General features: G+C 64.3%; 52 protein-coding genes (1 of these 52 only partly in view). 31 read left to right on the plus strand and 21 right to left on the minus strand.

The window, feature by feature from the left end; translation table 11 throughout:
- Positions 1–19 precede the first annotated feature (19 nt).
- The 8 genes from ACY48M_RS00810 to ACY48M_RS00845 all read left to right on the plus strand — a co-directional run bounded on the left by ACY48M_RS00810 (position 20) and on the right by ACY48M_RS00845 (position 7,729).
- Positions 20–1,540 (plus strand): ABC transporter ATP-binding protein, encoded by a 1,521-nt coding sequence (locus ACY48M_RS00810; protein WP_462818343.1) that lies wholly within the window; start codon positions 20–22, stop codon positions 1,538–1,540.
- Positions 1,537–2,814: an ABC transporter permease gene (locus ACY48M_RS00815; RefSeq protein WP_462818344.1), complete on the plus strand. Its 1,278-nt coding sequence runs from the start codon at positions 1,537–1,539 to the stop codon at positions 2,812–2,814. The genes ACY48M_RS00810 and ACY48M_RS00815 overlap by 4 nt, the downstream gene beginning before the upstream one ends.
- Positions 2,811–4,097: an ABC transporter permease gene (locus tag ACY48M_RS00820; protein ID WP_462818345.1), complete on the plus strand. Its 1,287-nt coding sequence runs from the start codon at positions 2,811–2,813 to the stop codon at positions 4,095–4,097. The genes ACY48M_RS00815 and ACY48M_RS00820 overlap by 4 nt, the downstream gene beginning before the upstream one ends.
- Entirely contained in the window at positions 4,094–4,513 is a 420-nt protein-coding gene (locus ACY48M_RS00825) for a cytidine deaminase (protein WP_462818346.1), read from the plus strand. The genes ACY48M_RS00820 and ACY48M_RS00825 overlap by 4 nt, the downstream gene beginning before the upstream one ends.
- Positions 4,510–5,805, plus strand: coding sequence for a thymidine phosphorylase (locus ACY48M_RS00830; RefSeq protein WP_462818347.1), 1,296 nt, complete (start codon positions 4,510–4,512; stop codon positions 5,803–5,805). The genes ACY48M_RS00825 and ACY48M_RS00830 overlap by 4 nt, the downstream gene beginning before the upstream one ends.
- A 76-nt stretch (positions 5,806–5,881) precedes the next feature.
- Positions 5,882–7,003, plus strand: coding sequence for an adenosine deaminase (locus ACY48M_RS00835; RefSeq protein ID WP_462818348.1), 1,122 nt, complete (start codon positions 5,882–5,884; stop codon positions 7,001–7,003).
- On the plus strand, positions 7,003–7,449 hold the full coding sequence (locus tag ACY48M_RS00840; RefSeq protein ID WP_462818349.1) for a PTS sugar transporter subunit IIA: 447 nt from the start codon (positions 7,003–7,005) through the stop codon (positions 7,447–7,449). Before ACY48M_RS00835 ends, ACY48M_RS00840 begins: the two co-directional genes overlap by 1 nt.
- 7 nt (positions 7,450–7,456) lie before the next feature.
- Positions 7,457–7,729: a PTS sugar transporter subunit IIB gene (locus tag ACY48M_RS00845; RefSeq protein WP_462818350.1), complete on the plus strand. Its 273-nt coding sequence runs from the start codon at positions 7,457–7,459 to the stop codon at positions 7,727–7,729.
- Between the two features lie 27 nt (positions 7,730–7,756).
- Here ACY48M_RS00845 and ACY48M_RS00850 read toward each other — a convergent pair whose 3' ends face one another.
- Both ACY48M_RS00850 and ACY48M_RS00855 read right to left on the minus strand, forming a co-directional pair.
- Positions 7,757–9,460, minus strand: a complete 1,704-nt coding sequence (locus ACY48M_RS00850; protein ID WP_462819227.1) for a phospho-sugar mutase — start codon at positions 9,458–9,460, stop codon at positions 7,757–7,759.
- Positions 9,461–9,510: 50 nt separating this feature from the next.
- On the minus strand, positions 9,511–10,338 hold the full coding sequence (locus ACY48M_RS00855) for a purine-nucleoside phosphorylase (RefSeq protein ID WP_462818351.1): 828 nt from the start codon (positions 10,336–10,338) through the stop codon (positions 9,511–9,513).
- Between the two features lie 94 nt (positions 10,339–10,432).
- Between ACY48M_RS00855 and ACY48M_RS00860 the strand changes: the two genes are divergently transcribed.
- A complete protein-coding gene (locus tag ACY48M_RS00860) occupies positions 10,433–11,869 on the plus strand; it encodes an NAD(P)H-quinone dehydrogenase (RefSeq protein WP_462818352.1) in 1,437 nt (478 codons plus the stop codon).
- On the plus strand, positions 11,869–12,816 hold the full coding sequence (locus ACY48M_RS00865; protein ID WP_462818353.1) for an L-lactate dehydrogenase: 948 nt from the start codon (positions 11,869–11,871) through the stop codon (positions 12,814–12,816). Before ACY48M_RS00860 ends, ACY48M_RS00865 begins: the two co-directional genes overlap by 1 nt.
- Positions 12,817–12,859: 43 nt before the next feature.
- Here ACY48M_RS00865 and ACY48M_RS00870 read toward each other — a convergent pair whose 3' ends face one another.
- Both ACY48M_RS00870 and ACY48M_RS00875 read right to left on the minus strand, forming a co-directional pair.
- Positions 12,860–14,611, minus strand: coding sequence for an acetyl/propionyl/methylcrotonyl-CoA carboxylase subunit alpha (locus tag ACY48M_RS00870; protein WP_462818354.1), 1,752 nt, complete (start codon positions 14,609–14,611; stop codon positions 12,860–12,862).
- A gap of 95 nt (positions 14,612–14,706) precedes the next feature.
- The gene (locus tag ACY48M_RS00875) at positions 14,707–15,375 is read right to left on the minus strand and encodes a Maf family protein (protein ID WP_462818355.1); all 669 of its coding nucleotides are present in this window, start codon (positions 15,373–15,375) and stop codon (positions 14,707–14,709) included.
- Positions 15,376–15,399: 24 nt separating this feature from the next.
- Here ACY48M_RS00875 and ACY48M_RS00880 point away from each other — a divergent pair, with 24 nt between their 5' ends.
- From ACY48M_RS00880 to ACY48M_RS00895, 4 genes are all read left to right on the plus strand, one after another.
- Positions 15,400–16,647: a class I SAM-dependent RNA methyltransferase gene (locus ACY48M_RS00880; RefSeq protein ID WP_462818356.1), complete on the plus strand. Its 1,248-nt coding sequence runs from the start codon at positions 15,400–15,402 to the stop codon at positions 16,645–16,647.
- A gap of 129 nt (positions 16,648–16,776) precedes the next feature.
- Positions 16,777–17,454 carry a response regulator transcription factor gene (locus ACY48M_RS00885; RefSeq protein ID WP_462818357.1) on the plus strand — a complete coding sequence of 226 codons (678 nt, stop codon included), beginning with the start codon at positions 16,777–16,779 and terminating at the stop codon, positions 17,452–17,454.
- Positions 17,455–17,542: 88 nt separating this feature from the next.
- Complete coding sequence (locus ACY48M_RS00890; RefSeq protein ID WP_462818358.1) at positions 17,543–18,757, plus strand: sensor histidine kinase; 1,215 nt, start codon at positions 17,543–17,545, stop codon at positions 18,755–18,757.
- Positions 18,754–19,797, plus strand: coding sequence for a hypothetical protein (locus ACY48M_RS00895; RefSeq protein ID WP_462818359.1), 1,044 nt, complete (start codon positions 18,754–18,756; stop codon positions 19,795–19,797). Before ACY48M_RS00890 ends, ACY48M_RS00895 begins: the two co-directional genes overlap by 4 nt.
- Before the next feature lie 339 nt (positions 19,798–20,136).
- On the opposite strand, the gene ACY48M_RS00900 is transcribed toward ACY48M_RS00895, so the two are convergent.
- Together ACY48M_RS00900 and ACY48M_RS00905 are read right to left on the minus strand one after the other, a co-directional pair.
- Positions 20,137–20,385, minus strand: coding sequence for an acyl-CoA carboxylase subunit epsilon (locus ACY48M_RS00900; RefSeq protein WP_462818360.1), 249 nt, complete (start codon positions 20,383–20,385; stop codon positions 20,137–20,139).
- A complete protein-coding gene (locus ACY48M_RS00905) occupies positions 20,382–22,007 on the minus strand; it encodes an acyl-CoA carboxylase subunit beta (RefSeq protein WP_462819228.1) in 1,626 nt (541 codons plus the stop codon). The genes ACY48M_RS00900 and ACY48M_RS00905 overlap by 4 nt, the downstream gene beginning before the upstream one ends.
- 82 nt (positions 22,008–22,089) lie before the next feature.
- On the opposite strand from ACY48M_RS00905, the gene ACY48M_RS00910 reads away from it, so the two are divergent.
- From ACY48M_RS00910 to ACY48M_RS00920, 3 genes are read left to right on the plus strand one after another with little or no spacing between them, the layout of a single operon-like run.
- On the plus strand, positions 22,090–22,884 hold the full coding sequence (locus tag ACY48M_RS00910; RefSeq protein WP_462818361.1) for a biotin--[acetyl-CoA-carboxylase] ligase: 795 nt from the start codon (positions 22,090–22,092) through the stop codon (positions 22,882–22,884).
- 3 nt (positions 22,885–22,887) lie between these two features.
- Complete coding sequence (locus ACY48M_RS00915) at positions 22,888–23,436, plus strand: PH domain-containing protein (protein WP_462818362.1); 549 nt, start codon at positions 22,888–22,890, stop codon at positions 23,434–23,436.
- A gap of 30 nt (positions 23,437–23,466) precedes the next feature.
- Positions 23,467–24,774 (plus strand): UDP-glucose dehydrogenase family protein, encoded by a 1,308-nt coding sequence (locus ACY48M_RS00920; protein WP_462818363.1) that lies wholly within the window; start codon positions 23,467–23,469, stop codon positions 24,772–24,774.
- Between the two features lie 39 nt (positions 24,775–24,813).
- Here the strand turns inward: ACY48M_RS00920 and ACY48M_RS00925 are convergent, their stop codons facing one another.
- Positions 24,814–26,889 (minus strand): acyltransferase family protein, encoded by a 2,076-nt coding sequence (locus ACY48M_RS00925; RefSeq protein ID WP_462818364.1) that lies wholly within the window; start codon positions 26,887–26,889, stop codon positions 24,814–24,816.
- Positions 26,886–27,425: a GtrA family protein gene (locus ACY48M_RS00930; RefSeq protein WP_462818365.1), complete on the minus strand. Its 540-nt coding sequence runs from the start codon at positions 27,423–27,425 to the stop codon at positions 26,886–26,888. Before ACY48M_RS00930 ends, ACY48M_RS00925 begins: the two co-directional genes overlap by 4 nt.
- 170 nt (positions 27,426–27,595) lie before the next feature.
- On the opposite strand from ACY48M_RS00930, the gene ACY48M_RS00935 reads away from it, so the two are divergent.
- From ACY48M_RS00935 to ACY48M_RS00945, 3 genes are read left to right on the plus strand one after another with little or no spacing between them, the layout of a single operon-like run.
- Positions 27,596–28,720: a 5-(carboxyamino)imidazole ribonucleotide synthase gene (locus ACY48M_RS00935; protein WP_462818366.1), complete on the plus strand. Its 1,125-nt coding sequence runs from the start codon at positions 27,596–27,598 to the stop codon at positions 28,718–28,720.
- A 17-nt stretch (positions 28,721–28,737) separates the two neighbouring features.
- The gene (gene purE, locus ACY48M_RS00940) at positions 28,738–29,232 is read left to right on the plus strand and encodes a 5-(carboxyamino)imidazole ribonucleotide mutase (RefSeq protein ID WP_462818367.1); all 495 of its coding nucleotides are present in this window, start codon (positions 28,738–28,740) and stop codon (positions 29,230–29,232) included.
- A gap of 24 nt (positions 29,233–29,256) precedes the next feature.
- Positions 29,257–30,591, plus strand: coding sequence for an LCP family protein (locus tag ACY48M_RS00945; RefSeq protein ID WP_462818368.1), 1,335 nt, complete (start codon positions 29,257–29,259; stop codon positions 30,589–30,591).
- A gap of 3 nt (positions 30,592–30,594) precedes the next feature.
- On the opposite strand, the gene ACY48M_RS00950 is transcribed toward ACY48M_RS00945, so the two are convergent.
- The 3 genes from ACY48M_RS00950 to rfbB are packed head-to-tail and all read right to left on the minus strand — an operon-like array spanning position 30,595 to position 33,613.
- Positions 30,595–31,764 (minus strand): glycosyltransferase family 4 protein, encoded by a 1,170-nt coding sequence (locus ACY48M_RS00950; RefSeq protein ID WP_462818369.1) that lies wholly within the window; start codon positions 31,762–31,764, stop codon positions 30,595–30,597.
- Positions 31,761–32,615 carry a dTDP-4-dehydrorhamnose reductase gene (gene rfbD, locus ACY48M_RS00955; RefSeq protein WP_462818370.1) on the minus strand — a complete coding sequence of 285 codons (855 nt, stop codon included), beginning with the start codon at positions 32,613–32,615 and terminating at the stop codon, positions 31,761–31,763. Before rfbD ends, ACY48M_RS00950 begins: the two co-directional genes overlap by 4 nt.
- A gap of 2 nt (positions 32,616–32,617) precedes the next feature.
- Complete coding sequence (gene rfbB, locus ACY48M_RS00960; RefSeq protein ID WP_462818371.1) at positions 32,618–33,613, minus strand: dTDP-glucose 4,6-dehydratase; 996 nt, start codon at positions 33,611–33,613, stop codon at positions 32,618–32,620.
- Positions 33,614–33,686: 73 nt separating this feature from the next.
- On the opposite strand from rfbB, the gene ACY48M_RS00965 reads away from it, so the two are divergent.
- On the plus strand, positions 33,687–35,864 hold the full coding sequence (locus ACY48M_RS00965; protein ID WP_462818372.1) for an acyltransferase family protein: 2,178 nt from the start codon (positions 33,687–33,689) through the stop codon (positions 35,862–35,864).
- Here the strand turns inward: ACY48M_RS00965 and ACY48M_RS00970 are convergent.
- Positions 35,861–36,742, minus strand: a complete 882-nt coding sequence (locus ACY48M_RS00970; RefSeq protein WP_462818373.1) for a glycosyltransferase family 2 protein — start codon at positions 36,740–36,742, stop codon at positions 35,861–35,863. The two genes, ACY48M_RS00965 and ACY48M_RS00970, sit on opposite strands and share 4 nt — an antisense overlap.
- Positions 36,743–36,807: 65 nt before the next feature.
- On the opposite strand from ACY48M_RS00970, the gene ACY48M_RS00975 reads away from it, so the two are divergent.
- The 5 genes from ACY48M_RS00975 (at position 36,808) to ACY48M_RS00995 (ending at position 41,647) form a co-directional block, all read left to right on the plus strand.
- Positions 36,808–37,644 (plus strand): ABC transporter permease, encoded by an 837-nt coding sequence (locus ACY48M_RS00975; RefSeq protein ID WP_462818374.1) that lies wholly within the window; start codon positions 36,808–36,810, stop codon positions 37,642–37,644.
- A 5-nt stretch (positions 37,645–37,649) separates the two neighbouring features.
- Positions 37,650–38,378: an ABC transporter ATP-binding protein gene (locus ACY48M_RS00980; protein WP_462818375.1), complete on the plus strand. Its 729-nt coding sequence runs from the start codon at positions 37,650–37,652 to the stop codon at positions 38,376–38,378.
- A gap of 40 nt (positions 38,379–38,418) precedes the next feature.
- Positions 38,419–39,030 carry a dTDP-4-dehydrorhamnose 3,5-epimerase family protein gene (locus ACY48M_RS00985; RefSeq protein WP_462818376.1) on the plus strand — a complete coding sequence of 204 codons (612 nt, stop codon included), beginning with the start codon at positions 38,419–38,421 and terminating at the stop codon, positions 39,028–39,030.
- On the plus strand, positions 39,030–39,902 hold the full coding sequence (rfbA, locus tag ACY48M_RS00990; protein WP_462818377.1) for a glucose-1-phosphate thymidylyltransferase RfbA: 873 nt from the start codon (positions 39,030–39,032) through the stop codon (positions 39,900–39,902). The genes ACY48M_RS00985 and rfbA overlap by 1 nt, the downstream gene beginning before the upstream one ends.
- A 107-nt stretch (positions 39,903–40,009) precedes the next feature.
- A complete protein-coding gene (locus tag ACY48M_RS00995; protein ID WP_462818378.1) occupies positions 40,010–41,647 on the plus strand; it encodes a hypothetical protein in 1,638 nt (545 codons plus the stop codon).
- Here the strand turns inward: ACY48M_RS00995 and ACY48M_RS01000 are convergent.
- Positions 41,644–43,146 (minus strand): glycosyltransferase family 2 protein, encoded by a 1,503-nt coding sequence (locus ACY48M_RS01000; protein ID WP_462818379.1) that lies wholly within the window; start codon positions 43,144–43,146, stop codon positions 41,644–41,646. The genes ACY48M_RS00995 and ACY48M_RS01000 overlap by 4 nt on opposite strands.
- 86 nt (positions 43,147–43,232) lie before the next feature.
- Here ACY48M_RS01000 and ACY48M_RS01005 point away from each other — a divergent pair, with 86 nt between their 5' ends.
- The 5 genes from ACY48M_RS01005 (at position 43,233) to ACY48M_RS01025 (ending at position 49,842) form a co-directional block, all read left to right on the plus strand.
- On the plus strand, positions 43,233–44,591 hold the full coding sequence (locus tag ACY48M_RS01005; RefSeq protein ID WP_462818380.1) for a glycosyltransferase: 1,359 nt from the start codon (positions 43,233–43,235) through the stop codon (positions 44,589–44,591).
- Positions 44,592–44,620: 29 nt separating this feature from the next.
- Positions 44,621–45,940: a glycosyltransferase family 4 protein gene (locus ACY48M_RS01010; protein ID WP_462818381.1), complete on the plus strand. Its 1,320-nt coding sequence runs from the start codon at positions 44,621–44,623 to the stop codon at positions 45,938–45,940.
- Between the two features lie 110 nt (positions 45,941–46,050).
- Positions 46,051–47,265 (plus strand): O-antigen ligase family protein, encoded by a 1,215-nt coding sequence (locus tag ACY48M_RS01015; RefSeq protein ID WP_462818382.1) that lies wholly within the window; start codon positions 46,051–46,053, stop codon positions 47,263–47,265.
- 106 nt (positions 47,266–47,371) lie between these two features.
- Complete coding sequence (locus tag ACY48M_RS01020) at positions 47,372–48,643, plus strand: nucleotide sugar dehydrogenase (protein WP_462819229.1); 1,272 nt, start codon at positions 47,372–47,374, stop codon at positions 48,641–48,643.
- 41 nt (positions 48,644–48,684) lie between these two features.
- A complete protein-coding gene (locus ACY48M_RS01025; RefSeq protein WP_462818383.1) occupies positions 48,685–49,842 on the plus strand; it encodes an MATE family efflux transporter in 1,158 nt (385 codons plus the stop codon).
- Here the strand turns inward: ACY48M_RS01025 and ACY48M_RS01030 are convergent.
- From ACY48M_RS01030 to ACY48M_RS01065, 8 genes are all read right to left on the minus strand, one after another.
- Positions 49,821–50,894: a glycosyltransferase gene (locus tag ACY48M_RS01030; RefSeq protein WP_462818384.1), complete on the minus strand. Its 1,074-nt coding sequence runs from the start codon at positions 50,892–50,894 to the stop codon at positions 49,821–49,823. The genes ACY48M_RS01025 and ACY48M_RS01030 overlap by 22 nt on opposite strands.
- 1 nt (position 50,895) lies before the next feature.
- Positions 50,896–52,290 (minus strand): hypothetical protein, encoded by a 1,395-nt coding sequence (locus ACY48M_RS01035; RefSeq protein ID WP_462818385.1) that lies wholly within the window; start codon positions 52,288–52,290, stop codon positions 50,896–50,898.
- A gap of 124 nt (positions 52,291–52,414) precedes the next feature.
- Positions 52,415–53,566, minus strand: coding sequence for a glycosyltransferase family 4 protein (locus ACY48M_RS01040; protein ID WP_462818386.1), 1,152 nt, complete (start codon positions 53,564–53,566; stop codon positions 52,415–52,417).
- On the minus strand, positions 53,563–54,510 hold the full coding sequence (locus tag ACY48M_RS01045; RefSeq protein ID WP_462818387.1) for an NAD-dependent epimerase/dehydratase family protein: 948 nt from the start codon (positions 54,508–54,510) through the stop codon (positions 53,563–53,565). The genes ACY48M_RS01040 and ACY48M_RS01045 overlap by 4 nt, the downstream gene beginning before the upstream one ends.
- Before the next feature lie 15 nt (positions 54,511–54,525).
- Positions 54,526–55,161, minus strand: coding sequence for an acetyltransferase (locus tag ACY48M_RS01050; protein ID WP_462818388.1), 636 nt, complete (start codon positions 55,159–55,161; stop codon positions 54,526–54,528).
- Positions 55,161–55,790: a sugar transferase gene (locus ACY48M_RS01055; protein WP_462818389.1), complete on the minus strand. Its 630-nt coding sequence runs from the start codon at positions 55,788–55,790 to the stop codon at positions 55,161–55,163. Before ACY48M_RS01055 ends, ACY48M_RS01050 begins: the two co-directional genes overlap by 1 nt.
- A complete protein-coding gene (locus ACY48M_RS01060) occupies positions 55,780–56,922 on the minus strand; it encodes a DegT/DnrJ/EryC1/StrS family aminotransferase (RefSeq protein WP_462818390.1) in 1,143 nt (380 codons plus the stop codon). Before ACY48M_RS01060 ends, ACY48M_RS01055 begins: the two co-directional genes overlap by 11 nt.
- Positions 56,919–57,166 carry the end of a polysaccharide biosynthesis protein gene (locus ACY48M_RS01065; RefSeq protein ID WP_462818391.1) on the minus strand. 1,588 nt of this gene lie beyond the right edge of the window, so only the last 248 of its 1,836 coding nucleotides appear in the window; its start codon lies off the right edge, out of view; its stop codon occupies positions 56,919–56,921. Before ACY48M_RS01065 ends, ACY48M_RS01060 begins: the two co-directional genes overlap by 4 nt.

A 57,166-nucleotide genomic window follows, 5' to 3' on the forward strand; every position in this document is an offset into this window, starting at 1 on the left:
GTCCGTAGAATCGGGAACCATGAAGCTCGAACTTCGAGGAATCACCAAGCGATTCGGCGCCCTCGTGGCCAACGACCACATCGACCTCGTCGTCGAGCCAGGAGAGATTCACGCGCTCCTTGGCGAGAACGGCGCAGGCAAGTCGACCCTCATGAACGTGCTCTACGGCCTCTATCGTGCCGACGAGGGCGAGATTCTTCTTGATGACACCGTGCAGCACTTCGCGGGCCCCGGTGATGCGATGGCGGCCGGCATCGGCATGGTGCATCAGCACTTCATGCTCATCCCAGTGTTCACGGTCGCCGAGAACGTCATGCTCGGCCACGAAGAGACCAAGGTTGGTGGCCGGCTTGACCTGCCTGCTGCCCGGGCAAAGGTGCTCGAGATTTCTGAGCGCTTCGGGTTCGACATCGACCCGGATGCGATGGTGGGTGACCTGCCCGTCGGCGTGCAGCAGCGGGTCGAGATCATCAAGGCGCTCTCGCGCGACGCGAAGGTGCTCGTCTTCGACGAACCGACGGCGGTGCTTACACCGCAAGAAACCGACGAACTCATTGTCATCATGGGGCAGCTCAAGGCCTCTGGCACCTCGATCGTCTTCATCACCCACAAGCTCCGCGAGGTGCGGGCCATTGCCGATCGCATCACGGTCATCCGCTTGGGCAAGGTTGTCGGCGAGGCATCGCCGACCGCGACCAACGCCGAGCTCGCATCGCTCATGGTCGGTCGGGCCGTCGAGCTCACGGTCGAAAAGGGCCCGGCCCGACCGGGGGAGCGATCCCTTGTGGTCGAGAATCTCTCGGTCATCGATCCGCGCGGCAACATCGTCGTGAAGCACGTGAGCTTCGATGTGCGGGGCGGCGAAATCCTCGTCATCGCTGGCGTGCAGGGCAACGGCCAGACCGAACTCACTGAAGCGTTGCTCGGCCTGCAGGAGCGGGTGACAGGTTCGATCAGCCTCGACGGCAGGCCGCTTACCGGGCGCAGCGTGCGGCAGATCCTCGACGCCGGTGTCGGCTTCGTGCCGGAGGACCGCATGGCGGACGGGCTCGTCGCGGAATTCACGATCGCCGAAAACCTCATGCTCGACCGCAGCACGGGCGAACCCTTCGTCAAGCGCGGCACCCTTCAGCGCGAGTTGCGCGACGAGTTTGCTCGCGACAGAGTCTCGGAGTTCGACATTCGCACCCAGGGCATCGACACACATGCCGGACGACTGTCGGGCGGCAACCAGCAGAAGGTTGTGCTCGCTCGAGAGCTCAGCCGGGATCTCCGCCTCTTCGTGGCCGCGCAGCCCACTCGCGGCCTCGATGTGGGCTCGATCGAGGTCGTGCACGAACGCATCGTCGAAACCCGAGACGCCGGGATTCCCGTCATCGTTGTTTCGACCGAGCTCGATGAGGTGACCGCTCTCGCCGACCGCATCCTCGTGATGTATCGCGGCGGCATCATCGGAATTGTGCCGGGCGATACACCGAGAGATGTTCTAGGACTCATGATGGCCGGCGAGGTTCCGGCAGGAACGGGGGCCGCCGCGTGAGCGACAGCACCAGCACCCAGAACCCCGAGCCGTCGCCAGAACAGGCCGCCCGCCCGGCGCCCGGCAGCGACGACACCCGGTGGAGTCAGGCCGCGAGAGACATCATGGGCGGCTCGGCCATGATCTCGGTACTCTCGGTCGTCGTCGCCCTCCTCGTCGGTGCCGTGCTCATTGCGTGGACCGATGAGCGCGTGCAAGAGACGGCAGCGTACTTCTTCGCGAGGCCAGGCGACTTGCTCGGTGCGATCTGGCAGTCGGTATCGGGTGCATACAGTGCGCTCTTTCAGGGGGCCGTCTACAACTTCCGCCGCGAAGGATTCGCGGCAGGCATCAAGCCGCTCACGGAAACCCTCACGTTCGCAACGCCGCTCATTGCCGCCGGCCTCGGAGTCGGCCTCGCGTTTCGGGTCGGCATGTTCAACATCGGTGGCCGCGGCCAGATGCTTATGGCTGCCGCGGCTGCGGGCTGGGTGGGGTTCGCGCTCGACCTTCCCGCCGGCATCCACCTCGCCGTTGCCGTCATCGCCGGAATGATTGCCGGCGCGATCTGGGGTGGCATCGCCGGTCTCCTCAAGGCCCGCACAGGCGCCCACGAGGTGATCGTGACGATCATGCTGAACTTCGTCGCGCTGTACTTCATCGCCTACCTGCTTCGCACTCCCGGGCTCCTTCAGGCTCCGGGATCGAACAACCCGAAGACCGCCCCGATGAAAGAGACGGCGATCTTGCCAGACCTTCTCGGTTCGGGCTACAACCTGCATGCCGGGTTCATTCTCGTGATCGCCGCGACGATCTTCGTCTGGTGGCTGCTCAACCGATCGAGCCTCGGCTTCCAATTCCGCGCCGTCGGTGAGAATCCCGACGCCGCTCGCGTTGCCGGCATGAACGTCAAAAACATCTACCTCTACGCGATGCTGATCGCGGGTGCTCTCGCCGGGCTTGCCGGCGTCAACCAGGTACTTGGCACCGTCACGACCGGCTTCAGTCAGGGCATCGACGCGGGCATCGGCTTCGAGGCGATCACCGTCGCGCTGCTCGGCCGTTCGCGCCCGTGGGGCATCTTCGCCGCCGGCATCCTGTTTGGCGCGTTCAAGGCTGGAGGCTTCTCGATGCAGGCGGCCGAAGGCGTGCCGATTGACATCGTTACCGTGGTGCAATCGCTCATCGTGCTCTTCATCGCAGCACCGCCGCTCATCCGCGCAATGTTCCGTCTGCCCACACCTGGTGTCGCCCCACGCCGCACCGTCACGCCGAAGGAGGTGGCTGCAAAGTGAGCATTCTCGCCTCGCCCGCGCAGACCGCCGATGATTCCCCAGACAAGGCGGTCATCACCGGATGGAAGGTGCCGATCGCGCTCGCGATCTTCTCGGTGCTCGCCGTCATCCTCTTCGTCTTCAACCGCCGCCCAGACGATCAGAGCACCTTCAGGCTCTCAATGCCGAGCGATGTCATTCAGCTGCCGGAGATTGTGCTGCCGACGTTCGCGACGGGGCTCGTCATCACGGCGCTGCTCGTCGCGCTCACCGGGTTCGCCGCGTGGACTGTGCGCGAACAGCGGCGGGTGCCGCTCTGGGTATCGATCGTGTTCGCGGCGCTCTTCTTCACTGCCTTCCTCGCGTGGGCGGGTGCTGGCGAATCCATCCCCATCTACGGCCTGCTTGTTGGCACGGTCGGGCTGAGCGTGCCGCTCATTTTCGGTGCCCTCGGCGGTGTGATTTCTGAGCGCGTCGGCGTCGTGAATATCGCGATCGAAGGGCAGCTGCTCGCCGGTGCGTTCGCCTCAGCGGTCATCGCCTCCATCACGGGCAATCCCTATGCGGGACTCCTTGGCGCTGCCGTCGCCGGTGTGCTCGTTTCGCTCGTGCTCGCCGTGTTCGCCATCAAGTACTTCGTCGATCAGGTGATCGTCGGTGTTGTGCTGAACGTGCTCGTCACGGGTCTCACGAGCTTCCTGTTCTCCCAGGTGCTCGCGGCAGACCCTGAACGACTCAACAGCCCCCCGCGGTTCGAACGCATCGCGATTCCGATCCTCAGCGAGATCCCCGTCATCGGGCCGATGCTGTTCCGTCAAACCATCATCGTCTACGTCATGTATGTGGCCGTCTTCCTCGTCTGGTTCGGCCTCTTCCACACGCGCTGGGGTCTCCGCCTGCGTGCGGTCGGCGAGCACCCGCAGGCTGCCGACACGGTGGGCATCAAGGTTGCGTCGACGCGCTTCTGGAACGTTTCACTCGCAGGAGCCATCGTTGGGTTCGGCGGCGCGTACTTCACGCTGGGGTCGGTAGGCGCTTTCAATAAGGAGATGACCGCGGGGATGGGATTCATCGCCCTCGCCGCCGTGATCTTCGGGCGTTGGCATCCGATTCGTGCGACCCTCGCGGCGCTGCTCTTTGGTTTCGCCTCGAACCTGCAGAACGTGCTTGGCATCATCGGCTCGCCTGTGCCGAGTGAGTTCATGCTCATGCTGCCCTACGTCATCACCATTTTCGCGGTCGCAGGTCTGGTCGGAATTTCGAAAGCTCCTGCGGCCTCCGGCAAGCCGTACATCAAGTCGTGACCGAACACTCTTCGGCGGACTCGGTCGACTGGGTTGCGCTCCGCGCCGTCGCGACGGCGGCCATGAAGAAGGCCTATGTGCCGTACTCCAAGTTTCCGGTGGGCGCGGCCGCGATCGTCGATGACGGTCGCATTGTGAGCGGCTGCAATATCGAGAACGCGTCGTATGGCATCACCCTCTGCGCCGAATGCTCCCTCACGAGTGACCTCATCATGGGCGGTGGTGGTCGGCTGGTCGCCTTCACCTGCGTCGACGGCAACGGCGATGTGCTCATGCCGTGCGGGCGATGCCGACAGCTCCTCTTCGAACACTCGGCGAGCGGGATGCTCCTCGAGACGGTCTCGGGCATCCGCACCATTGACCAGGTGATCCCCGATGCCTTCGGCCCCCGCCAACTTGAGGAGTACGCCACATGAGCGCGATTGAACCATTCGACGCCGTCGACCTCATCCGCACGAAGCGTGATCGCGGCGTGCTGTCGACCGCTGAGATCGACTGGCTCGTTGATGCCTACACGCGGGGCTACGTTGGCGATGAGCAGATGGCAGCCATGACGATGGCGATCTTCCTCAACGGCATGGAGCGCCGTGAGATCCGCGACCTCACACTCGCCATGATCGCGAGTGGCGAGCGGATGAACTTCGATGCGCTTTCGAAGCCGACGACCGATAAGCACTCCACGGGTGGGGTGGGCGACAAGATCACGCTGCCGCTGGCGCCGCTCGTGGCATCCTTTGGCGTCGCGGTGCCGCAGCTCTCGGGGCGCGGCCTCGGCCACACCGGCGGCACGCTCGACAAGCTGGAGAGCATTCCAGGCTGGCGCGCTGACCTCACGAATGACGAGTTCTTCGCCCAGCTTGAGGAGGTCGGTTCGGTCATCTGTGCCGCCGGGGCAGGCCTCGCGCCCGCCGACAAGAAGCTCTACGCGCTGCGTGATATCACCGGCACGGTTGAGGCGATTCCGCTGATCGCGTCGTCGATCATGTCGAAGAAGATCGCCGAGGGCACCGCATCGCTCGTGCTCGACGTGAAGTTCGGCTCGGGGGCATTCCTGCAGGATCCCGCCCGCGGTCGCGAGCTCGCCGAGACGATGGTCGCCCTCGGCAAGGACGCCGGTGTTGCGACAGTCGCGCTCCTCACGAACATGAACGTGCCGCTCGGGCTCGCGATCGGCAACGCCAATGAGGTGCGCGAGTCGGTCGAGGTGCTTGCCGGCGGCGGCCCGGCCGATGTCGTCGAGCTGACGATCGCCCTCGCCCGCGAGATGCTTGCCCTCGCTGGGCAGCCGGATGCCGATGTCGAGGCCGCGCTCAACGACGGTCGCGCGATGGACACCTGGAACGCCATGATCACGGCGCAGGGCGGCGACCCGGATGCCGCACTCCCGGTTGCTCGCGAAACCCATGTCGTCACGGCCGACCGTGACGGTGTGCTCGTGCGGCAGGATGCGCTCCCGTTTGGCATCGGTGCGTGGCGCCTCGGTGCCGGGCGCGCCCGCAAGCAAGACCCGGTGCAGCACGCCGCTGGCATCGACCTGCACGCGAAGCCTGGCGATACCGTCACGAAGGGGCAGCCGCTGTTTACCCTTTCCGCCGATGAGCCGGCACGCTTCGACCGTGCGCTCGACGCAGTCTCGGGTGCATGGGAGATCGCACCACGCGGCACCGCATTCGTGCCGGACCCGATCGTCGCCGACCGCATCGCCTGAGCCACGGCATCCGGAGTTCACGTGGACTCTCGAATCGTCGGGGGTTGTGGGTGGCCGAGACGGTAGATTTGTCCACATGAACACTGCGCCTGACGACCTGCTGCTGCCCGGCGGGGCCGCCGACATCACGACCCTGCCCAAGGTGTCGTTGCATGATCACCTCGACGGGGGGCTTCGGCCGCAGACGATCATCGAGCTCGCGGACGCGATTTCACTCGATCTGCCGGCGTCGGATGCCGCAGCGCTCGGGTCGTGGTTTGTTGAGAGCGCCGATTCGGGCTCGCTCGTCGACTACCTCAAGACGTTTGATGTGACGACCGCGGTCATGCAGACCAAGGAGGGTCTCGAGAGGGTCGCCAGGGAGTTCGTACACGATCTCGCAGCCGACGGGGTCATCTACGGGGAGATCCGATGGGCCCCCGAACAGCACCTCACCCGGGGGCTTACCCTCGATGAGGTTGTTGAGGCCGTGCAGGAAGGTCTTGAGGCCGGCGTGGAGGATGCCGCGCACACCGGCCACACGATTCGTGTCGGCCAGCTCGTGACCGCGATGCGGCACGCCGACCGCTCCCTCGAGATCGCCGAACTCGCGGTGCGGCACCGAGAGCGTGGCGTTGTCGGCTTTGACTTCGCGGGTGCGGAGGCGGGGTTCCTGCCGCGCCGCGCTCGAGCTGCATTCGACTATCTCGCGGCCCAGAACTTTCCCGTCACAGTGCATGCCGGCGAGGCCGACGGTCTCGAGAGCATCAGCAGCGCTCTTCTCGACGGCCGCGCACTGCGTCTGGGTCACGGGGTGCGTATCGCCGAGGACATCGAGATCGACAGCAGTGACGATGAGGCAACCTATGTCACCCTCGGCCGACTCTCGCAGTGGGTGAAGGACCGCGAGATCGCACTCGAGCTGAGCCCGTCGAGCAACCTGCAGACCGGTGCGATCGCGGCCTGGGGCACCGAGCTCATCGACCACCCATTCGACCTGCTGTACCAGTTGGGGTTCCGAGTGACGGTGAACACTGACAACCGGCTCATGAGTGACACGACACTGAGCCAAGAACTTTCGCTGCTCGCAGCGGCCTTCGGCTACGACCTCACCGACTTCGAGGTGTTTCAGCGCAACGCGGCAGCAGCCACCTTCTTGCCGTTCGAAGAGCGCCTCGAGCTCGCCGACGCGATCAGCGCCGGCTTTGAGGATGCCTGATGCGCCTCCCGTCCCTCACGGCTGACGGCATCGTTATCGGCGTGGACGCGGGCGACTGGCGCGACGCGGTGCGGGCCGCAGGGGGAGCGCTCGAGGCATCCGGTGCGGCGACCGCGGAGTATGCGGACGAAATGATTCGCATGATCGAAGAGCACGGACCCTACGTCGTCATCGCGCCCGGACTGGCGCTTGCCCACGCTCGCCCAGGCCCAGAGGTGCTCGCCGACGGTCTCGCTGTCGTGACGCTGAATACGCCCGTGCCCTTCGGCCACCCGCACAACGACCCCGTCACAGTGGTACTCGGACTCGCCGCGGTGCGGGCCGATACGCACCTGTCATCGATCGCCGCAATCGCGAACATCTTCAACGATTCGAATGCGGTGGCCGCGCTCGTCGGGGCACGCTCGGTGGAGCAGGTGCTCGACATTATGGGCGCCGACACATGAGCCGCGCATGAAGATCGTGGCGATCTGCGGTGCCGGCATCGGCTCGTCCGGCATTCTCAAGGTCAACGCGGAGCGGGTGCTCGCGCGTCTCGGCATCGAGGCTGAGGTGACGGCGGCGGACATCGCTTCAGTCGTCGAAGTTGCCGACGATGCCCAAGTCATCTTGACGTCGGCCGAGTTCGTCGAGGCAATCGGCAGCACCTACGCCGAGGTCATTGTCATCGAAAACTTCTCCGACACCTCAGAACTCGCCGCGAAGCTCTCGGCCGCACTCGCCTGAGCTTGCTCTGGGCCCGCTCTGAGCGCGCTACGCGATCAGCGCTCGAACGGCGTGCTCGAGCTCGTCCACGAACCCCTGTGCCGTCGCTCGGCGCGCCTCGGAGGGGCCGTCGAGTACCGCCGCGTCGATATACGCCTTGAGCTTGGGCTCCGTGCCGCTCGGGCGCACGATCACGCGGGAACCCCCGGCGAGGTTGATGCGCAGAATGTCGCTCGGCGCAAACTGGCCGACGCCGACGGCGAAATCATCGATCGACTCGACCGCGAGCGAGCCGAGGCGTGCTGGGGGAGATGTGCGCAGCGACGCCATGATCTCGGAGATAACGCTCGTGTCGGTAACCCGGAGTGATACCTGTGATGACGCGAATGCACCGAACTCGCGGTCGAAGCGCTCCAGGTGTTCGGCGAGCGTCGTGCCGCGCTCGGCGAGGTCTGACATGAGGGCGAGAAAGTCGAGCGCCGCAGAAATGCCGTCCTTGTCGCGGACCTTGCCGGGGTCAACGAGATACCCGAGCGCCTCCTCGTAGCCGTAGGCGAGATTCTCGACCCTGGAAACCCATTTGAACCCCGTGAGCGTGTCGGTGTAGTCGAGCCCGGACTGCTCCGCGATGCGTCGCAGGGCAGGGCTGCTCACGACCGAGGCGGCGAGGCCGCCCGAGGTGCCGCCGGCCGCGATGCGTTCAGCCGCACGCCAGCCGAGCAGCGAGCCGACCTCGTTGCCGCTGAGGCTGCGCCATCCGTCGCCGTGCGGCACTGCAACCGCGAGACGATCGGCATCCGGGTCGTTGGCGATGATGAGGTCCGCGCCGACCTCGACGGCCTTCGCAAACGCGAGATCCATCGCCCCCGGCTCCTCAGGGTTAGGAAACGCCACGGTCGGGAACGCGGGGTCAGGATGCGCCTGCTCCTCTACGAGCACGGGCTCAGCGAACCCGGCCGCAGTGAAGACGCGGCGGGCCACCTCAAGCCCGACCCCGTGCATCGCGGTGTACACGTATTTGAGGGGCTGCGCGGTGCGGGGTGCGAGCTCAACCGTGCGGCGCACATATTCATTGACCACCGCATCATCGGCCGTGACGAACGCGGTGGACCGGGGGAGATCGTCAAGCAGCCGCTCTGCAGCGATGCGGTTGATGTGTGCTTCGATCTCGGCGTCCACCGGCGAGACGATCTGCGAGCCCTGCGATTCGTCGCCGAGGTACACCTTGTATCCGTTGTCGTTCGGCGGGTTGTGTGACGCCGTCACCATGACGCCGGCACTCGCGTCGAAGTGCCGCACAGCAAATGCGAGCACGGGGGTCGGCAGCATGCGCGGCAGCAGGATGACGTGCACCCCAGCGCCCGCCATGATCTCAGCCGTGTCGCGTGCGAAGACGGCCGAGTTCTTGCGGCCGTCATAGCCGATCACGATCGACGGCTCATCGACGTGACCGAGAAGGTAGGCGGCGAGCCCCGCGGCGGCCTGCGACACAAGCACACGATTCATGCGGTTCGGCCCGGCGGCGAGTTCGCCCCGGAGTCCCGCCGTGCCGAACACGAGCCGGGCATCGAAGCGGTTGTGGAGTTCGGCGATGGCGTCGGCGTCGGCCTTCTTTGCACGCTTGATGAGTGCATCGAGTTCGGCCCGCGTCTCTTCGTCTGGGTCTTGGCGGCGCCAGGCCTTCGCTGCGGCGATGAGATTCGCTTCTGGGCGTGACTCGCTGCGGCTCTCGTCGCCGTCGTCGGGCAGCAACGACTCGTCAGGCAGCGAAGACTCCTCGGGCCGTGACGGCTCGGCGGCGCTCACAGGGCGCCGACGATCTCTGCGAGGAGTCGGCTGATTACGGGCTCCGCGGCGCGGCCGGCTTCGATGACCTCATCGTGACTCAGCGGCGTCGACTGGATGCCAGCGGCGAGGTTCGTGATGAGTGACATGCCGAGCACCTCCATGCCGGCCTGGCGGGCCGCGATCGCCTCAAGCGCCGTAGACATTCCGACGATGTGGCCTCCGATGGCCTTCGCCATCTGCACCTCGGCAGGGGTCTCATAGTGCGGACCGCGGAACTGGCAGTACACGCCTTCGTCGAGCCCAGGATCGATCCCCTTGGCGATCGCGCGAAGCCGAGCCGAATACAGGTCGGTGAGATCGATGAACGTCGCGCCCTCGAGCGGCGAGTCGGCCGTGAGGTTGAGGTGGTCGCTGATGAGCACCGGGGTGCCGGGGGACCAGTGCTCTTTGATGCCGCCTGCGCCGTTCGTGAGGATCATGGTCGTTGCACCCGTCGCGGCGGCGGTGCGCACGCTGTGCACGACGCGGCGCACCCCGTGCCCCTCGTAGTAGTGCGTCCTGGCACCGATGACGAGGGCCCGTTTGCCGCTTGGCAGCAGCACGGATCGGAGCGAACCGACATGGCCCTCAAGGGCCGGGCGGCTGAATCCGGTGACGTCCTGGGCGGGGATCGTGGCGGTCGTCTCACCAATGAGGTCCGCGGCCTTTGCCCACCCGCTGCCGAGGGTGAGGGCGATGTCGTGGCGGGCGACGCCGGTCTTCTCGGCGATGTCGGCGGCGGCAGCGGCGGCGATCTCGAACGGGTCGACTGCAGCGTCGTCGAGAGGGTTGCTCTGTGTCATCCGTCCACTCTATTCGGCACCCGCGGCAGCCTGTGAGCGCTGGTGATCGCGCATCGGCGCGGCATTCGGCTGGCGATGGGCGAGAATGTTTGTCATGGCCTATAAATTCGAGCGCAAGCAGAGAATCGCGATCATCGGCGGCGGACCGGGCGGCTTCGAAGCAGCCCTCGCTGGCGCCCAACTGGGTGCAGAGGTGACCCTCGTCGAGCGAGTCGGTGTCGGCGGCAGCGCTGTGCTCACCGATGTAGTTCCAAGCAAGACCCTCATCGCGACGGCTGAGGCGGCAAACGCGATCGGCGAGGCCAGCGACCTTGGCGTGCAGTTCTTTGCGAAGGGCGAGGGAGGCAGACCGGTGCGCCCCGAGGTCGCCGTAAACCTCCGGGCAGTGAACCAGCGGCTCCTGCGCCTTGCCCGCCAGCAGTCGGAGGACATGAAGTCGCAGCTTATTCGCGAAGGCGTCACCATCGTGCAGGGCGACGGCCGTCTCGATGGCGCGAACCGCGTCATCGTTTCGGCGGGCAAAGGGCGTGCCGCGAAGGACTTCGACGAGATCGACGCCGACACGATCGTTATCTCCACCGGCTCTCGGCCGCGCGAACTCGCTTCGGCGCTGCCCGACGGCGAACGCATCCTCACCTGGACGCAGCTCTACACTCTCGACAGCGTGCCCGACCACCTCATCGTCGTTGGCTCGGGTGTAACTGGCGCCGAGTTCGCTTCTGCCTACCTCGCACTCGGCGCCGAGGTCACGCTCATCTCGAGCCGCGATCAAGTGCTCCCAGGTGAAGACGCGGATGCCGCTCGGGTGATCGAAGACGTCTTTACGCGCAACGGCATGAACATCATGAACAAAAGTCGCGCCGAAAGCGTCAAGCGCACCGCCGACGGTGTCATTGCCACGCTCGACGACGGGCGCACAGTCGAGGGCAGCCACTGCCTCATGGCGGTCGGCTCGATCCCGAATACCGCGGGCATTGGTCTCGAGGAGGCGGGCCTGCAGCTCACCGAGTCCGGTCACATCCGGGTTAACCGCGTGGCCCGCACCTCGATGCCGAGCATCTATGCGGCCGGTGACTGCAGCGACTTCTTGCCCCTCGCATCCGTCGCCTCGATGCAGGGCCGCACGGCCGTCTATCACGCGATGGGCGACGCCGTGAATCCGACCGAGCTGCGCAACGTCACCTCGAATATTTTCACGCAGCCGGAGATCGCGACCGTCGGATGGACGCAGCGGCAGATCGAAGACGGCATTGCGCAGGGCGAGATCTACAAGCTGCCGCTGGCGCAGAACCCGCGCGCGAAGATGATGGGCATCAAGCACGGCTTCGTGAAGCTTTTTGCGCGCACCGGCTCTGGCACCATCATCGGTGGTGTCATTGTCGCGCCACGGGCATCCGAGCTCATTCTGCCGATCTCGATCGCGATCGAGCACCGACTCACGGTCGACGAGGTGGCACAGGCGTTCGCGGTCTATCCCTCGCTCTCCGGCAGCATCACCGATGCGGCGCGGGCGCTGCACATCGTGCACTGATGGTCGGTATCGAGAGTTCGAAGCTTGCCATTGTCGGCGCTGGCAGCGTGGGTGCGAGTCTCGCTTACGCGGCGCTCATCCGCGGCTCGGCCAGGCGCGTGGCGCTGTATGACATCAACAGAGCGAAGGTCGACGCTGAAGTTCTCGATCTCGCGCACGGCACCCAGTTCACCGGTTCGAGCGAGGTTGAGGGTGGCGCCGACCTCGCCGTTGTGGAGGGCGCGCACGTCGTCGTCATCACGGCGGGTGCCAACCAGCGTCCGGGGCAGACGCGAATGGATCTTGCCGGCACGAATGCCCGCATTCTCGAAGACCTGATGCCGCAACTGCTTGAGCGCGCGCCGGATGCCGTCTTCATGCTCGTTACCAATCCGTGCGATGTGCTGACGGTCGTGGCGAGAACGGTGTCGGGGCTGCCCGCCGAACGGGTGTTCGCGTCAGGGACGGTGCTCGACACATCGCGCTTGCGCACGCTCTTGGCGAGGCGTGCCGGCGTTGCAACATCGAGCGTGCACGCGCACATCGTCGGCGAGCATGGCGACACCGAGTTCCCGCTCTGGTCGTCGGCGATGATCGGCTCCGTGCCGATCCTCGACTGGGCCCGAGGTGAACCGGTGCACCGAGACGAGCTCGACCGCATCGCCACGCAGGTGCGGGAGGCCGCCTACAAGGTCATCGAGGGCAAGGGTGTGACGAACTATGCGATCGGTCTCTCCGGCGCTCGCATCGTGGAGGCGGTCCTCGGCGACGAGCAGGCAATCCTGCCGGTGAGCACCGTGCTCGGCAGCTATCGAGGCATCGGCGACGTTGCGCTGTCGGTGCCGAGCTTGGTCGGCGCCAAGGGCGCGACGCCGATCGTGGAGACACCGTTCTCCGACGCCGAGGATGCGCGGCTGCACGAATCGGCGAGCGCCATCCGGGGCGCCCTCGCGCAGATCGGATACTGAGCCGTCTGACTGGTGTGGCGTTCGGGCTGGGCGAGGCGCCTGGCTAGGCGATCGAGAGCAGCAGGTGGCCGGATGACACGGTCGCCCCGACTGCGGCGTTGATCCCGGTCACGACCCCGTCCTTGTGGGCGACGAGTGGCTGCTCCATCTTCATCGCCTCGAGCACGAGGATGAGGTCGCCCTTGACGACCGCATCGCCTTCGCCGACAGCAAATTTGACGACCGTCGCCTGCATGGGTGCTTTGACGGCATCGCCGGTGGCCGACGACACCGTGCCGCTGCCGGTGCGTCGTCGTGGTGCTGGGGGAAGGATGGCGGCGCCCGCGGTGGGGATGACGCGGCCCGGCAGGCTCACCTCGACGCGCTTGCCGTCGACCTCGACGGTGACGGCGCGACGTTCCGGTGCAGGCCCTGCCGTTTCGAGTTCGCCGCTCCACGGTTCGAGTTCGCCCGCGAACTCGGTTTCGATCCACCGCGTGTAGACGCTGAACGGGTCTGAGGTGAAGGCGGGGTCGTTGACGATCGCGCGGTGGAAGGGAAGCACGGTGGGCAGTCCGGCGATCTCGAATTCGTCGAGGGCACGGCGAGCGCGCTCGAGTGCGTCGGCGCGGGTCGCCCCCGTGACGATGAGCTTGGCGATCATGGAGTCGAACGCGCCGCTGATGACGTCACCGGTCGTGACGCCGGAGTCGACGCGCACGCCGGGGCCGCCAGGCACTCGGAACACGTGGATGGGGCCGGGGGAGGGCATGAAGCCGCGACCGGGGTCTTCACCGTTGATGCGGAACTCGATCGAGTGTCCGTGCGCGACGGGGTCGGCGTAGTCGAGCGTGCCGCCTTCGGCGAGACGGAACTGCTCACGCACGAGGTCGATGCCGGTGACCTCTTCAGAGACCGGATGCTCGACCTGCAGTCGCGTGTTCACCTCAAGGAACGAGATGGTGCCGTCCTGCCCGACAAGAAACTCGCAGGTGCCGGCGCCGACATAGCCAACCTCGCGAAGGATGGCCTTCGACGCGGTGTAGAGCAGTGCGTTCTGTTCGTCGCTGAGAAACGGCGCTGGTGCCTCTTCGACGAGTTTCTGGTGGCGGCGCTGGAGGGAGCAGTCGCGGGTTGAGACGACGACGACATTGCCGTGAGCATCCGCGAGGCACTGGGTCTCCACATGGCGCGGCTTGTCGAGGTATTTTTCGACGAAGCATTCGCCTCGCCCGAAGGCGGCGATGGCTTCGCGGGTGGCGGAGTCGAAAAGCTCTGGAATCTCGTCGCGCGTGCGGGCGACTTTGAGCCCGCGCCCGCCGCCGCCGAACGCGGCTTTGATTGCGACGGGGAGACCGTGCTCATCGACGAAGTCGAGCACCTCGTCTGCGCCGCTGACGGGGTTGAGTGTGCCGGGGGCGAGGGGAGCCCCGACCTTCTCGGCGATGTGTCTGGCCGAAACCTTGTCGCCGAGCTTTTCGATGGCGTCTGGTGATGGACCGATCCAGATGAGTCCGGCGTCGATGACGGCGCGGGCGAAGTCGGCATTCTCGGCGAGGAACCCGTAGCCGGGGTGCACGGCATCGGCACCGGAGCGGCGGGCGATCGAGAGGATCTTCTCGACGACGAGGTAGGTCTCCGCGCTCGTCGCCCCGTCGAGCGAGTAGGCCTCGTCGGCGAGGCGCACGTGGCGGGCATCGCGATCCTGGTCGGCGTAGACGGCGACAGAGCCGAGACTGGCATCTTTCGCTGCCCGGATGATGCGCACGGCGATCTCGCCGCGATTGGCGATGAGGACCTTGGAGATACGGGGCATAGTTGATTAGCCTATTCGCCTCGGGGGCACTCCTTTTGGCTATTCACCACAAAAATCGACAGTTCATTCAGATCGTTGTCGACAAGCCTCGATGATCAGCGGTTCCAGAGCTGATGCCAGGCGACGCCGAAGCCCTCACCGAGCAGTCGTCGGAGGGCCGGGATGGAGAGCCCCACCACGGTGCTCGGGTGCCCTTCAATGCGGCGGATAAAGGCCTGGCCCCGACTGTCGATCGTGAACGCGCCCGCGACGGAGAGGGGCTCGCCGCTTGCGATGTACGCGTCGATCTCGGTGTCGGGTATGCCGTCGGCAAACTCGACGACCGCATCCTCTACGAGGCCGATGCCACGCCCCGGGACGCCCAGGCGATGGTCGATGATCCAATGCCCGGAGTGGAGAACGCCGCTGCCGCCGACCATGTGCCGCCACCGCGCGCGAGCAACCTCGGGCGTGTGGGGCTTGCCATAGACGACCCCGTCGAACTCGAACGCGCTATCGCCGCCGAGAATGAATCCGTCGATGGGGTCGCCCTCGACGAGCTGCCCGACGACGGCTTCGGCCTTCGCGCGAGCGAGCTCACCGACCATTTCGGCGGCGCTCAGTGGGCCCCTGGTCGCGGTGAGGGTTTCGACGAGCGCGTCTTCATCGACGCCAGGGCTGATGAGTCCCGCTGGTTCGATCCCGGCGGCGCGGAGCGTGGCGAGCCGCGCTGGCGAGGTTGATGCGAGGTAGAGGCGCACAGTGGCATCCGAGTTCGCGGTCATGGGGCAGGCTCCTATGCTCAAGGGATGGCTGATTCGCACGGCGCCGACTCGCGGGGCACTCAAGTTGAACTCGACGTTACCAACATCGCTCATGGCGGCGTCGGGGTGGCGCGCCTCGATGGCCGTGTTGTGTTCGTCGCCGATGCGATTCCGGGAGAACGGGTGCTGGCTCGCATCACTGATGACTCCAAGAAGTCGTTTTGGCGTGCCGAGACGCTCGGCGTGCTCGACGCGTCAGAGCACCGTCGCGAGCACGTGTGGGCGGAGGCGTCGATCGACCGGGCTCCAGAACAGCGTGCCGGCGGCGCCGAGTTTGGCCACATTGTTCAGGCGCACCAGCGTGAGCTGAAGCGGCAGGTGCTCGCTGATTCGCTGCAGCGCATGGCGTCGATCGAGTCGGATGTCACGGTCGAGGCGATTCCCGGCGAGCCCGACGGCACCGGCTGGCGCACGCGTCTGCGCCTGCACGTGGCCGCTGACGGCACCCTGGGTCCGTATGCGGCGCGCACGCATCACGTGGTGTCGGTGGCGAGCGTTCCGTTGGCGACGCCGGAGGTCGCAACGATCACGCCGCTCGATGAGCGGTTCACTGGCTCGACGCACGTCGACATCGTCGCGCCGTCACGTGGCAACGCCTTCGTGCTCGCCGGCGATGCTCGCGTGAAGGGGCGCCCGAAGGCGCAGCGCATCACCGAGGTGGTGGGCGAGCGTGAGTTCCGTGTCGATGTGCGGGGGTTCTGGCAGGTGCATCGTGCGGCGGCGGAGACGCTCTCGCACGCCGTGCAGGATGCGATCGACCCGGCACACTTCGATCCGCGCGCGGCGAACCAGGATCTGTATGGCGGCGTGGGGCTCTTCGCCGCGGCGGTCGGTGACCGCTTCGGTCCGACGACCCGCATTACGACGGTCGAGGGTGATTCGCTCGCGACCGATCATGCGGCGGAGAACCTCGTGGAGTGGATGGGGGCTCGCGCGGTGACGTCACGCGTGGATCGCTATCTTCGGGAGCTGGCGCAGTCGGGGGTGCGGCTTGACGGGGCGACGGTCGTGCTCGACCCGCCACGCTCTGGGGCCGGGCGCGAGGTGGTCAATGCACTCGCTGGGCTTGGTGCCGCTCAGCTCGTGTATGTGGCGTGTGACCCGGTCGCCCTCGCTCGCGACCTCGGTCTGCTCCAGGAACGCGGGTATGCGCTGGTCTCGCTCCGTGCGTTTGATTTGTTCCCGAATACGCACCATGTCGAGGCGGTCGCGTCACTCATTAAGGTCGAATAATCATCAGCGACATCCTCGCGGTACGCCGTCATGCCTCCCGAGTTGGGGGCATCTGACGGCTAAGCTGTGAGGCGCAGCGGCGATGTTTGCCGCGAAGACACTATGTTGCAGAGCGAAAGACCGGTCCCGATGAATGGAACTGCCGCCTCCAAAGTGAGGGTCTCGGTTGTTGACGATCATGAATCGGTGCGGCTCGGTCTGCGCTCGGCGTGCTTGGAGGCGGGGTTCGACTTCGTCGTCGCCGCCGCGTCGGTCGGCGAGTTCGAAGAACAGCTCGAAGGTCGCGAGAACGACGTTGTCGTGCTGGATCTCTCCCTCGGCGATGGTTCGACCGTCACCGAAAACGTGAAGCGGGTGCAGGCGACCGGTTCAGCGGTGCTGGTGCACAGCATTGCCGATCGCGTCGCGTTGGTCCGCGAGGCGCTCGCGGCCGGTGCCGCCGGTGTAATCCCCAAGTCGGCCGCCACCCAGATCGTCATGACGGCCGTCGAGACGGTGGCTCGCGGTGATGTGCTCAACAATCTCGAGTGGGCGACGGCGATCGACGCCGACAGTGACTTTGCGAAAGCCCAGCTCGGGCGGCGCGAGCGCGAGATCCTCCATCTCTACGCCTCCGGGCTGCCCTTGAAGCTCGCCGCCGAGAAGCTCGGGATCGGGTACTCGACGGCACGGGAGTATCTCGACCGCATTCGTATGAAATACGTCGAGGTCGGTCGCCCGGCACCCACCAAGGTGGCACTGCTGCGTCGCGCCGTCGAAGACGGCATCCTGCCGAGCATGGACGTCGACGCGGTCGATGACGCCTAGCCTGCCGCGGCTTCCTCTCCGGACTCCCCTCCGGGGGCTCCCCGCGCGGTCGTCGCGGCGCCCTATCAGCGTCGCGAGTCTCGAGGTGGTGATCGCGCGCGCCGTGGCGCTCTTTGGGCTGCTGTTCGGCGCTCAGGCCATGCCGTCCGCGCTCGGCCAGCGTGATCACCTTGAGCCGCTGTGGTGGCTCGTGACCGTCATCGCCCTCTCCGGATGCCTCGTGGCGAGTGCCATCGCGTCGGTGGTGCGTCGCGGCACCGTTGTTGCGAATGCCTCCATCGCGATTGTCTTCATCCTCGCCCTCGTCTTCTGGGCGCCCAGCGTGACCGAATCGGGGTGGAGCAGCGACGATCGGCCCTGGTTGTGGTTCATGATCACGGTGGCGACCGCCGCAGCGGCAGTTGCGTTTCCGGTCTGGATCGCTGCCCTGTACCTGCTGGTCACCCCGACGCTCTACGGGTCGCTCCGGTTGACGGAATTCGGCGGCAGCGCAGAACTCGGCATCACGATTCTTGACGTTGTCTTCTCTGTGCTCCTCGGGGGTGCCGTACTCGTCATCATTACGATGCTTCGCCAGGCTGCGGCGGCGGTCGACGCTGCGCAGGCGACCGCACTCTCGAGATATCTCGAGGCGGTGGGAGAACATGCGCGCGAGGTCGAACGCGTCCAGGTCGACGCCATCGTGCACGACACTGTGCTGAGCGCATTTCTCTCGGCAGGCCGAGCCGAGAACGACGAGCAGCGACTGCTCGCGGCGACGCTTGCCCAGAACGCGATCGTTCACTTGAAAGCGGCGGAGGTCGCGCCATCCGGTGACGACTCAAGTGTGCCTGCATCGACGGTCGCACAGCGCATCGCCGAGGTGCATGCGACCATGCGCACAAAATTCGCGCTCGATCTTGAGGCCGCCGGTGACACGGTGCTGCCTCCGACGGTCGCCGAGTCGATGTATTCGGCGACGTTGCAGGCGATGGTCAACAGTATCCAGCATGCCGGTGCCGATGGGGCAGTTCGCCGCTGGGTGTCGATGGAGCGGCGAGACGACGGCGGTGTGCACATTGAGGTGGGCGACGCGGGCGTCGGCTTTGTTGTCGATGAGATTCCGGAGGGGCGCCTCGGGGTGCGCGTATCCATCATCGAACGGATGACGCGGGCCGGCGGCGAGGCAGCCATCGATTCAACCCCTGGTGGCGGGTGCGTTGTGCACATCAATTGGCCCGCCGCTGGGTTCAACCCCGCCGAGGTGGACGGGGTTGACGAAGTTGAGAGCGCGCTCCGCAACAGCGAATGCGGTGAGCGATGAACATCGTCATTCCGAAGTACGTCATCATCGCGCTCGGCGCGATCTTCTCGGCGTATCAGCTGGTACTCGCCACGTCGTCGTTATCGATCGGCACCAGGCCGGGTCAGGTCATCCTCGCGATGGTGCTGTATGCACTCGCGACGATCGCGAGTCTTGCGATCAACGATCGGCGCTTCACCGGGTGGGTCGCCGTTGGCAGCGTCGTCGTCGCCGTGCTGCTCCCGCTCCTCGTGGTGGGTCAGCTGCCCGCGAACCACGAGATTGGCTCCGACTATTCGACGTGGCATGTCGGCGCAATCGGCGTGCTCATGGTCATCACGTCGGCCAGGGGATACGTGACGCTCGCCTGGATCGGCGTCGGGATGCTCGTGCTCCACTCCGTCATTTGGGAGGGTGTCGGCTCCCTCGGCGCGCTCGGTGTCATCGGCAGCGTGCTCTGGGTGGGCGTCTCGCACATGCTACAGCGCTCGCTCGCGAAGGCGGATCGTGATGTGAAGGCGTACCTGCTGGCGGAGCGCGAGGCGGCCGAGTGGCAGACAGCGCAGGAGGCGCACCTTTCGGAGCGGCGCTTCCGACTCGGGCAGACGGGCAGGATGGCGCTGCCGATGCTGCGGCACATTGTGGCGACGCGAGCGCAGCTCACCGAGGGCCAGAAGCGCGAATGCATCTATCTCGAGGCAGGTATCCGCGATGAGATCCGCGGGCGAACGCTGCTTGACGACGCGGTGCGTGAGCAGGTCATGGCGGCGCGTCGCCGCGGTGCGACCGTGAACCTGCTCGATGAGGGCGGCCTTGACGAGCTTTCTGAGCGTGAGCTCGCGCGCATCCACCGTGAGATTGCGGCAGCGATGCGGGATTCGAAGGCTGACACCATCATTGTGCGCACGGTCTCAGAAGATTCCGAGATGGCGGTGACCATGGTTGGCCTCATCGCGAGCGGTGTCAACCTGCTGGGGCACTCGGATGCTGACACTGAAGACACCGAAATTGACCTGTGGTTGGAGATTCCACGCTTCGCTGTCACCGCCGTGGAGTCGTAACGAGCGAGGCCGTAACGAGCGGGGCCCTAATGAATTAACGGGAAAAGGGCCGGAACGTATTTGTTCCGACCCTTTGAGACCCCGAGTCAGGGCGATAACCCGAATATCGCCCTGACTCGCCCCCAATGCATTGGCCCGCTTACCCTAGTCGGCCAATGAATGGTGGTGTGACTCTTGGAGTGACACCTTGCATGATCAATACTGCATGCACATCAGGATACAGCAAAGTCGTCATTTCGGGGGACGAATGGGGGACAATTTCGCCAAGTTTCGACGCGGATAGTCATATCGCGGGCTCACGGCCTCCGGTTGCGGGGTACAAAGCGGGGTACAGATCAGCTAGCGCTGGCCAGTGAATCCCCGCCAGGCGCCGTGGGCGAGTGGCTCCCGAAGCCCGCGCCGACTCCGATCCCACGCGTTCGGTGCTGGGGTCTGCGCCACATCGACCTCCAACCGCAGGTCATCGAGCGCGGCGGCAACGACAGCCACGACGCCTGCTGCCTCGGACGGGGTCGGCTTGCCTCCGCGCACCGCGATTTCGGCGGCGACAGAATCGGCGGCGTCTGCCGCACCATGCTCCGAGGTCACAGCGGGATGTTCCCGTGCTTCTTCGGCGGCATGCTCGCGCGCTTCGTCTTGAGGGTTCGCAGCGCCTTCGTCACGATGATGCGTGTTGCGGCAGGTTCGATGACGCCGTCGAGTTCGCCCCGCTCGGCGGCAAGGAAGGGGCTCGCAACGTTGTAGGTGTATTCGTTGGCGAGACGAGTGCGCACTGCCGCGACATCCTCACCGTTCGCCTCGGCGGCTTTGAGTTCGCTGCGGTAGAGGATGTTCACGGCGCCCTGCCCGCCCATCACCGCGATCTCGGCGGTCGGCCACGCATAGTTGAGGTCGGCACCGAGCTGCTTCGAGCCCATAACGATGTAGGCGCCGCCGTAGGCCTTGCGCGTGATGACGGTTACCAGCGGCACGGTCGCCTCGGCGTAGGCGTAGAGCAGTTTGGCGCCTCGACGGATGACCCCGGTCCATTCCTGATCGGTGCCCGGCAGGTAGCCCGGCACATCGACGAGGGTGAGGATGGGGATGCTGAAGGCGTCGCAGAATCGCACGAACCGTGACGCCTTTTCGCCGGCGTCGATGTTGAGCGTGCCGGCCATGGCGTTCGGCTGGTTCGCGATGATGCCAACCGAGCGACCTTCGACGCGGCCGAAACCGATGACGATGTTCGGGGCGAAGAGCGGCTGCACCTCAAGAAACTCACCCTGGTCGACGATGTGCTCGATGATCGTCGTGACGTCGTAGGGCTGGTTGGGGCTGTCGGGGATGATCGTGTTGAGCCGGCGGTCGTCGTCGGTAATCTCGAGCTCGACGTGGCTCGCGAACTGCGGCAGCTCGGCAAGGTTGTTGTCTGGCAGGTATGACAGCAGCGTGCGCGCATAGTCGAGCGCGTCGTCTTCGTCGCTCGCGAGAAAGTGGGAGACACCAGAGACGGAGTTGTGGGTGAGGGCTCCGCCGAGCTCCTCCATGCCGACATCCTCACCCGTGACCGTCTTGATCACATCGGGGCCCGTGACGAACATCTGGCTCGTCTTGTCGACCATGATGACGAAGTCGGTGAGCGCGGGGGAGTAGACGGCGCCACCGGCCGCCGGGCCCATGATGATCGAGATCTGGGGGATGACGCCGGAGGCCATCGTGTTGCGGCGGAAGATCTCGCCGTACTTGCCGAGGGCGACGACGCCCTCCTGGATGCGTGCGCCACCCGAATCGAGCATGCCGATGATGGGGATGCCGAGGCGGAGGGCGAGCTCCATGACCTTGATGATCTTCTCGCCGGCGACCTCGCCGAGCGAACCTCCGAAGATAGTGAAGTCCTGCGCGTAGACCGCGACCTGGCGGCCGTGGATGGTGCCGGTGCCGGTGACGACGGCGTCGCCGTAGGGGCGCGACTTGTCCATGTCGAACGCCGTGGTGCGGTGGCGCACGAACTCGTCGAGTTCGACGAACGACCCTGGGTCGAGCAGTTGGGTGATGCGCTCGCGCGCCGTCTTCTTGCCCTTCTTGTGCTGCTTCTCGATGGCGGCCTCACCGCTCGCGGTGACCGCCTCGTGATAGCGCACCTTAAGATCGGCGAGTCGCTCGGCGGTCGTCATGGGGGTCACGCTGGTCTGGGGCGGCGTCGAGGCGTCGTTGTCGGCAGTCACCCGCATCACTTTACCGGCAGGCCCACGCCGCCCTTGGGAGGTTTGCGACAAATCCGGCGTCGATACGCTGCCCCGGTACGCTAACCGGATGCTGCTGCCACTGAGCCACGCCCACGCCCCGCTCCTCGAGGTGCTGCCGGAGTGCGAGTCGACCAATTCGGAACTCGTCGCCCGAGCATCCGACGGTGAGGCTGGCGCCGCACCGCACTGGAGTGTGCTCGTCACGGACACGCAGACGGCGGGTCGCGGCCGGCTCGGGCGGGTGTGGACTGCACCGCCCGGGTGCACCATCGCGGTGTCGGTGCTCGTGCGACCGTCGTTTGGCCCCGAGGCGTGGGGGTGGTTGCCGCTCGTTGCGGGGCTTGCGATGGCGCGTGCAGTGCGCGAGGTGCTTCCCGCCCCGCGCGCCGAGCACGTCGCCGTGAAGTGGCCAAACGATGTGCTCGTGAGCGAGCGGAAGGTTTCGGGGCTCCTCGCCGAGATCGCGCCGGACCGGGCGGTCGTGCTCGGCGCCGGCCTCAACCTCACGATCCCGGCAGACGCCCTCCCCACCGAGACCTCAACCTCGCTGACGCTTGAGGGCGCCGACGGGGACGCGCTGCTCGATCGCGCGCTCGCCGCGTACCTGCGTGAACTTGCGGCACTGTATTCCGCCCTGGAGCGGCACGGCGGCGATGCGATGGCGAGCGGCATCCGACGGGCTGTGACGGCGGAGTGCGCGACGATCGGACGCCAGGTGCGGGTGATCTTGCCGCCCGATGAGACGGTCATGGCGCGAGCGGTGGAGATCGACAACGCAGGCCGACTCGTCATTGAGCGCGACGGGAGTGGCGCGCGCGAGGCTGTCGCAGCGGGCGATGTGACCCACGTGAGGTATGAATGAGTCATGTCCGCTGAGTTCGCAGAGCCCGGGGCCGTGAGCGAACGCGTTGTGGCGCGCCTCAGGCCGCACGCTCGTGCACTCTTCTGGCCGAGCCTGCTGCTCATCGTTGGCGCAGGGGCCCTCGCCTATTTCTCGACCGTGTTCGCCGAGGAGTGGCAGAATCTCGCCCTTGTTGGTGGAGGCAGCCTCCTGCTCGCCCTCCTGTGGCTTGTGCCGCTGCTCCGCTGGCTTTCGAACCGCACCGTGATCACGACGCGACGCATCATCATCCGTCACGGCATTGCGACGCGCACGCGCCAAGAGTTGCTGCACAGCCGCGGCTACGACGTCACAGTGCAGCAGGGTGCGCTGCAGTCGATGTTCGGCAGCGGCGATGTGCTCATCAACTCTGGGCTTGAGCATCCGGTGGTGCTTCGCGATGTGCCGGGTGCCGAGCTGGTGCAGAGTGCGCTCCACGACCTGATGGAAAAGAGCATGAATCCGATCGCGGCGCGCCGGCAGCACGATCTGGTGCGACCGAATGATGAGACGACCGCCTGGGGCACTCGCTAACTCCGAGCCGCCCTGCGATAGCGTTGGCGCGTGAAGATCTCGGTCATTGGATGCGGGTACCTGGGCGCCGTTCATGCTGCCTGTATGGCGGAGCTGGGGCATGAGGTCATCGGCATCGACGTTGACCAACACAAGATCGACCTGCTTGCGGCGGGACGGCCACCGTTCTATGAGCCGGGACTCCCCGAACTGTTGACATCGGCGACGGCGACCGGCCGACTGCAGTTCAGCACGGATGTCGCAGCGATCGCCGACGCACGCGTGCACTTCATCGCGGTCGGCACGCCACAGCTCGCCGACAGCAACGGCGCCGACCTCACGTTTGTGAAGTCGGCCATTGACGCGCTCCTCCCACACCTGCAGCCCGGTGATCTTGTGGTCGGCAAGTCGACCGTGCCCGTCGGCACGGCCGCGCAGATGCTTGAGCGCATCCGCGAGACCGTGCCCGAAGCATCCCTCGCCTGGAACCCCGAGTTCTTGCGCGAGGGTTTCGCCGTGAAGGACACGATCGCGCCGGATCGGCTCGTGTACGGCCTCGCACCCGACGACACGACGGCGGAGGGCCTCCTCGACGAGGTGTATGCGGGCGCCCTCGCGAACGGCACGCCCAAGGTCGTCACCGATTTCGCGACGGCCGAACTCGTGAAGGTGTCGGCGAACGCGTTTCTTGCGACGAAAATCTCGTTCATCAACGCCATGGCCGAAGTCGCCGAGGCGACGGGGGCGGATGTCACGGCGCTCGCCGACGCGATCGGCTACGACGTGCGCATCGGCCGTCGCTTTCTCAATGCCGGCCTCGGGTTTGGTGGAGGCTGTCTGCCAAAAGACATCAGAGCCTTCATGGCGCGTGCGGAGGAGCTCGGGGTCGACCAGGCGCTCTCGTTCTTGCGCGAGGTCGATGCCATCAACCTTCGCCGCCGTGAGCGCATGGTCGATCTCGCGAAGGAGGTTGTCGGCGGTGACGTGAGCGGCAAACGCATCGCCGTGCTCGGTCTCGCCTTCAAGCCGGACTCTGACGATGTGCGTGATTCACCGGCCCTCGATGTTGCCATCCGACTTGCGGAACTCGGTGCCGTGGTCGTCGCGACCGACCCGCAGGCGATAGACACAGCACGCCGGCGCGAGCCAAGCCTCACGGTCGCGCTCACGGCGGCCGAAGCGGCAGAGGGGGCGGATGCCGTGCTCCTGCTCACCGAGTGGCGAGAATACCGCGAGCTCGACCCGGAACTGCTCGGCTCAGTCGTGCGCGCGCGCGCGATCGTCGATGGGCGCAACTGCCTGGATCCGGTGCAGTGGCGCGCTGCCGGATGGCATTACCGGGCGCTCGGTCGCCCCTGAGTTCGAACCTGATCGAGGGGGCGGTCGAGCGATCGCCAACTATCGGAGACCTGCATCCTGAAGCCGATCGAGAAGGGCGGGGGCAAGAGTTCGGGCGTATGTCGCAGTAAAGTGGTTCGAATCACGGTACACCGTCACCCCGCCGATCGCCGCGTGACAGTTCCCCGACCAGCAGAAGAAATCGTTCATGTCGATAGCTGTCGCCCCTTCCATTGAGTTCGCAGCTTTGACCATGAGATCGTCCGCCGCGACGGCCTCTTCCACGGGATGCTTGCATTCGTCGGGAGAGTCGGAGTCGACCAGGCATTGGTTGATGTCCTCGGGCATCAACGGTATGTCTCTCAAGACGATGATGTTGGCACCTCGCTTGATTTGTTCTTGCCAGGCCTCTTGGAATCCGGCAACAGCATCTTCGGCGCTCGCATAGTTCGCTCGGAGCACGCTGTAGGCGACGATGATGAAATCGAACGGGTCAGACGCGCGGAGCTCGTCTGCGAGGTCAGCATTCCACTGGCGGCACGACGTCGTACTTGCTTCGATCTCCTGAACGTTCTCGGCCGAGGACTGCGGGCACGCGGATTTAAGGTAGGTGGTCAGGGACCAGTCGCGTTCGTCGGCGAGGGGAACAAGCGCTGGTGCCCATTGTGCGGCGTGGGAGTCTCCGATCAGTGCAATCGAAATCTCGCCGTTCAGGCTTCCGAAGTGGCACTGTGTGACTTCGGCAGATCGGGTTTCAGTGACGCAGCCGTCTGCATAGACGGCCGGGTCGTCATCCTGGGCAGAAGCTGGATCTGGTGTCAAGGTTGTGTGTAGATCAGTGTCGCAGTCAGCTCCGACAGAGGCGGCTCCAAGGCAGGCCTCTTCGCTTGCCGCCCGCTCGGCTGCGTCTCGTTGTTCCGAGCTTGCAGCCTCGGCGGAGGAAATCCAAGCGATCGCAGGTGGAGTCCCTACGATCAGCATCGCGACCAGGGCCGTGACCAGTGTCTTCCGAGTCTCAGTGAGGAGTTGCCAGCGTCGTTCGCGTACCGGCAGTTCGACATACCGCGTCGTGACGTGGGCGAGAATCAGTGTCATTGAAATGATGAGTGCTTCGGTCCACCACGTGCCTTCGACAACGACGTATCCTGCGAACACGAGTACGGGCCAGTGCCAAAGATAAATCGAATATGACGCATCTCCCAAGAATCGGATGGGTCGGCTCTCGAAAAGTTGTGAAGGCCAGCGCCCCGCCACAGAACCCGACCAGATCACCGCCGCTGTCCCGAGAACCGGGAGGAGCGCAGCGACTCCGGGAAATGGCGTTGCGGCGGAGTACGCAAAGGTCGACACCGCGATTGCCCCCCACCCGAGTAGCGCGAAGGCGGCTGCAGTTCGAGAGTCTGGCGACCTGCACGTACCGAACAGCGCGAGGATACCGCCGACCGCGAACTCCCAGGCTCGAGTGGTGGTGATGAAATATGCCTCCGTCGGGCTGGTGGAGGTGATAACGACCGATCCCGCGAGCGAAATCGCTGCAATCACTGCGAATAGTCCAAGTCCAGCAGGGCGCAAGGGGATGTTGAGTTTGGCAGCGAGCGCGGCGAGGGCGAGCACAAGCAGTGGCCACGCCAGGTAAAACTGCTCTTCGACGGACAATGACCAAAAATGCTGGGCAGGCGATGGTGACGATGTCGACGCGAGGTAGTCGATGCTATCTGCCGCCAGAACCCAGTTCTCAATGTAGAAAACACTCGCGGCGAGCTCCTTGAAAAACTGCTGCCGGAGCGTTTCGGGAGCGAGTAGACCGACTGCGACACTGGTCGCGGCGAGGACAAGAAGCGCCGCGGGAAGGAGCCGCCTGGCGCGACGCGCCCAGAACGCGCCTAGGCGGAGTGTGCCCGTAGTGGTGGCCTCTCGGACCAAGTGCATGGTGATGAGGTAGCCCGAAATCACAAAGAAGACGTCGACGCCAACGAACCCGCCTGGAACCTGTTCGGGCCAGACATGCCAGCCGACCACCAACGACACGGCCACCGCGCGGAGGGCGTGAATCTCGGCTCGGAACTTCGGAGCGTCGGCGCCGTGTTGCACGCTGCGATTGATGTCGGACGAGACGTGCGAGTCGACTGCCTTCACTGCTCTTCAATCATTCGGGGCAGCGAGATCGAACTGTTCGATGGTGGGCGTCCCCCAAGGCGCTCGGTTGTGCCATGCGACGCGGACACGTCGACAAGGACAGCGACCGGAGCATCCGCGAACACCCAGGTGCGGTAGAGCCAGAACCTGAACACCATCCCGAGGATGAGCCCGACCCCGTTGCTTGAGACGTTGTCGGCGAGCAGGCTCGTGTAGCCGAGCACATAGTGGGAGACCCAGAGGCACGTGAGGGGAATCGCCATTGCGGTGACGCTCACGGCCGCGAAGCGGAGTCCCTCACCCACCGGATGCGCGCGCTGCTCACGGTGGAAGGTCCAGTAGCGGTTGCCGATCCAGTTGGCGGCGATCGCAACAGAGGTCGACACGACCTTCGCGATGACGGGTCCCTCGTGCACGATCTCCGGCGCGAGCACAGTGAGCCGCAGCAGGTTGAAGAGCACGACATCGATGACGAGTCCCACCGAGCCGACGACCCCGAATCGCGCGAGCTGCGCGACGAGGCGAGTGCGCAGCATCCGGACCACTCTCGTGGTGGTGCTCGATTCGGTTCGCAAAGGGTGACCCCTGGGATAGGCAAAGATAGGGATAAAGCGGTTCGCAGTCTAACCGCCATGATCCGCTCGTTCACTGCAGGCGGCGTCCGCTGCAGTGCCGGGGCATCCGTCGACAGATCCGGGAGATTCGCATGACCCTCACCGTCGGTGTTATCGGGGGCGGCCAGCTGGCCCGCATGATGATTCCCGCCGCGACCCACCTCGGCCTTCGGCTCCGGGTGTTCGCCGAGAATGAGGGCAGCCCATCGGCGATCGCTGCAACAGCGGTCGGTGACTATCGGGACCTCGATCAGGTGCTCGCGTGGGCCAAGGGGGTCGACGTCATCACCTTCGACCATGAACATGTGCCCCAAGCGGTGCTGACGGCGCTCGTCGACGCCGATGTCGCCGTGCGGCCAGGTCCGCACGCGCTGCTGTATGCACAGGACAAGCTGCTCATGCGTGAACGGCTTGGCGCACTCGGACTGCCGATGCCGCAGTGGGCGGCGGTGTCGAATGAGGCGGAGCTTGACGCCTTCATCGACGCAAACGGTGGCGCTGCGGTCGTGAAAACCCCGCGCGGCGGCTACGACGGCAAAGGGGTCAAGGTGGTGCGCCGCGGCCACGAGGCGATCGCCTGGTTCGAGGACGCGGGGGTCGGGCCTCTGCTCGCGGAGGAGCTCGTCGAGTTCAAGCGCGAACTGGCGCAGTCGGTCGCGCGGCGCCCCTCCGGCGAGATTTTGCCGTGGCCGGTCGTTGAGAGCGTGCAGCGCAACGGCGTGTGCGCCGAAGTCATCGCCCCGGCACCGAAGTCGGCCGGCAAACTCGCTGACGTTGCGGAGGAGATCGCCGTCACCGTCGCAGAAGGGCTCGATGTCACCGGCGTGCTCGCGGTCGAACTCTTCGAGACCGTCGATCACCGACTCCTCGTCAACGAACTCGCCATGCGCCCCCACAACAGCGGCCACTGGAGCGTCGAAGGGTCGACCACGAGCCAGTTCGAGCAGCACCTGCGCGCCGTGCTCGACCTTCCCCTCGGCTCAACCGGATGCCGCGACCCATGGTCGGTCATGGTGAACGTGCTCGGCGGCCCTGCGGGGGCCGGCCTCGATGCTCGATACGGGCGGGCGATGGCGGAGCATCCGCTCGTCAAGTTTCACTCCTATGACAAGGAGTCGCGCCCAGGGCGCAAGGTCGGCCATGTGACGATGGGCGGCGACGATCTTGACGACGTCGCGTATCAGGCGCGCGCGGCAGCGGATTTGCTGAGCGACTAAGCACTACTATCGTCACCATGCCCTCACCGCTCGTGTCGATCATCATGGGCTCCGATTCCGACTGGCCGGTCATGGCCGAGGCGGCAGCCGTGCTCAGCGAGTTCGGTGTCGCCCATGAGGTTGAGGTCGTGTCGGCCCACCGCACCCCCGACAAGATGATCGCGTTCGGTCGTGAGGCTGCGGCCCGCGGCATCCGCGTCATCATTGCAGGCGCCGGGGGAGCAGCGCACCTGCCCGGCATGATCGCCTCGGTCACAACGCTGCCCGTCGTCGGAGTGCCCGTGCCGCTCGCGAAGCTCGACGGGCTCGACTCGCTGCTCTCGATCGTGCAGATGCCGGCGGGCATCCCCGTCGCCACCGTGTCGATCGGCGGGGCGAAGAACGCGGGGCTGCTGGCGCTTCGCATTATCGGATCCACGGATGCCGCGATCGCCGAAGCACTCGCGAAATACTCGCGTGACCTCGAAGCCCTCGTTGAGGAGAAGAACGTCGCGCTGAAGGCCCGCCTCTAGGCCGTGGCAGGCGAGCGACGACCGGTGTACCTGACGACACCGACGGTGCGGAACCCCGATGTGGGTTCCCGCGACGTGATGACGGCGCGCGCCTGGTGGCTCGTCGCCCTCAACGTGGTCATCCCTGGTTCGGCGCAGCTTCTCGCGGGCAGTCGCCGCCTTGGGCGATTCGGGGTTGCTGCAACGTTCGTGCTGTGGGGGCTCGCGCTCGCTGTCGTTGCCGTGTATTTCATCGACGACGGGATTTTGATCGGGCTCGCCACCAACCCCATCGCGCTCACGGTGGGCCAGGTGATTCTTGTCGCGTATGCCGTGCTGTGGGTGGTGCTCACCCTCGACGTGCTGCGCATTGTCAGATTCGTACGCACGAAACCCGCTGCTCGGCCGTTCGTCGCGGCTCTCGCGGTGGTTGCGGTCGTGGTGACCGCCGGTGGCGCTGCGTATGCCGCGTATGTTGCCGGCGTGACCCGCGACACCATCAACGCGGTCTTCCAGAGCGGCGACTTCGCCGACCCGGTAGACGGTCGCTACAACATCCTGTTGCTCGGCGGCGATGCCGGGGCTGACCGTGAGGGTCTTCGCCCCGACAGCATCTCGGTCGTGAGCGTCGACGCCGAGACCGGGTCAACGACGATCATTGGCCTGCCGCGCAACTTTGAGCGCGCCACCTTCTCCGAGGGTTCGCCTATGTTCGGCCTGTACCCGAACGGCTATGACTGCGGTGATGAGTGCCTTCTCGGCTACATCTACACCGAGGGTGAGAATCACGCGGAGCTCTACCCAGACGCCGAAGCAAACGGCAGCACCGCGGGCGTCGAGGCGATGAAAGATGCGGTTGAGGGCATCACCGGCCTCACGATGCAGTACTACGTGCTGGTCGACATGCAGGGCTTCCTCGACCTGGTTGATGCGCTCGGGGGTGTCGAGATCGAGGTGGCCGAGCGTCTTGCCTATGGCCCGGTGACGAGTTCGGTGCCCGTCGGCTACTTCGAGGCCGGCGTGCAGCGGATGAACGGTGAACAGGCCCTCTGGTATGCGCGGTCCCGCTTCGATGGCAACGACCTGCAACGGATGGAACGTCAACGCCAGGTGCAGCAGGCCATCATCACCCAGATGGAGCCCACAAACCTCGTCGCAAAGTTTCGGGCTGTCGCAGAAGCTGGCACCCGCACGATGAAGACCGATGTGCCCTCCGTCATGCTCAGCTATTTTGTTGATCTCGCGGCGGATGCGCAGCAGCTCCCCATTAACACCCTTGAGCTGGTGCCCGAGAATGGTGTCGACACGCTCTACCCCGACTATCCGTCGATTCATCAGATAGTGCAGGGATCGTTGCTCAGCCCGGAGCCCGAGGAGTAGCTCCTACAACTCGGCGTGCAGCTGCCAGATCTCGTGCGCTGCCGACTCCCAGGTATAGGCGCGCGCCCGATCTTCGCCGAGAGTGCCGAGCCGCGCCGCGAGGGTGGAGTCGTTCGCCACGCGCGCGATCGCTGCAGCGAGCCGTGACGGGTATTCGCCCTCGTCCGCGCTTTCGACGGCGATGCCTGCATCTGCCGTGAGCTCAAGGACGGATGGGTCGTCGGAGTGGACGACGGGCACGCCGAAGCTGAACGCCTCGATGACGGGCAGCGCGAAACCACCGGCGACGCTCGGGTAGGCGAACACCGTGGCGCGATTGAGCACGACGGCGAGGTCGGCGTCGGGCAAGAACCCGAGCACACGCACTCGCTCGGGTGCGAGACCGTGCTCCGCGGCGACCGCAGTGACATCGATGCCGCCCCAGCCCTCCGGGCCGGCGATCAGCAGCGGAAGGTCGGCGGAGTCGGGGTGGGCAAGCGACGCGATGAGCGAGGCGAGCCGTTTGCGTGGCTCAAGGGTGCCGGCGCTGAGGATGTAGCGCTCGGGAAGGTCAAGCCGCTCCGCACGCTCGTCGGCATCGACCGGGGTGACGAGTTTGGTGCTCACTGCGCCGCCGATGACCCGGATGCGGTCGCCAAAGTCGTGGATCGCATTGAGCTCGTCGGCAACGGCGTGGGTGGGGGTGATCACGGCATCGGCATGGCGATGGGCGCGCTTCACCATGGCGCGCACGAGCCCTGCCCTGCCCGGTGGCAGGGCTTCTGGATGCGTCCAGGCCGCAACATCGTGCACCGTGACGACCACCTGATTGCCGACATCGTTGAGGCGGTCGTGTTTCGTCAGCGGCGCGATCGCGCTCGTGGCATGCAGCATCCCTTTGGCGCTGCGGATTTCGCCGTCGAGCGTGCGCCCCGGCAGTGTGACGCCGGCGCGCCAGGCGAGCTGCAGCTCGCGGCGAGGCAGCGGCATCCGGATGATCTCTTGCAGGCCAGGAAACAGCGTCGCCAGTCGCTCGAAGTCGTCAGCGGGGCCATTTGCGGTGACGCCGGCGACCGCACACTCGGGCGGTGCGAGTTCGATGAGTTTGCGGGTGAGCTCCTCGGTGTATCGCCCAACGCCTCCGGGCACCGTGGCGGTGACCGGGTCGAGCACAACGCGGAGGGTGGTGGTCATGGTGTGGTGGCGACGCCGTTCGCCAGGGCGTCGTCGAGCGCCGTCTTCCAGTCGCGCATTGGCTCCAACCCTGCCTTTGCCCAGCCGTCATGGCCGAGCACCGAGTACGCGGGCCGGGGTGCCGGACGCACGAAGGAGGCACTGTCGGTCGGGTGCACGCGCTCAGGGTCGAGGCCTCTGAGGCGGAAGATCTCGCGGGTGAAACCGAACCAGCTCGTCTCGCCGCTGTTGGTGCCGTGGTAGGCACCGGCGGGAGCATCAGCATCGATGAGGGCGACAATCTGGCGGGCGAGATCGAGGGTCCAGGTGGGCTGGCCGACCTGATCATCAACCACGCTCAGCGTCTCACGGTCGGCCGCGAGCTTCAGCATGGTCTTCACAAAGTTCGGGCCGTTCTGGCCGTAGAGCCACGCCGTGCGCACGATGAGGGTCGCATCCGGGTTGTTGGCGACCGCGAGGCGCTCACCCTCGGCCTTCGTGCGACCGTAGGCATTCTTCGGGTCGATCGGGGCGTTCTCCGCATACGGCTCGCTCGCATCGCCTGCAAAGACATAGTCGGTTGACACCGTGACGAGCCTCGCGCCGTGCTCGGCGGCAGCGGTGGCGAGGTTCGACGTGCCGGTCGCATTCACGGCATACGCGTCGCCTTCATGGGTCTCGGCGTCGTCGACCTTCGTGTACGCCGAGGCATTGATGATGACGTCGTGACCGGCGGATGCTGCCACCACGGCGTCAAGGTCGGTGACATCGAGCGCGGCCCGGCCGAGCGCCGTGACATCCCTGCCGTCGAGCACCGTCTGGAGGTCGCGACCGAGCATGCCGGTGGCGCCGGCGATGAGAATCTTCGCCATGGCTACTGCCCCTGGGCCTTGTAGCGCGCCTCGGTGGTGTCTTTTTGTGGAGCCCACCACGATTCGTTGTCGCGGTACCACTCGATGGTGGCGGCGAGGCCAGCCTCGAAGTCGGAGAAGCTGGGAGCCCAGCCGAGCTCGGTGCGAAGCTTGGAGGAATCGATCGCGTAGCGCAGGTCGTGGCCTGGCCGGTCGTTCACATGGTCGTAGGCGTCCGAGGCCTGACCGAGCTGGGTCAGGATGAGCTCGACGACCTCCTTGTTGCTTTTTTCGCCGTCGGCACCGATGAGGTAGGTGTCGCCGATGCGGCCGCCTTCGAGGATCGTGAGCACGGCGGAGGAGTGGTCGTCCGCGTGAATCCAGTCGCGGACGTTTTCGCCCGTGCCGTAGAGCTTGGGGCGCTCGCCGCGAAGCACATTCGTGATCTGGCGGGGGATGAACTTCTCAACGTGCTGGTAGGGGCCGTAGTTGTTTGAACAGTTCGAGATCGTCGCGTTGACGCCGAACGAGCGCACCCAGGCGCGCACGAGGAGGTCGCTGCCGGCCTTCGTCGACGAGTACGGGCTCGAGGGATTGTAGGGGGTCTGCTCGGTGAAGCGGTGCGGGTCGTCGAGTTCGAGGTCGCCGTAGACCTCATCGGTCGAGATGTGGTGGAACCGGGTGCCGTGGCGGCGGGCAGCCTCGAGCAGCGTGTAGGTGCCAATGATGTTCGTGTCGAGAAAGGGGCGCGGGTCGTCGAGCGAGTTGTCGTTGTGGCTCTCGGCGGCGTAGTGCACGACGGCATCGTGGCGCGCGAAAAGCTCATCGACGAGTTCGGCGTCGCAGATGTCGCCGTGCACGAACTCGAAACGGTCAGCGGGGAGGCCGTCGAGGGAGGCGCGATTGCCGGCATAGGTGAGCTTGTCGAGCACCGTGACCGAGTGGGTGGTCTCACGGAGTACGTAGTGCACGAAGTTCGAGCCGATAAAACCGGCGCCGCCGGTGACGAGGATGTTCATGGGGATTTCTTGCCTCCTTGGCAGGTCCCAAAGATTCTATCGTCGGGGCGAAGTAGCCGGATGAGAGTCCGCAGTGGAGGTGGACGCTAGGATCGTCGTCGTGCAGCCTGGGCAGAACGATGTGATTCGCCCGGCATCCCACCCGATCGCCTCGTCACAGTCGATCCCGAGCAAGCGCGGGTTTCGCACCGACGTTCAGGGGCTCCGTGCGGTTGCCGTGGCGTTGGTGGTGGTCTACCACCTGTGGCCGTCACGTCTGAGCGGCGGCTACGTCGGCGTCGATGTTTTCTTCGTCATCTCTGGCTTTCTCATCACCTCGCACCTTCTCGACGAGGTGCAACGCACCGGCACAATCGCGCTAGCGAAGTTCTGGGCCCGACGTATTCGTCGCCTGCTGCCCGCAGCACTCGTAGTCCTTGTGGCAACGCTGATCGCCACGGTCATCTGGGCCCCTGATTCGCTGGTGACCGGGGTTTTGCGGGAGACTTCGGCGGCCGCCCTCTACGTCGTTAACTGGGTGCTGCTGTCCAGCTCGATCGACTACCTGGGCGGTGGCGGAGTTGACTCGCCCGTGCAACACTTCTGGTCGCTCTCGATCGAAGAGCAGTTCTATTTTGTGTGGCCGATCCTGCTGGTCGGGGTGCTGGCGCTCCTCGGTCTGGTTGCCCGTCGACGCGGGGTCGATGTCACCGGCCGTCGGCGCACGGCAACGATCTTTGCCGTGCTGACCCTCGTCTTCATCGCGAGCCTCGCGTATTCGATCCTCCTCACCCGCTATTCGCAGCCGGCGGCCTATTTCAACACGCTGACCCGCACGTGGGAGTTCGCGGCCGGCGGGCTGGCGGCGACCGCGATGGTGCTGTGGCCCAGGCTCGAGTGGCGCCAGCGCAGACCGGCGGGTGCCGCGGTCGCCATCGCAGCCACCTGGATCGGCCTCGCCGTGATCGTGTGGTCAGCGTTCGAGTTCACCGACGCCTCGCCGTTCCCCGGCTGGATCGCGCTGTTCCCTGTGGCCGGTACCGTCGCAGTGCTTCTCGCGGGTGGAGTGTCCGGTCGGGGCTCCGCCCACAACCTGCTCTCGCTTGCGCCGATGCAGAAGCTTGGCGACTGGTCGTATTCGATCTACCTCTGGCATTGGCCGCTCATCTTCTTTCTCCCCTACGCCCTCAATACCGCTCTCACCACCCCAGTGAAGATTGCGATCGGAGTGGCGAGCATCGCGCTCGCGGCGGCGACCAAGCGCCTGGTCGAAGATCCGATGCGGATGGCCCGAGGCATCCGTCTTTGGCACGCCTTCTTGATTGCGCTGCTCGGACCCGCGCTCATCGTGGCATCATCGTTCGCGGTGCTCGCCATCGACGAGTCGCGCTATCGGGCTACGGCAGCCTGGGTCGAGGAGCAGTTGGACACCAAGGCAGAGTGCTTCGGTGCCGGTGCGATGAACCCAGCCGGCGACTGCGGAGATCCGACCGAGCAGTCACGTGACGCAGACCTCACATTCGCGGCAGCGGACCTCGACCCGGAGTGGTGCGTCGCCGAGGCAGACGGGCCGCTTGTCTCTTGCGAATACGGAGAGCGTGACGCTTCTGAGTTCACTGTGGCTCTGGTCGGCGATTCGCACGCGGGGGCGATGGCCCCCGCCCTGCAGGACATCGCAGAAGATCGCGGCTGGCGGATGGTTACCTACATGAGGGTCGGATGTCCCGCGCTCTCGACCGAGCCCATTGCGCTGTCGGGCCGGGCAACGTGGGAACAGCAGGAGTGCGCCGAATGGAGCGCGGAGGTGCAGCGGGAGTTGTTGGTGCGCGATGACATCGATGCCGTCGTGTACACGAACTTCTCAAGTCGCTACCACGACCCGTTGGTGCCAGAGGATCAGCGGCTATCAGCAGGCACGATCGCGGCAACGTGGACCGAGGTCGAGGCATCGGGCAAGCAGGTCGCGCTCATTCGCGACGTTCCAGACCCGCAGCGGGTCAACATTCCGCTCTGTCTGTCGACAGCGTCGGATGCCTCGGAGTGCGCTATCCCCCGCGCTGCTGCCCTGCCCGACGACCAGGCAGTTGCCGCAGCGGAGGCAACTGGCGTGGCGGTCGTCGACCTCTCGGAGCACTTCTGCAGCGAGCTCGAATGCCACCCGGTGATTGGTGACGTCGTGGTCTACGCCGACGACAACCACATCAGCCGCACCTTTTCGCGCTCTCTCGCGCCGCAGTTGGGAGAAAGGCTCGCGGCGACGTTCTCGCGCTAGTCCCGACGGACGCGACGCCGAATCATGTTGGAGCGGAGCGACAGCCCGGCACGCAGGCTCAGCCGAATAGGCCAGAGCAGCGGGCCGGAGTACTTCTTGTCGAGGAACCGTCTCGCGCTGTCGTGATGCGCCTGGATCATGGCGGAGGAGTCGGATGTCGTGGAGTGCGCACCCGTGTGGGTCACGACGGCAGCGGGCTCGTACACGTTGCGGTAGCCGTGTCGACCGAGCCGATAGCCGAGGTCGACGTCTTCGAAATACATGAAGAACTGGGGGTCGAAGCCGCCGACCAGGTCCCACGCCGTCCGGCGCACCAACAGGCAGGAGCCGGACAGCCACCCAGCGTCGCAGCGCTCACTCGTGCTCACGGTCTGGTTGCGATACGCCTTCGTCCACGGATTGCCAACCCAGAGATTGGCGAACAGCGCGTGACCGACCCCCGTGCGAAGCGAGGGAACCGCTCGTGCTGAGGGGTAGAGAGCACCCTCGGCGGTGAGGGTCGCCGGGCCGACCGCGCCAATGTGTTCGTCTTCATCGCCCGTCGCCACAAGGGTGTCGATCGCGCCGGGGCTCATCACGAGGTCGGGGTTGCTCACGAGCACCCACTCGACTTCTGGCCCGAGTGAGGCGACGGCCGCATTCACCGCTGAGCCGTAGCCGAGATTGCCCGACATGGGCAGGTGATTGGCGCCATGCGCGGAGGCGAGCGCCGCGACATCCGCAGGGCTGCCAGCCTTATTGTCGGCGATGACGACCTCGACGGGGGAGGCGCTCGCGGCGGGCACCGAGTCGAGGAAGGTCGGCAGCACATCGCCCGAACCGTAGCTCACCGTGACAACGGCGACGCGCGCGCCGGGGGTGCGTGGGGTGCTGGACATGACCCGCCCCATCTTAGTTCTAGGCTAGATTGTTCGATGGCCGCCCGGGCCGTCTGGTGGGGAAGATGAACTATCTAAAGGAGATGCTCGCGTCACGCGAGCTGCTCGTCAACCTCACGATGCGCGAGGTGAAGGGCAAGTACAAGCGCACGGTGTTCGGCCAGCTGTGGTCGCTCGCCAACCCGCTCGCGCTCATGCTCATCTACACGTTCGTGTTCTCGTTCATCATCAGAATTGAGTTGGCACCCGGCGACCCGAGCGGGCTCAATGTCTTCGCCATCTGGTTGCTCTGCGGTCTGCTGCCGTGGATCTTCTTCGCCAACGTGCTGAATTCGGGCGTCACGTCACTCGTCTCCAACGCGGGTCTCATCCAGAAGGTCGCCTTCAGCAGGGTCGTGCTTCCGTTGTCTCAGGTCGCGTCGGCGGCCTACAACTGGCTGTTCGAGATCGTTGTGCTCGTCGTCGTGCTCAGCATCCTCGGCGCCTTCGTATTGCCGTGGCTCCCACTCGTGCTGGTCGCGATGGTGCTCCTGGCAGTGTTCGCAGCCGGGCTCGCCCTCATGCTGTCGATCGCGAATGTGTACTTCCGCGACACGCAGTGGTTCCTTTCGATCGTGCTGCAGCTCGGCATGTACCTGAGCCCCGTCATCTACCCGGTGACAATGGTGGCGAATGCTTCGGCTGGCGTCGGTGGAATCTGGGGTACCTCGGTGACGATCCTCGACCTCTATCATCTCAACCCCATGGTCCACTTCCTCGAACTGTTCCGTAACCTGCTCTATGACAACCGCTGGCCGGACCCGATGGCGTGGCTCATCTGTCTCGCGTGGGCGCTCGGGGCGCTCGTGATCGGCCTCTGGGTGTTCCGACGCAATGAGAAGAACCTGGCGGAGGCACTGTGAGTGACGTGGCGGTTCGGGTGGACCATGTGAGCAAGAGCTTTCGCATGTACCACGAGCGCAACCAGACGCTCAAAGCGGCGATCATGCGGGGGCGCACGTCGGTGCACGAAGACTTCTGGGCGCTGCAGGATGTCACGTTCGATGTGCCGCAGGGGTCGACCTTCGGGCTCATCGGCAGCAACGGCTCCGGCAAATCCACCCTGCTGAAGTGCCTCGCCAAGATCTACCACCCTAACAAGGGCGCGATCACGCATTACGGCAAGCTCGCCGCGATGCTCGAGGTCGGCTCCGGCTTTCACCACGAACTTTCCGGTCGCGAGAACATCTATCTCAACGGTTCCATTCTCGGCATGTCGCGCAAAGAGATTGAGGGCAAGTTCGACGAGATCGTCGCCTTCTCGGGTGTCGAGCAGTTCATCGATCAGCCGGTCAAGAACTACTCCTCCGGCATGTATGTGCGCCTTGGCTTTTCTATTGCGATCAACGTCAACCCCGACATCCTTGTCGTCGATGAGGTACTCGCGGTGGGCGATGCGGAGTTCCAGAAGAAGTGCTTCGACAAGTTCGCGGAGTTCAAGCGGGTCGGCAAGACCGTCATCCTGGTGAGCCATTCGATGGAGTCGGTGCGCTCGATGTGTGACCACGCCGCCTGGCTCAACAAGGGCGAACTCAAGGCGGTCGGCGGGGCCACCGAGACGATCGCCGCATACGAGGCATCCCTCAACCACGGCTAGCGGCCAGGGCGGCGCAGACGGCCCCCGCTAGGATCGTCTGGTGCAGATTCGCGAACTCTCGATCCCAGACTCCTACGAGATCACCCCGAAGCAGTTCGGCGACGACCGCGGGGTGTTCCTCGAGTGGTATCGCTTCGACCGGCTCGAAGAGGCGATCGGGCACCCCATCGACCTGCGTCAGGCGAACACTTCGGTGTCAAAGAAGGGTGTTGTTCGCGGCATCCATTTCGCCGATGTGCCGCGCGGCCAGGCGAAGTACGTGACGGCGACGCACGGCGCCGTGCTCGACTATGTCATCGACATCCGCGTGGGTTCGCCGACGTTCGGCCAGTGGGATTCGGTGCTGCTCGACGACAAGGACCGCCGCGCGATCTACATTGCAGAAGGTCTCGGCCACTGCTTCGTCTCGCTGACGGATGACGCGACCGTGAGCTATCTCGTCAGCGACGTGTTCAACCCCACCAAAGAGCACGGCATCAACCCGCTCGACGAGCAGGTCGCCCTCGTGTTCCCGCCCGAGGCGGGGGAGCCGTTGCTCTCTCCCAAAGACACGGATGCCCCTACTCTTGCCGAGGCGGCCGAGCAGGGTTTGCTGCCCCGGTTTGATGACATCCGTCGCTTCTACGACTCGCTCAACACCAAGGACAACTGATGCGCGGAATCATTCTCGCCGGCGGCTCTGGCACACGGCTGTGGCCCATCACCAAGGGCATCTCGAAGCAGCTCATGCCGATCTTCGACAAGCCGATGATCTACTACCCGCTCTCGACGCTCATGATGGCGGGCATCAACGAGATCCTCATCATCACCACCCCCGAATACAACGCGCAGTTCAAGGCGTTGCTGGGGGATGGGAGCGACCTTGGCATCCGTCTGGAGTATGCGGTGCAGCCGTCGCCTGATGGGCTCGCGCAGGCGTTCATCATCGGCGAGGAGTTCATCGGCGACGAGAGCGTCGCGCTCGTGCTCGGCGACAACATCTTTCACGGCGCCGGTCTCGGCTCATCGCTGCGCACGCACGGTGAGGTCGACGGCGGGCTCATCTTCGCGTATCACGTGTCGAACCCCACCTCGTATGGTGTGGTCGAGTTCGATGACGAGATGCGGGCCGTCTCGATCGAGGAAAAGCCAACGAAGCCCAAGAGCAACTACGCGGTGCCCGGGCTCTACTTTTATGACAACGACGTCATCGAAATCGCGAAGTCGATCGAGCCGAGTGAGCGGGGCGAGCTCGAGATCTCGACCGTCAACGAGCGCTACCTCGAGGCCGGAACGCTGCAGGTGCAGGTGCTCGACCGCGGCACCGCCTGGCTCGACACCGGAACGTTCGAATCAATGATGCAGGCCTCCGAATACGTTCGGGTCATTGAGGACCGCCAGGGCTTCAAAATCGGATGCATCGAAGAGATCGCCTGGCGTGCGGGATGGATCGACGGCTCGCAGTTGAGGGCCCTCGCCACGCCGCTCGTGAAGAGCGGGTATGGCACGTATCTGCTTGGGTTGCTTGCCGCAGCTGAGGATTGACCACGAAGATTCTGCTTTGCCTTCCGCGACATCGGTGAGGCCCTCAGTTACTCTGACTTGAGTGCTCTGGGTGGGCACGGTTGGGGTGTGTTGGTGTGCGTCGTGTTTTGAATCGTCTTCGTGTTCGTCTGATCGCAGCGTCGGTCGCGATCGGCATTGTCGCAACGGGTCTGGTTGTCGGGGGTGCTGCGGAACCTGCCGAAGCGGCGAGTGTGCCTTTTGACCCCGGATACATCATCAGCGACGCGAACTTCTACAACGGCGCTGCGATGACGGAGGCGGAGATTCAGGCCTTCCTCGTGTCGCAGGGAAGCGTGCTCGCAACATACCGCTCCAGCGTCGCCGATCGTGCGGCACGGCCATCAACGGACATCCCAGGTCACACGTATTGCAACGCCTTTCAGGGTGGGAGCTCGCTGCTCGCTTCGACGATCATCTACCGGGCGCAGGTGGCGTGCGGTGTCTCTGCAAAGGTGATACTCGTCACGCTGCAGAAGGAGCGCACGCTCATCACCAAGACGACCGCGCAGGCCATACCCAACGACTTTCTTGTGGCGATGGGCTACGGATGCCCCGACACGGCGCCGTGCAACGAGCTCTACTACGGCTTCGGGAATCAGGTCTACATGGCCTCCCTGCAGTTCAAGTTCTATCAGCGCGCAGAGAATGGCTTCAACTATCAGCCGGGTGTGCGTTTCATCCAGTACAGCCCCACAGCGTCGTGCGGGGGCTCCAACGTCAACATTGTGAACTGGGCAACCGCCGCGCTCTACAACTACACCCCATACCAGCCGAATGCTGCGGCCCTCGCAGCGTACCCGGGCGCGGCCGCCGGCGGATGTGGTGCCTACGGCAACCGAAACTTCGCAAACTTCTACACGGAATGGTTTGGGAGTCCGACCGGGCCGATCAACCCTGTCGGAAACCTTGAGAGTGTGAGTTCTCCGGCGCCGCAGCGAGTTCGCATCGCTGGATGGGCCTTTGACGCGAACACACAGGATTCAATCCGACTCCACATATACGTGAACGGCGCGTTCTCGACGTCTGTTCTCGCTAATGTTGCTCGAGGCGATATCAACCGCACATACCCGAGTCAGACCGGAAACTATGGCTTCGACAGCACTATTGCTGTTGGAAGCGGTCGACAATCAATTTGCGTGTATGCCATCAACGACGGCGCCGGGCAAAACACTTCGCTCGGATGTCGCACCGTTACTGTGGCGGTCACCCCTGTTGTCGAGCCTGCGGCGACCGACTTGGGTGCGGTCTACCGCTTCTGGAGTGACACCTATAACGGCCACTTCTACACTCGAAGCGTCGCCGAACGTAACAAGCTCATCACGCAGTATCCAGATCATGTATGGCGCTACGAAGCCGTCTCTTTCGGCGCATTCGGGTCTCAAGTCGCAGGGACGGTGCCCGTGTATCGCTTCTGGAGCGCTACATATAACGGGCACTTCTACACGACGAGTGCGGCTGAACGAGACAAGGTAATCGCGCAGTATGACGACTCAGTGTGGCGGTACGAGAATGTCGCCTTCTACGTCTACCCGTCTTCTGCGACAGAACCGGGCCTGCGAGTCATGGCGCGCTTCTGGAGCCCGACGTACCTTCACCACTTCTACACTGCGGACGCTGCTGAGGCCGAAAAGGTGCGCACACAGTATCCGAGCAACATCTGGACTTATGAAGGCTCCGTGTTCAAGGTGCCGACTGCGGTGCCCGCAGCCGCATCCATGCCCTAGCCGCGAGAGTTTCGGCGAATTATGTCCCGCACGGGCAATGTGATCGCGCTCAGCCCGCGCGCGAGCCGGTAGGCGGCACTCGTGCCGATGCTTCGGAGTTGCGTAGCCGCTGCAATGTGGCTTCTGTGCTCTTCTTCCCAGAGCAGGGCCACATCGCGGACGGCTCGGTCTCGGATGTCCAGTGCCGCGGCATCAACGAGTGCATCAACCGACTCGCTGACTGCGTCCCAGAATGTCGAACTCGACTGCGCAGACACGGTTCGCCCCGTGTGCTCCAGTGCGAGCCGGGTGATGTAATCCTGGCCCGGCTCGGCGCTTCGTCGCGACCAATAGGGTGTCGGGGTCGGTTGGTGCTCGGCGATCGCCCATCGGAGACAGTACCTATTGAGCGTGAGGAGGGCTTCTGGAGCTGTTATAGGACCGATCGCTACGCCTAGATCGAACAGCTCGCTGATCTCGGAACGCTCGAGGGTTCGATGCCCGAGCTTGCGAAGCTCGTCTTCCTGCCCGGGAGGCGTGCCGAGGAGCGTAATTTCGGAGGGCTGGCTCGCCTCCGGATGCTCGGTGAGCGCCTGGAGTATCGGGGTCACCGCCTCCTCGTTGCCGTCGCTGAGGTCGATGAGAATCTTCTTCGGCAACTCAGGGGAGCGCTGCACGATTAGATCGGCGAACCGGTCGAGCGCTGCGTAGTCATTCTGAATGAACGTGACGACGCTGCTGGGGTAGAACGGGTACCGCTGGTGAAGAATGGCAGCGTTCGTTGCTTCGAGACTCGCGCGCTGCTCACTGCCGAAGCTCGTGCTTCCGACGTGAAACACGAAGGCATGATTGGCAATGATCGATGAGTAGCCCTCGGCGTTGATCCTCAAGCAAAAGTCGTTCTCTTCGTTGTATCCCTTGCCGAATACTTCATCAAACAATCCGAAGCGATCGATTAGCGACCGTCGGATGAGAAAGCAGAAGCCAACGGCGACGGGAGCGATATAGAACCTCGGCAGTTCGCTGCTGATCGCGGTAAACACCTCGAACGCTCGATTGGCGTCTCGCTCGGCGTGGTCCCTGCGGTGGAAGGGGATCGACGCGATCGTTGCGTCGTTGCTGCGCGGGCACGCTACGCCATGCTCGGGCGACGAGAGCAGCACATCCCGAAGCTCCTCGAGCGCGCCAGCGGTGACTTTGGTGTCGCTATTGAGCAGCAGGATGTGGTTACCGCTCGTATCCAGCTCAAGTGCGGCGCGGTTGCAGGTCTTTACGAACCCGAGATTCTCGGGGTTCCGCTCGTATCGAAAGTTCGGGCGGTTGAAGATCAGGCCGCGAATGCCGGCTTCAAGAGCGTCGGCCTCTGGGCCGCAGTCGTTCACGATCAAAATGTCGAAGACGGCGGGATCGGCGTGGTCGATCAGGGACTGCACGCAGTCCTTCAGCGATGGCCAGTGCCCGTAGATGGGCACGACGACAGTGACGCGGTGTGATGAAGAGGAGGGGCGGGTGTCGCTCACGCGGCGTAGTTTCCTTACGGTCGACGGTGCTCACGAGCCTACCGGCGGCGGTGCCGGTGAGGCGTTGTTCTGTCTAGTCTTAGGGGGTGAGAGTCCTCGTTTTTTCGCACAGCTCCGCAGTGGACAACCTCGGCGGCGCCGAACGATCCCTCGTCAACTTTCTCGATGCGTGGGGAGAGAGTGCACCCGGGCTCGAGCTGTTCGTGATCTCGCGTGCTCCCGAAGGGCACCTCCAACCCGAACTGGATCGGCGCGGTATTCCGTGGATGAACCTGACGTTCCACTCCTTGGTGCGCCACAGACGGGCCACGCGTCCCGATGAGATCTACAGTTCTGCGCGCGATGACTTCGTGGCAGTACGAGCCATAGAGCGCTTCATTGTGGAGTTCAACGCCGATCTCGTGTTGACAAACACGATCGTGGCGCCCTGGGCGGCCATCGCGGCGAAACTGGCAGGCGTACCTCACGTCTGGTTTGCGCGGGAGTTCGGCGACGGGCACGAGTTCCAGATTCCCAAGGAGCACGTCTTCGAGGACATCGGAATACTCTCAGATCGGGTCGTGACCAACTCAGAGGCACTCCGCGATTACCTCTCGACGTGGATCAGTCCGGACAAGATCAGCGTGCTCTACCCGCGGCTGGAGGTTCCAGCGACGCCGGCACGCTCGGGAATTTGGCCGTTCATCGCTGACGACGAGGTGGATGCCTTGCGCCTTGTCTGCGTGGGTCGGATAGCCGAGTCGAAGGGGCAGGCACGGGTGGTGCGCGCAGTTGCAGCACTCAAAGCTGACGGCGTTCGCGTCGAGCTGGCCCTGGTCGGCTCTGCCGCTCCCACGGATCTCCGGCACATCGAAAGTCTGATCGACCAGCTAGGGGTGCGTGATCGTGTCGCGCTCACGGGGGAGAGGCCCGACCCTGGGGCTTACATAGCGTCGGCACATGCAGGAGTCGTGGCATCCGACAGCGAGGGTTTCGGACGTGTAACGGTCGAGTACATGGCAGGTGCCCGGCCGGTAATCGGCGCCGCAACGGGTGCCACGGTCGAGCTCGTGGAGGACGGAGTCAGCGGGTTGCTCTTTGCTCCCGGAGACGTTCTGTCGCTCACGGAAGCGATACGAACGTATGCGGCAGACAGGAACTTGGCGACGGCACACGGAGTCGCCGCGGAACAGGCACTGCGAAACGACATTGTCGGGAGGCACACGTTGGAGCGGTTGGTCCCTCTTCTCAGGGAGACGGCCGCGGATGGGTCACAGCCGTTGGAGAAGCTTCCCAACATCTACAGGTCATGGATGACCCTGCCCGCCACAGTCGTCGAGTTGCTCACGACATCCGGCTCCATGGTGGATCCCCGCACCTCTCGGACCTGGAAGGTCGGCGATATCGCGCTCTCACTCCCGCGCAAGCTCGCCTCGCTACTGCCAGGAAACGGGGCGCGCTCGTGAAGGTAATGCTCGTCTCGCATAGCTCCGCAGTGAACAATTTCGGTGGCGCCGAACTGACGCTCTTGCAGATCATCGACCATTGGCGCGCACTCCGCCCCGATGTGGAGTTCTTGGTTGTCGCCCGCACTCCTGAGGGTTTGATGCAGCCAGAGTTCGAGAGTCGCGGGTTGGAGCATCGCGCAATCGATTTCGACTCGTGGGTGCTGCCACTCGTGAGAGAACGCCCGATAGACGTCATCATGACCGCACGCATGGACTCACACGCAGTTAGCCAGATGGCGCAGTGGATGCGAGAGTTCCAGCCTGATTTGGTGGTGACAAACACGATCGTGTCGCCATGGGCGGCGATCGCTGCCCGGCTCGAGGGTGTTCCGCACGCGTGGATGGTGCATGAGTTCGGCGACCTCGACCACGGCCTGGGATTCAGGATCGGGCGAGCCGAGACATTCGAGGACATCGATCTTTTGTCGGATGTCGTTGTCGCCAACTCAGAGACGGTGCGTGACCACATCGCACAGTGGGTAAGCCCAGGTAAGTTGGCGATCGCCTATCCAGCCATGGATCTCGTCAGAGCACGAGAACTGGCGGAGCAAACTCCTACGTCGCCCGTCAGGACTGACGGCGAGCTCAACACGGTGATGGTCGGCCGCCTGTACGAGACGAAGGGCCAGTGGCGGTTGCTGCGCGCAATCGCCCAGCTGAAGACGGAGGGACTCCGTGTCACTGCGACGCTCGTGGGGCGCGCAGACGCGGACGACGCTGCGGAAATCCACGGGCTCATCGACATGCTTGATATCGCAGACCTGGTCACGCTCGTTGACGAGACTCGCAATCCGTTTGCCTACGGTGCCGCGGCCGATGTCGCAGTCATGGCCTCAACAGCCGAAGCATTCGGGCGAGTGACGGTGGAGTATCTCGCGCTGGGCACCCCAGTCATAGCCGCACGGTCGGGCGCGAACCCTGAACTTGTCATGGAGGGGGAGACCGGCTGGCTCTTCAACCCCGACGACATCGGCGACCTGGCCGGCGCACTGCGGGAGGCCGCACGCAATCCGGCTGAGGTTGCACGCCGGGGGACGGCGGCGAGGGCCTCCGTGGACGAGCACCTGGCCAACGCCTACCCGATGAGCGAGATCGTCAAGCGCTTCGAGGAGGTCAGCTCTAAAGGGCCGCAACGGATGGCCCGACTGCCTCACGTCACCAGGGAATGGCTCGAACTGCCGCAGTTCGTGGAGAGCTTCCTCAGCGACATGAACGCGATCCGTACCGCCGCCCATGCTTCGACAACATGGCGTGTGGGACGGCTGTTGACAGCTCCACTCCGCATCGCTTCCCGCTGGCGCACCTGACCAATCCGGCTTCGCGTATGCTTCCTCTGATGTCCTCTCCCCCCGGCCCTCGCGAGCACTCGTCTTCGACAGGGTTCAGCCACGGGCGGTGGGCCAACCATGACTGGCTGGTGACCGCAGTCGCGGCATTGGGGCTCGTTGTGTTGACGCCCCTGTCAGCCGTGGCCACGATGTACTCCGGGCTGGAGGCGTCATTCGGTCTTCTGGTGCTCGCCGCGCTGGTAGCGATGAGACGAATGTCTGCATCGCGATCGGTTCCGGTGCCGACAGCGCTTGCTGCACTGCTGCTGCTGATGGTCGCATCCACCCTGTGGAGTTCTGCCTCAGTCTTCACGCTTAGGGATTCCCTGGCCCATGTAGCGCTCGCAATTGCGGCGTGGCTGCTCGTTCGCCATGGCTCCCCACGGGACATCGGCGTCGGGATTGTGGGAGCTGGCGTGCTCATACTCCTGGCATCGGTGGTCTTTTGGCTCGTCGATCCTCTGCATGCCCTGCAGTGGAGCTCAAAGGCCCTGGAAGGCGTGTACTCCAACCGAAACCAGCTCGGGTTCACGATGCTACTGTGCATCCCCGCGACCGCGCTTCTGCCGCTGACCGGTGTACGGGGAAGCATTATCAGGTGGATTTTCGTGGGGGTGTTCGTTGGGGCGATCGTTGCGAGTCAGTCACGCACCAGCCTCATCTCCGCAGCCGCGGCGATTGGTCTCTGGATACTGATCATCTTGGTGAGAAAGTCTGCCTGGTTCGCCCTCCTGTTCGGGGCCCTCGCTCTGGTGGCTGTCACCGCGGCGGCAGTGAACTGGTCGGCGGTGCTGAACTTCCTAGGCAAGGACGCGACATTGAACGGACGCACCCCGGTCTGGAGCGCGGTGTGGGACCTGGTCAAGGAGAGCCCTCTAGTGGGATTCGGATTCCTAAGGGAGTGGCCAGGTGGCTCTGCACAGAGCGTTGCAGTCGCCGAGCAGTTGGGCGGGCTGCAGATGATTCATGCCCACAACGAAATCCTGAGTTGGTGGTCTGGCGTCGGTGTCATCGGCCTGGTTCTTGCCCTGACGCTGTATGTCTTCGCCTATCGAGCGGGGCTCTCGCTGTTGCGCGGTGGACTGGGTCCGGTCGGTATCTGGGTAATCTTGGCGATGGTGGTACTGAACGCCAACGGACTGACTTCCACAAGTGAGACCAAGCCCCAGGGCTGGTTCGTCTTCGCCCTTGTCCTGTTTGTCAGCGCGAGATACTTGACTGAGCATTCAACCCGTCCTATCTCCCGCTTAGATCTCCTGGGGCGTCGCCCTGTCAGCCCCGGTGCAGTGCCGGTCAGGGATTGACCGTGTTTTTGCGAGTCTGCACCGCTGACTAAGCTTTAGATGTTCACGGAACATCGCGCTATTTGATCGAGCGACTCCACCAATCGAACTGAGGATGAGCAAGAGTATGCATTTGCGAGCTGACGGCAGAGTTGTCGTGATCGGTCAAGGATATGTTGGACTTCCCGTTGCGATGCGCGCCGTCGAACAAGGCTTTCACGTGGTGGGAATCGACCTGGACGAGCCGCGGGTGGCCAGTCTGACGGCGGGAACCTCGTACGTCGGAGACGTTGCTGACGAGCGCCTACAGGATGCGCTGGCATCGGGGCGCTATAACGCGACGACAGAGTACGACAGCGCCGCCGGCTTCGACGTCGCAGTCATCACAGTTCCTACACCGCTCCGCGAGAGTCTCCCGGACCTTACATTCATCGAGGACTCGGCCCGCTCGCTCGCACCGCACCTGCGCAAGGGCGCCACAGTCGTCCTTGAATCCACCACCTACCCCGGAACCACGGAGGAACTCCTCGTGCCCATCCTCGAAGAAGGGTCGGGCCTTCAGGCTGGGGCAGATTTTCACGTCGGGTACAGTCCAGAACGTATTGACCCGGGCAATGAGACATGGGGTTTTGTGGAGACCCCGAAAGTGGTTTCGGGCATCGACGCGGACTCGCTTGAGGCAGTGCGAAGTTTCTATGATGCACTCGTGGACACCACGGTGCCTGTCAGCTCTCCCAAGGAAGCAGAGCTCACGAAGCTGCTGGAGAATACCTTCCGTCATGTGAATATCGCGCTCGTGAACGAACTCGCGATCTTCGCCCACCAGCTTGGCGTCAATGTCTGGGAATCGATCGAGGCCGCCAGCACGAAACCTTTCGGCTTCATGAAATTCACTCCGGGTCCCGGTGTGGGGGGCCACTGCCTTCCCGTGGACCCCAGCTACCTCTCTTGGCAGGTGCGCCGCAAGCTCGGTCAGAACTTCCGATTCGTCGAACTTGCGAATGACGTCAACGACCACATGCCTGACTATGTCGTGCAGCGACTTATGCTTGTTCTCAACAAGCGAGGCAAGGCGATTAATGGGTCGCGCGTGGTCCTTGTGGGACTCGCTTACAAGAAGAACACGGGAGATATCCGCGAATCGCCGTCACTCCGAATAATTGAAATCTTGCGGGAGTATGGAGCGGTCGTCGTCGGTGTGGATGCTCATATCGAAGATGCTCGCTGGCCGACGGGAGTCAGCCGGGCAGACCTTTCAACCGAGACGTTGGAGAACGCGGACGCCGTCGTGCTCATCACCGATCACGACGACATGGACCTCAGGCTCATCGAGCAGACTGCGGTCGATGTCCTCGATACCAAGAACAGGCTGACAGGTTCGCATATTGAGCGACTCTGAGTCGCCCGCGCGAGGCTCCCGGGAGCCTTGACGTGAAGACGATGCTGCCTAGTCTGGCGAACGCCGCTCACGTCTTGGCGATCCAGGTCATTGCGCTGGTAACCCTCGCCCCCGCCCAGTTCGGCGCATTCTCCATCCAGTACCTGCTTTTCGCACTCGCTTCGTCCCTCGCACTGTCGCTCATTAGCGAAGCGTGGATTCGCGTGGATCTGAGCGGCGCCGAACGCTCCAGTTGGCGTGAGTATTCTTCCGTGTCCCTCTATCTCGCGATCGCGGCCGGAGTGGTCACCTTTGTCGTCTCCCTGGCGATAGAGCCACTTCGGAGCGTCGCGGGTGTGGGCGCGATTGCCGTTGCTGCTGCGAGCTATAGGGGGTCTGCGAGGTACCACGCAGTTCGAGTGGGTGCGCGCGGCGTGCTCGTGGGTGACGCGGCAGGTTTCACCGTTGCAATCGTCCTGTGGCTGGCGTGGTTTGCCGCAGGGGGCAGGGATCTTTTCATGATCACCACGGTCTGGGCGGCGGCTGCCATTGCATCCACACTGTTCACTCCCGCTCCACGGCTCATGGTCCCGTCGTCGGTCTCTCACTGGCTGCAGCGACATTGGACGCACACGCGCGTGCTTCTGAGCGACTCCCTACTGTCGAACGTCAGCTCGGTCGGCACGCCATACGTGCTCGCCCCCATGCTTGGCTTGAGCAACTTCGGCATCTATCGTGCTGTATCCAATGTCGCGGCGCCAGTCCGATTGATGCTCACGCCGCTGGCGCCGCAGCTCGCAGGCAAATCATTGGCCTGGCACCGTGAGCGGCGACAGATCGCGATCATGCTGGCCGGCAGCGTGGCCTTCGGCGTGCTCGCCTATCTTGCGCTGCTCCTAATCGGTGCCGTGGACCTAAACCTGGGGGCGCTGTCAGCTCTCGTGCCGTTTGCGCTTCCGACAGGCGTGTTCGTTGCCGCAAACTTCGTCGGACACTATCTCTCCATCGTCGCGCGCGCCCATCTGCGCGGCAGGCCGCTCATTGTGGGGAGAACGGTCCATGCACTGCTGGGAACGGTACTTCCGATCGTCGGTGCCATCCTGACGGGGCTCCCTGGCGCCATCTGGGGATTAACGGCGAGCATCGTGATAGCCGGTGCCATGTGGATGGTCTTGGTGCTTCGGCCGCCACGCGGTGCTCAGGCCCCCATGAGGTCCTGATAAAGAGCGAGGTGTGCGGTCGCCGAACGGGAGATCGAGTACTCTGCACCCACAGAGATGGCGCGACCTGCGAACGACTCGTAGTCAGCTTCCGAGTCCCGAAGTCGCGCAATCGCAGCTGACGCATTCTGGGCGGCGTCGCCATCACGGGGATACAGCAGACCAGTCTCGTCGTGTCGCACGACCTCGTTCAGTCCTTCCACATCCGGGCCGATGACGGGGCACCCTCGCGCCATGGCTTCAGCCGCGACCAGGCCGAAACCTTCGTATCTGGACGTACTGAGGAGCACATGGTGAGTGTCGAGCAGGTCCACGACGTCGGAGCGCCTGCCTAACAGTTGCACGCGCGAGTGCAGGCCTGCGGCAGTCACCTGCTGACCGAGTGACTCCCGTTCCGGCCCGTCTCCGACGATGGTGAGCTCAACGCCATCGGTTGCGGCAACTGCCGCTATCGCCTCGCTGAAGTTCTTTCTCTCATCAAGGGAACCGATGGCAATCAGACGAAGTGGACTATCTCCTCGAGGCAGCATCGCCACTGGTGGGCGAAAGAACTCGCTTCCTATCCCGTTGAGGACCGTCTCCACGTCGACGGTGACTCGGAGATCGGCCAGATAAGTGCGCAAGCTCTCCGTTACACCCCCGCTGATTCCGATGAGTCTGGTATACCGCCTGTATGCCCACTTCTCGAGTGGTCTGAAGGCACGGCTGCCTCGGCGGCGATTATGCGTGCTGTGCTCCGTGTAGACCAGTGGCTGGGCAAGGTTGGCGGCTGCCACGTAGTAGAGACTGGGGAAGAGGTGAGCATGGACCACGTCATAGCCGCGCGTCGCGGCGCGGAGGCGCGAGATGGCGCGCGGGTCGCGCGCTGAGTCACCCAATTCAGTCACGCGGATGCCAAGGGAATGAGCCCTCTCTCGGGGCACGCCGGGGGAGCCAGCGAATGTCACGATGTCTGACTGCGCGCCTTCGGCACCGAGGGCGTGTGAGAGATTTACGACGAGGCTCTCGGCCCCACCGGTGCCAAGAGTCGGGATCACATGGCAGACGCGCATGTCAGGGCGCTTCGATCGAGTGTGGCACTGGGTCCGTCGGCGAGGGCCGGGATGCCAGCATCACGGTCGCAATCATGAACGGCAGAAAGACCGGCCACATGTGGCCTGGTGCTTGAATGTACGGGTTCGTGGCGTTCCCGATGAGGGTTGCGACTGCGCCTGCTGATGCGATGAGCAGCACCCCGCGGAGCGAGACGTCCTGTCGGTAGGCCTTCCGAAGCGCACGGATTCCAAGGACGGTGGTAGCAGTGAGGAATCCCAGTCCGATCAGTCCGGTCCAGTAGTACATCGCGTGGTACTGAAGTTCTGTCTGCCATGGCTTCATATCCCGCTCGAAGGCACCGCGATCGATGGACGCTCCGAACCCTCGCCCTGCCACGAGGTCTGCGGTGGAGTCCACGGTGGTGAGGCTTCTGAGTTCGTTCTGGCGGATCCTGTCGGCGAGCGAGTCGTCCTCTGCGATTGTGTCCACGTCCGTGACATCCTCATTGGAGAGGGTTGGGGACTGGCCGAATATGGTCCCGACTGATTGGAGGAGGCTCCCTGCCATAGAAGCGGTCTGCGGCTGGACCCCGAGAGAGATGACTCCTGCGATGGCAAACGCGGCGGCCATTCTGACAGCGGCGATGGGGATGGACGTGCTCCGGGGGGCGGTCGGACGGTTCTTGATGCGGAGGATGAGCCACACGGCAAAGGCGATGAGCGGACTCAGCACGAGCACGAGCAGGATTGCCCGGCGCCAGGAGATTATGGATGCTGATATTGCTAGCGAGGCGGCCAACATCCGCACCCACATCGGCGGCAGGTACGCGTTATGACGCCCGCATGCGAGGGATGCGACCCACATCGCGCCCCACCAGAGCACGGGAGGAAGGCTGTGAGACGACAGTGCTATGGCACCTGTGTCGTCCACCACATACCTGAGGAAGATGGGCGCCGAGAGCCACCTGGGTATGCCCGACAACGGCAGTACATCAAGTTCGACGAGAGCGCCGAAGATGAAGATCGCTGCGATGAGGATTGTTACCGCCGCGCCGACAGAAAACAGAATCTTTATGACGAAACGCTTGAACCCGACGACGATGACGAAGTAGACGACCGGCAAGAAGAGCAGGAACACCAGGGTTCGGGCCCACGACTCGGCGTCGCGAACGACCGCGACGACAACGCCGAAGAGCACGTAGATGAGCCAGACGGCCGCCGGTGCGGCGAGCGCCCGATCGATGAGCGGTCGCTCTTTCCACACACCGTATCCTGCGATGGCGGCGAGACTACCGATCAACGGGTAGAGCAGGAAGTTATTAGATACGGGGATCAGGGATATGTATCCGATCGCCAGTACCAACCAGACGGTCAGGGCAGTCACCGTGGGGCTGGTCTTGTGCGGGTGGCTCATTTCACACCTTGTCCGGTCATGCTGGGGCCCTCTCAGGCGACCCGTTACGCTACCACGCTCGTGTTGAGTGTTCGCCGATGGAGGGGTGCTGGTCGCTGGCGGGAGCTGTCGCGGTTTCGACACCTCAGGCGAGGAGTTGAGAATAGAAGTGTTCCGTTGCGTGCCACACTTCCGGTCGGTTGAAGTTCCGTGCTGCATGCTCGCGCGCAGCGAGCCCGAAGCGCGAACACAATTCGCTCGACTCCAGTAGTTTCTGCAGCGCGTCAGCCAGCGCATTGCTTTCGCCAGCGGGCACCACGATGCCTGTCTCGCCGTCGATCACAGAGTCCACTGCGCCCGTCGCGTCGGTTGTCACGCTGGGTAGCTCCGATGCGGATGCCTCAAGTATGACGTTGGGAAATCCCTCGCGGAACGTTGGCAGGCAGTGCACATCCATCAGATGGAAGTACGGGCGAGGATCAGGAACATGCCCCACGAGGATCGCGGGCCGTCCGACCGCCATCAGTTTCTCCACGACGTCCTGCTGTCGACCGCCGTCCACCCCTCCCACGACAAGAAGCTGGTGGTCCACGCCCCTTCTGCAGAGTTCTGATCTGGCCTCGGCAAGTACGGTGAGCCCCTTGTCGACGGTGAGCCGGCCCACGAATCCAATCACAGGCACGTCCGGCGCCAGGCCTGTGCCACGGCGGAGATCCTCGACGGTGGCCTTGGTAATGACAGTCGGTGAGAACGCCTCAAGGTCGACGCCGTTCGAGCTTCCGGCCCCCAGGACGACGACCTTGTTCGAGGGGGCGAGGTTCAGATCTATCACGCGCTGTCGAAGGCTGGGGCTGACAGCTATGACGGAATGCGCAGACCACATGGCGAGCCGCTCGAGAAGCGCGAGAACTCTTCGCCCCGCTCCGGATGCGGTCTCCAAGCGTAATCCGCGGAGCAGATATACGCGGTGAGGAACGCGAACCGCAGCTGCGGCCAGCCCACCGAGTAGCCCCGCCTTCGGCGTTCCCACCGAGATGACGTCCGGTCGCACTGAACGGAGAAGACGAATCCACTTCGCCAGCGCACGGAGATCCCGAAGTGGCGATGGCTCCCGAGCCATGTCCAGGGGGTGCGTGGTCACACCAGTGACCGTCCCGAGCGCGTCGAGTTGCGCGCCCGGGGAGCAGACGACGTGTACGTCCCATCCGTGATCTCGGAGGTACTCGGGAAATCCGCGCATGAGGGTCAGCGAAACCTCCGCTGTGACTCCCAGAAGGATGGTCTTCGCGCGTGTCATACTCCCGCCGCGCCTGGCAGGGACTCGAACCATGCGGCGGTGCGGGCGAGTCCTTCCGCCAGGGGGACAGGAGTGACTTCGGGAAAGAGCTCGCGAACGCGAACTCCATCTGCCTGCGAGGAGCGTACATCACCGATGCGCGGATCCGTGTGTACGACGTCCAGCGGTGATCCGAGCGTGCGTTCCATCTCTGCGATCAGTTCCAGGAGTGTCGTGTTGGTGCCGAAAGCGAGGTTGACTGGATCGTTTGAATGAATGCCACGCTCGATCGCGCTGGCGATCACGGAGCAGACCGTTCCCACGAATGTGAAGTCCCGAGACTGAAGACCATCTCCCTGTACGCGAAGCGGTTGCCCTGCCATGGCGGCATCCAGAAACTGCGGAATCACCGCTGCATAGGCGTGGCCTGCCGCCTGGCCCGGCCCGTACACATTGAAGAAGCGGAATGCGAGGTTCTTCATGCCGTAGGAGAAGTTGTAAGCGAGCGGGTAACCCTCTGTCGCCTGCTTGCTCACGGCATACGGACTCATGGGGCGGGTCCACTCGAACTCAGACTTCGGGAGGGCGGGATTACTGCCGTAGACGGAACTCGACGACGCGACCACGACCTGCTCGACGCCGTGCTCGCGAGCTGCTTCGAGAACATTGAGGGTTCCCGTGGAATTGGCGTCGTGGGTCGGGCGAGGCGCAGCGACCGAACGCGGCACGCTGGGGATCGCCCCGAGATGAACGATGGAGTCCATGCCCCCAACCGCGCGGTCAAGGAGAGGGAGGTCGAGAATGCTCCCCTCCAAGAACTCGCCGTCGACGCCGTCAAGGTTCTCGCGGAAGCCGGTGCTCAGATCGTCCAACAGGCGCACGGTCCAGCTTGGGTGGACGTTGTTGAGGTGCTTGGCAAGGTTTGATCCGATGAAACCTGCGCCTCCGGTGATGAGTACTCTCATGATTCCAATCTCAATTCAACGGGCGGGAACGCCCTTGACCGTGGTCTTCGGTTTCACATCTCGGACTACGCACGCCGCGGCACCTACCGTGGCTCCATTTCCGATCCGGATGCCTTGCAATACCACTGCCCCGGCTCCGACGAGCACGTCGTCGCCCAGGGTGACATCGCCGGACACGACCGCTCCCGGATTGATCGAGCAGTAGGCACCCACTGATGTGTCGTGGCCAATCGTCGCGTTGGGGTTGACGTGGCTGTGGTCTCCGAGACTCACATTGCTGGATATCTGGGCCCCGGAGCAGACTACAACTCCAGAAGCGAGAGACGAGACGCTGCCCACCACTGCCCTGGGGTGTACAAGTGTTGCCGCTGTGGCGCCCGCCGCAAGCAATCGTTCAGTCACGATCCTGCGGACCGAGGGTGTGCCGATCGCGACGACAAACATCGCGTCGGAGTGCCGGTGGATCAGGGATTCATCGGTGCCGAGATAGGTGACGTCTCGCTTGGAGAGGCGCTGCAGGTTGAGCTCGCTCGGGGCGGAATCCACGACTCCGACCAGCTCGTACGTGGGGTTCTCGGAATTGATTGCCGCGACGACATCGAGAGTTTCACGGCCGAATCCTCCGGCGCCCACCACGATGAGCCGGCGCATCACAGCTCGTGGTCCTGTTCTGACTGGCCGCGGAATTCCTCCATGGTCGCGCTATGCGTGCTTGTGACGCCTTCGCGACGGAGGACAGTGCGGAAAGTGCGCCCGAGAATCGCGAGGTCGAGTGCCAGCGATCGACGCTCGACGTACTCGACGTCAAGTGCGAATCGATCTTCCCAGTCCACGGTGTTCCTGCCTGACACCTGAGCCAGTCCAGTTATTCCCGGGCGCACCTCGTGTCGACGGGCCTGCTCGGGGGAGTACCTCTCCAGATAGTCGACGAGCAGGGGCCTCGGGCCCACGATGCTCATGTCGCCTTTGAGCACATTCACTAGGGACGGCAGCTCATCGAGGCTTGTCGATCTCAGCCTTCTCCCGAACGGTGTTAGACGTGCCGCATCGGATTCGACGCCTTGCCCGGGTGCCGCGTCTCGCATAGAGCGGAACTTGTACAACGTGAATATCCGACCCTCTCTCCCCGGCCGGGGTTGGGCGAAGATCACGGGGCGGCCCAGATCCCTCGCCACTAGCGCCGCGGTCAACAGGATCACCGGGGAGGCCAACGCCAGCCCGAGCGCCGAGACGACGATGTCGCCACCCCTTTTGATGACGTCGTAGGGCCTAGCTGCCATTGCGGGCATCCAGGAACGAGCCAATGTGATCGATAACTCGGGCCTTCTGAGAGTCGTTGAGGGCTGAGCCGCTGGGTAGCGTCAGTCCTGTCTCGAACAGTCGTTCTGCGGCCCCGGTTATATAGGAGCGAGAGCCTCTGAAGACAGGTTGCAGGTGCATCGGCTTCCAGAGCGGCCTGGTTTCGATGTCGTCCGTCGTCATCCAGTCGCGAAGCTCTGTAGTCGTCCATCCTGTCCGATCGGAATCGACGACGATCGACGTGAGCCAGAAATTGTCTTCCTCATCCTCGGCGCCGCCGAAGACCTCAACTCCTTCAACCCCGGCGAAGACGCCTCGGTACAGGGAACGAAGCTGCCTTCGCCGCTCGATCATCTCGCTCAACCGAGACAACTGTGCACGGCCGAGAGCCGCGAGAAGGTTGCTGAGACGGTAGTTGTAGCCGATCTCAGTGTGCTCATAGTGGACGACGGGCTGGCGTGCTTGCGTGGCAAGATATCGGGTCTTGGCCGCAAGTGCCGAATCGTCGGTGAGCAGCATTCCGCCGCCTGACGTGGTCATTATCTTGTTGCCGTTGAAGGACACGGCGGCTGCCGAACCGAAGGAACCTGCGGGACGACCTTCATGGAACGCGCCCAGAGATTCAGCCGCATCGGAGATGACGGGGACGCCGAAGCGCTCGGCGAGGGGAAGAATCCGGGTGTAGTCAGCGGTCTTGCCCAGTAGGTCGACGGGAAGGATTGCCGCGACTCGTTCCCCTCGTTGGGCGAAGTCCTCGAGGGCAGCCAGAAGAAGTGCGGGGTCGATGTTGCCGGTGACAGGATCCGCGTCCACGAATACGGGCTCCGCGCCGACGTACCTGATGGCGTTCGCGGTTGCAGCGAAGGTCATGGTGGATGTCAGCACGACGTCTTTCTGCCCTATTCCGAGGGTGAGAAGAGCCAGATGAAGTGCGGCGGTTCCCGAACTCAGCGCTACAGCGTGCGTACGACCGGTTCGCGCTGCGATCTCCTTCTCGAAGTTGTCGACGTCAGGGCCCAGTGGGGCAATCCAGCCGGAACGCAGCGCGGCCACAACAGCGTCTTCCTCCAGCTGCCCGACGTCCGGCGACGACATGTAGATTCGCCCGTTCATGATTCGTCCACTCCGCATCGACGCAGCCATTCCGTCTTGTCCAGTTCTTCGGGCGACAGTGCGTTGACCCGAGCGTGGGAAATCTTGGGATGGTGGGGCCGTGCATCGGTTTCGCGCAGCCCCAGAAGCTCTTCGTGCAGTTTCTCCCCGGGCCGAAGACCCGTGAAGACGATCTCAACGTCCTTGCCGGACATCTCGATCATGCGCTGTGCCACATCGAGGATGCGTACGGGCTCTCCCATGT

The organism is Homoserinimonas flava (genome assembly GCF_054969005.1).

Bases quoted from the DNA above. Each gene is read 5' to 3' on its own strand.
- ACY48M_RS01055 (WP_462818389.1), bottom strand. From the start codon at position 55,790: ATGGCAGCTAGGCCCTACGACGTCATCAAAAGGGGTGGCGACATCGTC.
- ACY48M_RS00865 (WP_462818353.1), top strand. From the start codon at position 11,869: ATGGTCGGTATCGAGAGTTCGAAGCTTGCCATTGTCGGCGCTGGCAGC.
- ACY48M_RS01040 (WP_462818386.1), bottom strand. From the start codon at position 53,566: ATGACACGCGCGAAGACCATCCTTCTGGGAGTCACAGCGGAGGTTTCG.
- ACY48M_RS00810 (WP_462818343.1), top strand. From the start codon at position 20: ATGAAGCTCGAACTTCGAGGAATCACCAAGCGATTCGGCGCCCTCGTG.
- ACY48M_RS00905 (WP_462819228.1), bottom strand. From the start codon at position 22,007: ATGCGGGTGACTGCCGACAACGACGCCTCGACGCCGCCCCAGACCAGC.
- ACY48M_RS01060 (WP_462818390.1), bottom strand. From the start codon at position 56,922: ATGAACGGGCGAATCTACATGTCGTCGCCGGACGTCGGGCAGCTGGAG.
- ACY48M_RS00860 (WP_462818352.1), top strand. From the start codon at position 10,433: ATGGCCTATAAATTCGAGCGCAAGCAGAGAATCGCGATCATCGGCGGC.
- ACY48M_RS00840 (WP_462818349.1), top strand. From the start codon at position 7,003: ATGCGCCTCCCGTCCCTCACGGCTGACGGCATCGTTATCGGCGTGGAC.
- ACY48M_RS00895 (WP_462818359.1), top strand. From the start codon at position 18,754: ATGAACATCGTCATTCCGAAGTACGTCATCATCGCGCTCGGCGCGATC.
- rfbB (WP_462818371.1), bottom strand. From the start codon at position 33,613: ATGAACATCCTCGTCACCGGCGGCGCCGGTTTTATCGGCTCGAACTTC.
- ACY48M_RS00975 (WP_462818374.1), top strand. From the start codon at position 36,808: ATGAACTATCTAAAGGAGATGCTCGCGTCACGCGAGCTGCTCGTCAAC.
- ACY48M_RS01030 (WP_462818384.1), bottom strand. From the start codon at position 50,894: ATGCGCGTCTGCCATGTGATCCCGACTCTTGGCACCGGTGGGGCCGAG.
- ACY48M_RS00915 (WP_462818362.1), top strand. From the start codon at position 22,888: ATGTCCGCTGAGTTCGCAGAGCCCGGGGCCGTGAGCGAACGCGTTGTG.
- ACY48M_RS00930 (WP_462818365.1), bottom strand. From the start codon at position 27,425: ATGCTGCGCACTCGCCTCGTCGCGCAGCTCGCGCGATTCGGGGTCGTC.
- rfbD (WP_462818370.1), bottom strand. From the start codon at position 32,615: ATGGCGAAGATTCTCATCGCCGGCGCCACCGGCATGCTCGGTCGCGAC.
- ACY48M_RS01020 (WP_462819229.1), top strand. From the start codon at position 47,372: ATGCATTTGCGAGCTGACGGCAGAGTTGTCGTGATCGGTCAAGGATAT.
- ACY48M_RS01035 (WP_462818385.1), bottom strand. From the start codon at position 52,290: ATGAGCCACCCGCACAAGACCAGCCCCACGGTGACTGCCCTGACCGTC.
- ACY48M_RS00885 (WP_462818357.1), top strand. From the start codon at position 16,777: ATGAATGGAACTGCCGCCTCCAAAGTGAGGGTCTCGGTTGTTGACGAT.
- ACY48M_RS00845 (WP_462818350.1), top strand. From the start codon at position 7,457: ATGAAGATCGTGGCGATCTGCGGTGCCGGCATCGGCTCGTCCGGCATT.
- ACY48M_RS00875 (WP_462818355.1), bottom strand. From the start codon at position 15,375: ATGACCGCGAACTCGGATGCCACTGTGCGCCTCTACCTCGCATCAACC.
- ACY48M_RS00870 (WP_462818354.1), bottom strand. From the start codon at position 14,611: ATGCCCCGTATCTCCAAGGTCCTCATCGCCAATCGCGGCGAGATCGCC.
- ACY48M_RS00950 (WP_462818369.1), bottom strand. From the start codon at position 31,764: ATGACCACCACCCTCCGCGTTGTGCTCGACCCGGTCACCGCCACGGTG.
- ACY48M_RS00910 (WP_462818361.1), top strand. From the start codon at position 22,090: ATGCTGCTGCCACTGAGCCACGCCCACGCCCCGCTCCTCGAGGTGCTG.
- ACY48M_RS01045 (WP_462818387.1), bottom strand. From the start codon at position 54,510: ATGAGAGTACTCATCACCGGAGGCGCAGGTTTCATCGGATCAAACCTT.
- ACY48M_RS01025 (WP_462818383.1), top strand. From the start codon at position 48,685: ATGCTGCCTAGTCTGGCGAACGCCGCTCACGTCTTGGCGATCCAGGTC.
- ACY48M_RS00830 (WP_462818347.1), top strand. From the start codon at position 4,510: ATGAGCGCGATTGAACCATTCGACGCCGTCGACCTCATCCGCACGAAG.
- ACY48M_RS00880 (WP_462818356.1), top strand. From the start codon at position 15,400: ATGGCTGATTCGCACGGCGCCGACTCGCGGGGCACTCAAGTTGAACTC.
- ACY48M_RS00855 (WP_462818351.1), bottom strand. From the start codon at position 10,338: ATGACACAGAGCAACCCTCTCGACGACGCTGCAGTCGACCCGTTCGAG.
- ACY48M_RS00935 (WP_462818366.1), top strand. From the start codon at position 27,596: ATGACCCTCACCGTCGGTGTTATCGGGGGCGGCCAGCTGGCCCGCATG.
- ACY48M_RS00835 (WP_462818348.1), top strand. From the start codon at position 5,882: ATGAACACTGCGCCTGACGACCTGCTGCTGCCCGGCGGGGCCGCCGAC.
- rfbA (WP_462818377.1), top strand. From the start codon at position 39,030: ATGCGCGGAATCATTCTCGCCGGCGGCTCTGGCACACGGCTGTGGCCC.
- purE (WP_462818367.1), top strand. From the start codon at position 28,738: ATGCCCTCACCGCTCGTGTCGATCATCATGGGCTCCGATTCCGACTGG.
- ACY48M_RS01050 (WP_462818388.1), bottom strand. From the start codon at position 55,161: ATGCGCCGGCTCATCGTGGTGGGCGCCGGAGGATTCGGCCGTGAAACT.
- ACY48M_RS00970 (WP_462818373.1), bottom strand. From the start codon at position 36,742: ATGTCCAGCACCCCACGCACCCCCGGCGCGCGCGTCGCCGTTGTCACG.